General features: G+C 41.6%; 47 protein-coding genes, 2 tRNA genes and 1 pseudogene (1 of these 50 only partly in view). 46 read left to right on the top strand and 4 right to left on the bottom strand.

Features of this window, described 5'->3' with window-relative positions; translation table 11 throughout:
* Window positions 1-635: the 5' portion of an AraC family transcriptional regulator gene (locus DWY37_RS07935; RefSeq protein ID WP_117947158.1), read on the bottom strand. Its footprint begins 262 nt before the window's first position; 635 of the gene's 897 nt are visible here — the first part of the coding sequence; it begins with the start codon at window positions 633-635; its stop codon lies beyond the left edge, outside the window.
* A gap of 153 nt (window positions 636-788) precedes the next feature.
* On the opposite strand from DWY37_RS07935, the gene DWY37_RS07930 reads away from it, so the two are divergent.
* From DWY37_RS07930 to DWY37_RS07870, 13 genes are all read left to right on the top strand, one after another.
* Window positions 789-1724: a glycoside hydrolase family 113 gene (locus DWY37_RS07930; protein ID WP_117947157.1), complete on the top strand. Its 936-nt coding sequence runs from the start codon at window positions 789-791 to the stop codon at window positions 1722-1724.
* A gap of 196 nt (window positions 1725-1920) precedes the next feature.
* Window positions 1921-2205: a hypothetical protein gene (locus DWY37_RS07925; protein WP_118087846.1), complete on the top strand. Its 285-nt coding sequence runs from the start codon at window positions 1921-1923 to the stop codon at window positions 2203-2205.
* 29 nt (window positions 2206-2234) lie between these two features.
* On the top strand, window positions 2235-3830 hold the full coding sequence (locus DWY37_RS07920) for a GH1 family beta-glucosidase (protein ID WP_118540832.1): 1596 nt from the start codon (window positions 2235-2237) through the stop codon (window positions 3828-3830).
* Between the two features lie 300 nt (window positions 3831-4130).
* Window positions 4131-4790, top strand: coding sequence for a response regulator transcription factor (locus tag DWY37_RS07915; RefSeq protein ID WP_022243011.1), 660 nt, complete (start codon window positions 4131-4133; stop codon window positions 4788-4790).
* Window positions 4787-6214, top strand: coding sequence for a sensor histidine kinase (locus DWY37_RS07910; protein WP_118540834.1), 1428 nt, complete (start codon window positions 4787-4789; stop codon window positions 6212-6214). The genes DWY37_RS07915 and DWY37_RS07910 overlap by 4 nt, the downstream gene beginning before the upstream one ends.
* Entirely contained in the window at window positions 6190-7008 is an 819-nt protein-coding gene (locus DWY37_RS07905) for a hypothetical protein (protein ID WP_118540836.1), read from the top strand. The genes DWY37_RS07910 and DWY37_RS07905 overlap by 25 nt, the downstream gene beginning before the upstream one ends.
* A 71-nt stretch (window positions 7009-7079) precedes the next feature.
* Window positions 7080-7517, top strand: coding sequence for an EAL domain-containing protein (locus tag DWY37_RS07900; RefSeq protein WP_158561544.1), 438 nt, complete (start codon window positions 7080-7082; stop codon window positions 7515-7517).
* 200 nt (window positions 7518-7717) lie between these two features.
* Window positions 7718-9172: a DUF6034 family protein gene (locus DWY37_RS07895; protein WP_118177206.1), complete on the top strand. Its 1455-nt coding sequence runs from the start codon at window positions 7718-7720 to the stop codon at window positions 9170-9172.
* Between the two features lie 9 nt (window positions 9173-9181).
* Complete coding sequence (locus DWY37_RS07890; RefSeq protein ID WP_118540838.1) at window positions 9182-10168, top strand: hypothetical protein; 987 nt, start codon at window positions 9182-9184, stop codon at window positions 10166-10168.
* Window positions 10165-12441, top strand: a complete 2277-nt coding sequence (locus tag DWY37_RS07885) for a biotin/lipoyl-binding protein (RefSeq protein WP_118544471.1) — start codon at window positions 10165-10167, stop codon at window positions 12439-12441. Before DWY37_RS07890 ends, DWY37_RS07885 begins: the two co-directional genes overlap by 4 nt.
* 11 nt (window positions 12442-12452) lie before the next feature.
* Window positions 12453-15284: an ABC transporter permease gene (locus DWY37_RS07880; protein ID WP_118544472.1), complete on the top strand. Its 2832-nt coding sequence runs from the start codon at window positions 12453-12455 to the stop codon at window positions 15282-15284.
* Window positions 15284-16003 (top strand): ABC transporter ATP-binding protein, encoded by a 720-nt coding sequence (locus DWY37_RS07875; protein WP_118544473.1) that lies wholly within the window; start codon window positions 15284-15286, stop codon window positions 16001-16003. Before DWY37_RS07880 ends, DWY37_RS07875 begins: the two co-directional genes overlap by 1 nt.
* The gene (locus DWY37_RS07870; RefSeq protein ID WP_118540844.1) at window positions 16000-16869 is read left to right on the top strand and encodes an ABC transporter ATP-binding protein; all 870 of its coding nucleotides are present in this window, start codon (window positions 16000-16002) and stop codon (window positions 16867-16869) included. Before DWY37_RS07875 ends, DWY37_RS07870 begins: the two co-directional genes overlap by 4 nt.
* Before the next feature lie 25 nt (window positions 16870-16894).
* Here the strand turns inward: DWY37_RS07870 and DWY37_RS07865 are convergent, their stop codons facing one another.
* The gene (locus tag DWY37_RS07865) at window positions 16895-17473 is read right to left on the bottom strand and encodes an alpha/beta hydrolase (RefSeq protein WP_118540874.1); all 579 of its coding nucleotides are present in this window, start codon (window positions 17471-17473) and stop codon (window positions 16895-16897) included.
* 194 nt (window positions 17474-17667) lie between these two features.
* On the bottom strand, window positions 17668-18378 hold the full coding sequence (locus DWY37_RS07860; protein WP_118540846.1) for a GntR family transcriptional regulator: 711 nt from the start codon (window positions 18376-18378) through the stop codon (window positions 17668-17670).
* Between the two features lie 164 nt (window positions 18379-18542).
* Here DWY37_RS07860 and DWY37_RS07855 point away from each other — a divergent pair, with 164 nt between their 5' ends.
* The 28 genes and pseudogenes from DWY37_RS07855 (at window position 18543) to DWY37_RS07720 (ending at window position 48573) form a co-directional block, all read left to right on the top strand.
* Window positions 18543-19553, top strand: a complete 1011-nt coding sequence (locus tag DWY37_RS07855; RefSeq protein ID WP_118540848.1) for an SIS domain-containing protein — start codon at window positions 18543-18545, stop codon at window positions 19551-19553.
* Window positions 19553-20182, top strand: coding sequence for an HAD family hydrolase (locus tag DWY37_RS07850; protein WP_118057058.1), 630 nt, complete (start codon window positions 19553-19555; stop codon window positions 20180-20182). The genes DWY37_RS07855 and DWY37_RS07850 overlap by 1 nt, the downstream gene beginning before the upstream one ends.
* A 296-nt stretch (window positions 20183-20478) precedes the next feature.
* A complete protein-coding gene (locus tag DWY37_RS07845) occupies window positions 20479-21792 on the top strand; it encodes an anaerobic C4-dicarboxylate transporter family protein (protein WP_117697735.1) in 1314 nt (437 codons plus the stop codon).
* Window positions 21793-22026: 234 nt separating this feature from the next.
* A complete protein-coding gene (locus DWY37_RS07840) occupies window positions 22027-22932 on the top strand; it encodes a fructoselysine 6-kinase (protein ID WP_117697733.1) in 906 nt (301 codons plus the stop codon).
* A gap of 22 nt (window positions 22933-22954) precedes the next feature.
* Complete coding sequence (locus DWY37_RS07835) at window positions 22955-23374, top strand: hypothetical protein (RefSeq protein ID WP_022242350.1); 420 nt, start codon at window positions 22955-22957, stop codon at window positions 23372-23374.
* Between the two features lie 42 nt (window positions 23375-23416).
* Entirely contained in the window at window positions 23417-24400 is a 984-nt protein-coding gene (locus tag DWY37_RS07830; protein WP_118172886.1) for an SIS domain-containing protein, read from the top strand.
* Between the two features lie 142 nt (window positions 24401-24542).
* Window positions 24543-25244 carry an aspartate/glutamate racemase family protein gene (locus DWY37_RS07825; RefSeq protein ID WP_117947143.1) on the top strand — a complete coding sequence of 234 codons (702 nt, stop codon included), beginning with the start codon at window positions 24543-24545 and terminating at the stop codon, window positions 25242-25244.
* A 234-nt stretch (window positions 25245-25478) separates the two neighbouring features.
* Window positions 25479-28808: a tetratricopeptide repeat-containing diguanylate cyclase gene (locus DWY37_RS07820; RefSeq protein WP_118544474.1), complete on the top strand. Its 3330-nt coding sequence runs from the start codon at window positions 25479-25481 to the stop codon at window positions 28806-28808.
* A 22-nt stretch (window positions 28809-28830) separates the two neighbouring features.
* A complete protein-coding gene (locus tag DWY37_RS07815; protein WP_118544480.1) occupies window positions 28831-30165 on the top strand; it encodes a CCA tRNA nucleotidyltransferase in 1335 nt (444 codons plus the stop codon).
* A 50-nt stretch (window positions 30166-30215) separates the two neighbouring features.
* Window positions 30216-31223: a phosphotransferase gene (locus tag DWY37_RS07810; protein ID WP_158575676.1), complete on the top strand. Its 1008-nt coding sequence runs from the start codon at window positions 30216-30218 to the stop codon at window positions 31221-31223.
* Between the two features lie 66 nt (window positions 31224-31289).
* Window positions 31290-32552, top strand: a complete 1263-nt coding sequence (locus DWY37_RS07800) for a hypothetical protein (RefSeq protein ID WP_147403586.1) — start codon at window positions 31290-31292, stop codon at window positions 32550-32552.
* Between the two features lie 94 nt (window positions 32553-32646).
* On the top strand, window positions 32647-34383 hold the full coding sequence (locus tag DWY37_RS07795) for a phospho-sugar mutase (protein ID WP_117697716.1): 1737 nt from the start codon (window positions 32647-32649) through the stop codon (window positions 34381-34383).
* 134 nt (window positions 34384-34517) lie between these two features.
* Complete coding sequence (locus DWY37_RS07790) at window positions 34518-34793, top strand: HU family DNA-binding protein (RefSeq protein ID WP_022242343.1); 276 nt, start codon at window positions 34518-34520, stop codon at window positions 34791-34793.
* A 612-nt stretch (window positions 34794-35405) separates the two neighbouring features.
* The gene (locus DWY37_RS07785) at window positions 35406-35645 is read left to right on the top strand and encodes an RNA-binding S4 domain-containing protein (protein ID WP_022242342.1); all 240 of its coding nucleotides are present in this window, start codon (window positions 35406-35408) and stop codon (window positions 35643-35645) included.
* A gap of 82 nt (window positions 35646-35727) precedes the next feature.
* Window positions 35728-36015 (top strand): sporulation protein YabP, encoded by a 288-nt coding sequence (gene yabP / locus DWY37_RS07780; RefSeq protein WP_022242341.1) that lies wholly within the window; start codon window positions 35728-35730, stop codon window positions 36013-36015.
* A complete protein-coding gene (gene yabQ / locus DWY37_RS07775; RefSeq protein WP_117697715.1) occupies window positions 36012-36488 on the top strand; it encodes a spore cortex biosynthesis protein YabQ in 477 nt (158 codons plus the stop codon). The genes yabP and yabQ overlap by 4 nt, the downstream gene beginning before the upstream one ends.
* Window positions 36489-36502: 14 nt before the next feature.
* Window positions 36503-36805, top strand: coding sequence for a septum formation initiator family protein (locus tag DWY37_RS07770; RefSeq protein ID WP_022242339.1), 303 nt, complete (start codon window positions 36503-36505; stop codon window positions 36803-36805).
* 170 nt (window positions 36806-36975) lie between these two features.
* Window positions 36976-38811, top strand: a complete 1836-nt coding sequence (locus DWY37_RS07765; RefSeq protein WP_242997796.1) for a SpoIIE family protein phosphatase — start codon at window positions 36976-36978, stop codon at window positions 38809-38811.
* A gap of 1 nt (window position 38812) precedes the next feature.
* Window positions 38813-40273 carry a tRNA lysidine(34) synthetase TilS gene (tilS, locus tag DWY37_RS07760; RefSeq protein ID WP_118540858.1) on the top strand — a complete coding sequence of 487 codons (1461 nt, stop codon included), beginning with the start codon at window positions 38813-38815 and terminating at the stop codon, window positions 40271-40273.
* Window positions 40266-40790: a hypoxanthine phosphoribosyltransferase gene (hpt, locus tag DWY37_RS07755; RefSeq protein WP_118177193.1), complete on the top strand. Its 525-nt coding sequence runs from the start codon at window positions 40266-40268 to the stop codon at window positions 40788-40790. The genes tilS and hpt overlap by 8 nt, the downstream gene beginning before the upstream one ends.
* Window positions 40791-40802: 12 nt before the next feature.
* Window positions 40803-42653: an ATP-dependent zinc metalloprotease FtsH gene (gene ftsH / locus DWY37_RS07750; RefSeq protein ID WP_118540860.1), complete on the top strand. Its 1851-nt coding sequence runs from the start codon at window positions 40803-40805 to the stop codon at window positions 42651-42653.
* A gap of 916 nt (window positions 42654-43569) precedes the next feature.
* A pseudogene (locus DWY37_RS16285) lies at window positions 43570-43866 on the top strand (LytR/AlgR family response regulator transcription factor); the annotation flags it as partial.
* 42 nt (window positions 43867-43908) lie between these two features.
* Window positions 43909-44271 (top strand): LytR/AlgR family response regulator transcription factor, encoded by a 363-nt coding sequence (locus tag DWY37_RS16280; RefSeq protein WP_256385711.1) that lies wholly within the window; start codon window positions 43909-43911, stop codon window positions 44269-44271.
* Window positions 44268-45578: a sensor histidine kinase gene (locus tag DWY37_RS07740; RefSeq protein ID WP_243092098.1), complete on the top strand. Its 1311-nt coding sequence runs from the start codon at window positions 44268-44270 to the stop codon at window positions 45576-45578. The genes DWY37_RS16280 and DWY37_RS07740 overlap by 4 nt, the downstream gene beginning before the upstream one ends.
* Window positions 45579-45663: 85 nt before the next feature.
* Window positions 45664-45993 (top strand): LptM family lipoprotein, encoded by a 330-nt coding sequence (locus DWY37_RS07735; RefSeq protein ID WP_117697705.1) that lies wholly within the window; start codon window positions 45664-45666, stop codon window positions 45991-45993.
* A gap of 141 nt (window positions 45994-46134) precedes the next feature.
* A complete protein-coding gene (locus DWY37_RS07730) occupies window positions 46135-48246 on the top strand; it encodes a glycoside hydrolase family 13 protein (protein ID WP_118544481.1) in 2112 nt (703 codons plus the stop codon).
* 106 nt (window positions 48247-48352) lie between these two features.
* Window positions 48353-48434 (top strand) — tRNA-Tyr (locus tag DWY37_RS07725).
* 55 nt (window positions 48435-48489) lie between these two features.
* Window positions 48490-48573: transfer RNA gene (locus DWY37_RS07720), tRNA-Leu, on the top strand.
* 89 nt (window positions 48574-48662) lie between these two features.
* Here DWY37_RS07720 and DWY37_RS07715 read toward each other — a convergent pair.
* Entirely contained in the window at window positions 48663-49682 is a 1020-nt protein-coding gene (locus DWY37_RS07715) for a LacI family DNA-binding transcriptional regulator (protein WP_117947134.1), read from the bottom strand.
* 336 nt (window positions 49683-50018) lie between these two features.
* Between DWY37_RS07715 and malQ the strand changes: the two genes are divergently transcribed.
* From malQ to DWY37_RS07690, 5 genes are all read left to right on the top strand, one after another.
* The gene (malQ, locus tag DWY37_RS07710) at window positions 50019-51470 is read left to right on the top strand and encodes a 4-alpha-glucanotransferase (RefSeq protein WP_197420814.1); all 1452 of its coding nucleotides are present in this window, start codon (window positions 50019-50021) and stop codon (window positions 51468-51470) included.
* A 75-nt stretch (window positions 51471-51545) separates the two neighbouring features.
* Window positions 51546-52829, top strand: a complete 1284-nt coding sequence (locus DWY37_RS07705) for an extracellular solute-binding protein (RefSeq protein ID WP_118540862.1) — start codon at window positions 51546-51548, stop codon at window positions 52827-52829.
* Window positions 52830-52959: 130 nt separating this feature from the next.
* On the top strand, window positions 52960-54342 hold the full coding sequence (locus DWY37_RS07700) for a carbohydrate ABC transporter permease (protein ID WP_118540864.1): 1383 nt from the start codon (window positions 52960-52962) through the stop codon (window positions 54340-54342).
* Window positions 54342-55220: a sugar ABC transporter permease gene (locus DWY37_RS07695; protein WP_118540866.1), complete on the top strand. Its 879-nt coding sequence runs from the start codon at window positions 54342-54344 to the stop codon at window positions 55218-55220. The genes DWY37_RS07700 and DWY37_RS07695 overlap by 1 nt, the downstream gene beginning before the upstream one ends.
* Before the next feature lie 606 nt (window positions 55221-55826).
* A complete protein-coding gene (locus tag DWY37_RS07690; protein ID WP_118540868.1) occupies window positions 55827-57539 on the top strand; it encodes an alpha-amylase family glycosyl hydrolase in 1713 nt (570 codons plus the stop codon).
* Window positions 57540-57671 lie beyond the last annotated feature (132 nt).

Here is a 57671-nt window from a genome sequence, read left to right as displayed (position 1 = left end):
TTTAATGGCTCCTGGGCATGAGCGTCGATATATTCCGTAATGGAATGTATGGACGCTTCTTCTGTATTTTGCGGAATAGCCAGAGATTTATCCGTATTAAAACCCTGTGCCCGCCAGATACGCAGGATAAAGGTTAAAAGGGAATTAATCTGGGACTGTACCAGAATCCGGTAACCGTATTCCTGCTGCTGCATTTCGTGTTCACAGGAGGAAAAGATTCCGGCAATGGGATAGCCTGTTAACATCGCTTTGGAAAAATATTTCGGAGCATGGGAATCACCCTTCGCCAGATTAAAAAGTGATACAAAATTAATCCCAGAAAAAGTGGTACTTAATGCATTGCCGGATGGTGCAAGCTGGTTTAAGTCAAATTTCATGACATAATAAACCAATGGCTGCTCTGTGGCAGTATAGATAGAATGGATTGCCTGCGGAAGAAATAACGTCATATCACCTTCTTCTAGTACATAAGTATCATCATCACAGTTGATGATGGCGGTGCCCTCTAACATATACAGAATTTCAACAAAATAATGCCAGTGGGACCGGATAGGAAAAGAATGGATTCTCGTATTAAATAAGAAACATTCAAAAGGAGCATTCAGCCGGTCGCTGTATTCAAAAAGTGAATTCATAAAGTCGTCCCCCAATATATCTGAAATAAATGAATTCCTGTTATAAGAGATTTTTACTATTTTTATAATAAATCATTATAGCAAGATTCCAGGGTGAATGCTATAGTTTCCATCATAAAAAGTCATTGAAAGAGGAGAACGGAAACACTTACCATGGAATATATCTGCGGCATGACATATGCACCATTTGCAAGAAAAGGGAGCTATCAGGAGAAGAGTGCTTTTGACAGCTTAAAGAAAATGAAAGAAAATACCAACAGCAATTTTGTTATTTTAGCACCAAACGGCTTGCAGGATACGGCACAGTCGGAAGAGATTGGTTATACTTCTGAAGCAACGGTGTCAGATGATGAATTAAAGGGCATGATTGATTATGCGAAAGAGCTTGGCATGCGTGTGGCATTAAAGCCTACGGTAAACTGCAAAAATGGAACCTGGCGTGCCCATGTCAATTTCTTTGATGAAGACGTAGTCTGTGAACCAAAGTGGTGTAACTGGTTTGAATCCTATACAGAATTTCAGCTTCATTATGCAAGGCTGGCAAAAGAAATGGGTGTGGAAATGCATATTGCAGGCTGCGAAATGGTTATGGCAGAGCGCAGGGAAGCAGAGTGGCGGAAGCTGATCGCTGATATCCGGAGTGAATTTGACGGACTTGTTTCCTATAATACCGATAAATATCAGGAGCATAATGTGAAATGGTGGGATGCAGTAGATGTGATTTCTTCCAGTGGCTATTATCCGTTGGAGGACTGGGAGAACCAGCTTGACCGGATTGAAGCGGTGGTAAAGAAATTTCAAAAACCATTTTTCTTTGCAGAGGCAGGATGTATGTCTATCGTGGATTCTAATAAAGTGCCAAATGACTGGACGGTGCAGGGAGAAGCAGATGCTAAGGGACAGGCAGACTGGTATGAGGCAATGTTTGAAGCCTGCTTAAAAAGAGAATGGGTGAGGGGCATGGCATTCTGGTCCTGGAACAGTCATCTCTACACGAAGAATGCTGCCCTAAAGAGAAAAGATTATGAAATATATGCAAAACCAGCGGAGAAAATCGTGAAAAAATACTATGATTCTATTCAAAAGTAACAAAAAGTTAAAAAACCTAAAATAAACTGTTATGGCATATGGAATCCGTACATTCTGATTTTTCTTAATAAAATAGATTTCTACCATTTTTAAGGTAAAACACTCTATCCCGAAACGGGCGTTTCGTGGTAGAGTGTTTTTATAACGAAAACGATTGAGAGAATGCTTCTGCAATTGTGAAAAATGATATGTTTTTATGATAGGAATATATCTGGGTGGTTCGTCGAAGTACGGATGCATTATAAGTACTGCTAGGGGCACTTGGAATTTTGTCCGGCATCTGGCAACGCTGGCACAGGGAAGTGCCAGCGAGGCACATATGAACATGGATGTGAATTTGTGCCGGTTGCCGGAAGAAAGAACAGGTCTTGCAAAATTCTTAGTGCCCCTTGCAGTTCTTATGTGGCATTCGCACTCGAGGAACTGCACAGATATTCGAACTGAAAAAATTATAGTGTTTTTCATAATTGCAGAAGAATAACACAAGAAATAGAATCAGGAGGAAAACAAATGTTTCGAAAAGACTTTGTATGGGGCGTTGCCAGCAGTGCCTATCAGGTAGAAGGAAGAGACAAAAACGATGGCGCAGGAACCTGCATCTGGGACACCTTTACCGAAGCGGGAAGAACCTTTGAACATCAGAATGCATATGTCAGTGCAGATGACATGCACCGTTACAAAGAAGATTATGCATTGATGAAAGAACTTGGCGTGAAGGCATACCGTTTTTCCGTAAGCTGGGCGAGACTGATGCCGGAGGGAACCGGAAGAGTCAATGAAAAAGCGGTGGCACTCTATCGTGATATGATTCTTGAAATGAAGAAAAACGGCATTGAGCCATATATGACACTTTATCACTGGGAACTTCCGCAGGCATTGGAGGATAAAGGCGGCTGGCTCAATGAAGAAATCATAGATTGGTTTGCAGAATATGCAAAAGTAGTAGCAGAGAATTTTACTGATATCTGCGACAAGATTTTTACTTTGAATGAGCCACAGTGCTTTATCGGACTGGGATATTACCGTGGTATTCATGCACCGGGAAAGAAAGTCACACCAGAGGAAAGCTTCCGGATTGCGCATAATGCATTGCGGGCACATGGAAAAGCAGTTATTACTCTCCGGAAATATGCAAAGCAGCCGATACAGATTGGCTATGCACCAACCAGTGGGGTGGCATATCCGGCAAGTAATTCCCCGGAAGATATTGAAGCTGCAAAGAAGGTATATTTTGGCTTTTATAATGATGTCGACAACTGGACCTGGAATGTATCCTGGTATTCCGACCCGGTTATTTTAGGACATTATCCAAAGGAAGGCCTTGAGAAATACAAGGAGTATCTGCCGGAAATCACGAAAGAAGATATGGAACTGATTCACCAGCCCATTGATTTTTACGGACAGAATATTTATAACGGATATCCGGTTCGTGCAGGAGCAGATGGAGAACCGGAATTTGCAGACCGCCCTGCAGGATTTCCAAAGACTGCCGCAGAATGGCCGGTGACACCGGAATGTCTCTACTGGGCAGGAAAATTCCTCTACGAACGTTATCAGCTTCCGATTTATATTACGGAAAATGGAATGTCCTGTCATGACAATGTGGAAGCAGATGGCAGTGTACATGATGCCAACCGTATCCAGTTCTTAGATGAGTACCTTGGCAATCTGCAGAAGGCGGCGGATGAAGGAGCAGAGATTGCTGGTTATTTCTTATGGACTTTTTTGGACAATTTCGAATGGCATGAGGGCTATTCCGAACGGTTCGGAATTATTTATGTGGACTTTGCAACCCAGCAGCGTTATGTAAAGGATTCAGCATTCTGGTATAAGAAAGTCATGGAAAGCAATGGAGCAGCGTTATCCTGCAACCAGCCGGATAGAAAAATCCGGATAGAGCGTGGTGCTGCAGAAGTAACAGGTGCAGGATTTAAGGTAGAGAGGGAAATGGATCTGCTGCTTTCTGACAGCACAGATGTCATTTATGTGGCATCCGGCAGCGGTTTAATTGGCAGCATCTGGGTAGATGCCGGAGACAGGCTTACGATACCGGAGGGCATCCGGAAGATGCATTGCAGTGGAAAAATGACACTGGTGCAGGCGTAGCATGAAAAAATAATTGTTTCTTCTAGACCAGAGAAAATGAGAATAAAAAAAGTTTCTTTTATTCCGATGAGCAATCAGAAGGAATAGAAGAAACTTTTTTTGCTTTACGGGAAATTGCTTTCCTGTAAAGCAAAAAACGCTCCGCGAGGATGCGCACTGCGGCGTATAAGGTAGATGTCGCAAGCGACCGCCGCAGGCGCGGGAATGTGCAAGGCACATTCTTTTTTAATGTTCAGATACATTTTAGATACAAATATATGTTAAAATAAACATCAAAGAGTAGTAAAAGGAGCGGGCAGCATGATACGGATATTGGTTGTAGAGGATGAAAAGGCAATATCGGATTTAATCCGGCTGAATCTGATGAAGGCAGGCTATCAGTGTGTCTGTGTATACAATGGAATGAAAGCTGCAGACCTGTTGGAAACAGAAAATTTTGATTTGATTATATTGGATGTTATGCTGCCGGAATTAAATGGATTTGAATTGATGGAATACATCCGTCCAATGGGAATTCCGGTGATTTTTCTGACTGCAAAGGATTCCCTAAAAGACCGGATGCAGGGGCTGACCTCCGGGGCAGAGGATTATATGGTAAAGCCTTTTGAAGTGGTAGAACTTTTGGCACGGGTCAATATTGTGCTGCGCCGCTATCATAAGATGGAGCAGAAGATTACTTTTATGGATATTGAATTAGACAGTGAAAATCAGGTGGTGACAAAGGCAGGAAAAGAAGTGGAGCTTACGCCAAAGGAATTTGAACTCTTAGAAATTCTGATGCGCAACCGGAATATTACACTGTTCCGGGAAAGAATCTATGAAGAAATCTGGGGAACGGAATATTCCGTAGAGTCAAGAACCTTAGACCTTCATATCCAGAGATTACGGAAAAAACTGAATCTTGGAGCGGAGCTTAAAACAGTATTTAAGGCAGGATACCGGTTAGAGGATAAAGCATGAAATTTCGATATAAAGTATTAATTACAAATTTAATCCTGCTTTCCGTCAGTCTGGGACTGGTGGGGTATCTGATGATACATAAGAATTTTGAACTGGCGAAGGAAACACAGATTTCTAATGCAGTCATTCAGAATAATCTAGTGCAATCCTCGGTGGAATATGAAGTACTTCAGGCGTTGAACCGGGAAGAACTGGTAAAGAGCGCATTGCCGGATATCGGCGCACAGGTCAGCAGCGGTATGCGGGCAGAGGATGTGACATTTTTTATTTATTATGGCGATAAGCTGGTTTATAACGAAACAGAAGAAAATGCCAATTTAAAGAAAGTCTGGGAAGCACAGCAGGAGGATGGCAATAAGAATTATGCCATCTTTGAAGAGGACGGCCATTATTATATTTATGTAACGGCATCCAGTAAGGTAGGGGATGAGAACCTCTGCATCATCAGCAGAAGTGATGTGTCCGATGCCTACGCATTAAGAGACCGGGAAATCCGTTATTTCCGGCTGATTCTTTTCATTTGCCTTATGATAGAATCTTTGTTTATTTATGTTATCAGCCGGTATCTGACCAGGCCATTGGAGCAGTTGAACCGGGTGGCAGAGGAGATTACCGATGGCTCTTATGAGACGAGGATTACAGTAAAGAGTCAGGATGAAGTAGGACTTCTGGCAGAAAACTTTAACCGGATGGCAGAAGCAGTATCAGAAAAGATAGGAGAGCTTCAGGGAATGGTACGGAAAAGGGATCAGTTTGTAGCAGACTTTACCCATGAGATTAAGACACCGATGACTTCCATTATCGGTTATGCAGATACCATGCGTTCCATGGAGCTTCCAAGAGAAGAACAGCTTCTGGCATTAAGTTATATCTTTTCCGAAGGCAGACGGTTAGAGCGGATGTCGGGAAAGCTCTTTGATTTGATTTATTTAAGGGAACATGAAATGGAAAAGGAAGCAGTTCAGGTTGAAAATGTAAGCAGTGAAGTACTTAAGGTGGTGACACCGTCCTTTGAGGCAAAAGGGCTTGTGTTAAAGGAAAATATCGAGCCGGCAGTACTGTACGGAAATAAAGAACTTCTGGTGACTGCACTGGTGAATTTACTGGATAATGCAAGAAAAGCATCCAAAGAGCATGGTGTCATTGAATTTAGCGGAAAGAGAATACAGGAAGAGGAAAATCCATTTTATTATGAACTTTCCGTAAAAGATTATGGAATCGGCATGACCAAGGAAGAGACAGAGCGGATTTGCGATGAATTCTATATGGCAGATAAATCCCGGGCAAGACAGGAAGGCGGAGCCGGAATCGGAATGTCATTAGTGGCATTGATTTTAGAACATCATCAGGCGGAACTTATCGTAGAAAGTGAGCCAAAGAAGGGAACGAAGATGCGGATATGTTTCAGAAAAGAACAAAATTAAAGATAAAAGGAAGTGTCTGTGGAATGATAGCAGGAACACTTCTGGTGGTGCTGACAGGAATTTTTCTGCCGGGAATTCTGATTGAAGGACAGGAGCGTAAAGCAGTGGGAGAAGTGCAGGCAGTTCCGGCGCAGTACATAGCTTCCGATTCCCTGCTGACAAAGGAAGCATCGGAAAGCCTTAAGTTAAGCGAACGCATCCAGTTGATTACCGGGCAGTGGGAGAGTGAGACGCAGGAAGCTTATTCTTATGAAATGACTTTGACGGATTATGAGGCAGCGGCACTGGCAAGAGACAGCATGGAAGTCATTTATCAGAATGGACAGTATCCTTCTGATTTGGCTTCTTCTTATGCCAACTGGTATACCTGGGAAGCATTTCCGGAGAAAGCAGTGGATACCACATTTCACACCTACAGTGCTTACTACTGGAAGCTTGTTTTTACAAAATATGACGGCACAGAGAAGCATATGGTATTTCTCTTAGAGGATGGCACCGTTTTACTGGCTGAGGCAAAAGGAGAAGATATTTTATCGGAGACGGCAGCAACAGAGGAAACTTCCTCATCAGGTAAAGATGATGGCGAAGAGAAAGAAAAAACAGTGGAGAAAGAGCTGGCAGAACAGCTTTCCTACACGGGGTTGGACGTAGCCGGACTGAGGATAAAATCCGATAACATACAGGAAGAAAAGGATGTCTCATACCGGTACTTTGAACTCTATGATAAAACAAGATTTATCTATGGAATCAGCACAATATCAGATAGCCAAACGAAGCGTAACATGGTAAAATAAAAAAGAAGGCAAGGTATTTTCAGTGGCATAGATGGTCACCTGCAGTTATTGCGAAAATGATCCTTCCATGTATGATTTGGGAAATTTTGTTCTGGAACAGGCTTTGTGGGACAGTAAAAGCTTTTTACAGCAGAAGCCTTCCGGTATCGGTAATCAATGAGCGGATGGCAGTATTAAGAGGCTATGGAATCAAATTTGCCATGGATGATTTTGAAACAGGAAGTTCATCTTCTGCCATGGCGCTTGAGATGCTGATTGATGAGATTAAGATTGATATGAGCTTTATCCGGAAGATTCTTGTAAACAAAAAGAATAAGGCGATTGTCCAGAGTATGGTGGATTTTGCCAATGCAGCCAATATCAAGAGTTGTCTGGAGGGCGTGGAAAATAAGGCATTAGAAGATTATCTCCGGACTGTGGGAGCCACTTGGTTTCAGGGATACTATTATTCCAAACCGGTTGGAGCAGATGAACTGGAGATACTTCTTTCGAACAGATGGAAAAAATAAGAAAAGACAAAAAATAAAAGTAAAAATAGAATTATCGAGACCGGCAGTTTTGTGGCGATAGGAAATACAGCCATAGAATTGCCGGTTTTATTGTAATGATAAGATACAAAAAGTTTACATCTTCATGTTAAAGTAACACCAGAAACGAGGAAAATGGAAAGGTAAACAGAAAATAAAAGATGGAAAACGGAGGGGACAGCATGAAACATCCAATCTTACGAAAAATGATTCCGGCAGGTATGGTGATGGTACTTCTTGCCGGATGTGGTGAGAAAAAAGTAGATTATGAGATGGAAACAGAACAGGAAACCAAAGGGGTGGTTGGTACACTGGATGAATTCCGGGAAGCGGATAACTGGGATGACAGCTTTACGGTAACAACCTCTGACGGAGATGTGAAGGTAAGAATCAATGCATCTATTGATGTGCCGGAAGCAGATGCCATGTCTGTGGTAGCGGCAGAAGAATTAAAGATAGATGTCGATTATAAGAAAAAGTTTCTGAAAGCATATTTTAAAGATTCTGAAATTTATTACCATGATGTTGAGCATCTGACAAAAGAAGAATTACAGACTGCCGTTGACAGCATGGATGGAACGATTGTTGCTGTCCAGTCTCAAATCGATGATTTGGAGAATAATGTACATCATCAGGATGTAGAAAGACATAAGGAAATGCTGAATGACTGGAAGGAAGAAACCGAAGAACAGAAAAAACAATACGAAAAAGCATTAGAGACTGCAAAAGATACCTATACTGCAGCAGAGGATTATGACAGCTGCAATGAATATGCAGGGTATTGCGGAGACCTTTTATGTAATGTGCGATTTGAAGTAAAAGAAACAAACGAAAATGCAATTGCCTACATTGTGGCATCGCCATTAGTGAAAAACAAGACGGACATTTATGTGAATCAGTATTATGGCCCACAGTCTCTAAAGGATTATGATGCTGTATATGGGAATGATACAGTAACTGCATATATCGACAATTCGGAAAAGGAAAATGGATGCAGTATTTCCCAAGAAGATGCAAAGCAGTTAGTGGAGCAGTTCTTAAAAGAAACAGGACGTGATAATCAGGTGCTTTATGGGCAGCAGGATTATTCCTGGGATGGCGCAAATGAGATAGAAGTGGATGGAGAACAGTATACCGATTATGCGGAGGTCATCGACTGGGGCTACCTCTTTGGTTATGGAACCGGTGTCAATGGACTGGCATTTAGTGATTCTTTGGATTATAACGACTTTGATATTTCCTGGGTTACGCCGGAAAACAGTGATGTAAATTTTGAATTAGAGGATGAGATACGATTTGCGGTTACGGATAATGGAATTACAGAAGTATTTATGCAGTATCCGGTAAGCGTTACAAAGATTTCAAAAGAAGTGGAACTGCTGCCGTTATCAACGATTCAAAATATAATCAAAGATGAGATTATAAAAAATGGAGACGATTACCAACTGGATGAGTGCAAGAATTTTAATAAGTTAAAGCTTGGTTATGCGCGTATCAAAGATGACCAGAAGGAAGGCTGTTACAGTTATGTGCCGGCGTGGTGTCTTTATATGGCATCCGGAAATGATATGAACCGGCATCCGGTATTTGTCAATGCCATGGATGGTACACTGATTCATCCTTTGGATGAAAGGTAAGGTGTGCCTATGGCAGATAGAAAGAAAAGAACTGGAAAATGGAAACTGCTTTTGTGCCTGGCAGCGGGCAGTTTGCTGACGGGATGCGGAAAAGCAGAGCCAGAGCTTGTGTCAACTGCCCGGACACCATATGAGAAGCTGGCTTATGATACCACGGAAGTGAAAAAAGGAAATCTGACGCCGGAAATTACCTTAAAATTAAAAGCAGAGGGTTTGGAAAAGATTACTTATGATGCAACAAATACGGAATTGAAATTAGACAAAGTATATGTGGCAGTAGGCGATAAAGTGGAAAAGGGAGAGTTGCTGGTATCCTTCCGTTCAGACAGTCTGGAAGCAAAAATGACACAGTATCAGGATGAGATTGCGGATAAACAGCTTCTGGTGGAACATTATGTAAACCTCATGAGCTGTGATGCATCCCTGGATTATAATGAAGATATTGCAAATTTAAAGCGGGATATTGAAGTAGCAGAGCTTTATGTGGAAGAGGCAGAAGAAAAGCTGTCCCGCTATCAGATTACAGCAAAAGAATCCGGTACCATTACAGCCATGGATAATTATCTGCAAAAAGGAGGCTTTGTGCCGGGAAATAATCTGATTACTGAAGTGTGTGGAACCGGTAACTATGAAGCAGACCTGCCGGAAGGCTATGAGTTTAATGTGGGAGATACTTATACAGCTACATTGGATGCACTGTCCTATGAATTAAAGGTTGCCGGTGTGGAAGAAAATAAAATCATATTTTCACCGGTATCGGATATGACATCACTTTCAGAGGCAGACGTGCTGAGTCTTGTGATTACGAAGCCCACGCTGGAAAATGTCATTTATGTGAAAGCCTCTGCCGTAAAGGAAGGTGAAGAGGGACACTTTGTCTATCTTCTGGATGATAGTGGATATCGTGAGGCGGTGCCGGTAACGGTTGGAGAAAAAGTAGGGAATCATTGGGTTGTTACATCCGGACTTTCCGGTGGAGAGAAGGTGACTCTGTGAGAAAGAAAAAAAGTTACGCAGGAAACGCACAAAGCGTGATTCCAGTAGTCCTGACAGGCCTGTTTTTTGTAATGTTAATTGGCGGCTGTGGAAGTAAGAAAACAGAAACAATACCAGACCTGGAAGAGCCGGCGGCAAGTAATGCTTCTTATCAGCAGGTGACCTATGGAAATATTGGAACCACCAACGTGCTGCTGGGAACGGCAGTGCCAAAGGAGTACGGACAGGCATATGAAGCCAATGTCACGGTGACAAAGATTCTGGTAGAACCGGGCGATACCGTAGAAAAAGGTGATGTGCTGGCATACGCAGATGTAGACGAGGCAAGTGCGTCCCGGAAAGCAAAGCAGCAGGAGCTGTCGCATGAAAATACCGTATACGAATTAAACCAGAAAATCAACCAATTGCAGCAGAATAAATTGGCAAACCAGCAGAAGCAGCAGGATACTGCAGAGAATAACATTCAGGATGCCGCAGAGAATAACATTCAGGAAGAGGATAATATGCAGGAATCTGCAACAGAGAATAACACGCAGGAGACAGAGGCAGAGGCAGAGGACATCACCTCCCAGATAGCCGTCCTGCAGGAAAACAGCCGCTACGATACGAAGCTTCATGAGTACCGGGTGCAGAAGCTGAATGAAGAGATTGCAGCATTGGACGCTCTGATAGCAGATGGAACGTTAAAGGCAAATCACAGTGGTGAAGTGGTTTATACCAAGAGCCTGACGGTAAGCCGGAATGCCGGTACAGGAGAAAATGTCGTTGTTGTGGCAGATACAGAAGACCTTGCAATAGAGCTTAAGGATGTAACGGTACAGAATTATAAATATAAAGATGTTCTTGAAAAATATATGCTGCAATCCGGCGAAAGAGTGCCGGTTACTGAGCGGGAATACAGCACCGATGAGCTGGTACTTGCAAAGATAAATAATAATTATCCCAATGTTTTGATAGAAAAGCCGGAGGGCGTGGAGCTGAAAGCCGGAGAGCTATATCCCATTTATTTTGAAGAGAAAAAAGCGGAGCATGTCCTTCTGGTGGGAAACGATTCCCTGTATCAGGAAGATGGGGAAACTTATGTTTATGTGAAAGCCGGGGATGATACCAGAGAAAAGCGTAAAGTAACAGCAGGGGCGGCAGATGACCATAATACCCAGATTACGGATGGATTAGCGGAAGGAGAAGCAGTCTATTATGAGACTACGGAGCGGATGCCTTCGGATTATACCGAGTATACGGTGGAGCGGTCAGATTTTCAGGTGGAAAATCACGGATTAAAATATGGCAGGGCAGATAAGAATGCCAGGGTCTATCTTGCTGCAAAAGAAGGAGAGATTGTAAAAATAGCGGTAGAAAAGGATGCGGAAGTGAAAAAAGGTGACCTTCTTTATATCATCAATACCGGAGAAGGAAAGGCAGCCATTACAGAAGCCGCCAATGCCATTGAGACAGAGAATACTACTTATCAGAAACAGCAGACAGACTATGATGCACAGCTTATAGAATTGCAGAATGCCACAGATTCTGTCAGTGACTATGACCGGCAGATGATAACCCTTCAAAAAGAGGTTGCAGAAGCAGACCATAGCTATACGCTGCAACAACTGCAGGCAGCTTACGATACGTTAAGCCGCGGAAATGACGGAACCGGAAAATTATCCGTTTATGCAGATGAAGATGGACAGGTTTCGAAAATAACTGTCTGGGAAGGAGACACGGTGGAAGCCGGAGATGAAATTCTTAAGATGAAAGGAGAAGCATCAGACTTACTTCTGGTGCAGATGGTGAGCAGTAAGTCCGTAACGGTGTATACGGATGATATTGCAGAGGCGGGAGAACCGGTAAGTATTACATCCGGGGATACGACTTACACCGGAACCTGTGTGGGATTTGCAGCAGGCAGCAATAATCTGGATGAGGGCTGTCTTTATATCGATGAAAATGGTGCTCATTATACCTTTCAGACAACCTCCGGGTATGATACACCGGCATTTTATGTACGGATGAATGATGAAATCGTAGATGATATGGGAAATGGAGAAAGCGTGGACTTCCCTTATATTTCCATGGAGGATGTTATAGTGCTTCCGGCAGGAATGATTTATGAAGAGAAGGATGCAATGCATCCGGATAAAGTGTCATATTTTGTGTGGAAGATAGAAGGGGACCATCTGGTGAAACAGTATGTTTTACTGGATGATACACTTACCGGAAATGGGAAAGTGGTTCTCTTTGGAATAGAGTCTGGCGATGTACTGGCAAGAGAGTAGGAGGATTTGGAATGTTACGTTTTGTCTTTTGTAAAATAAAGAATAAAAAAGGACTGAATTTGTGCCTGCTTCTTGGAATTACATTATTTATCGCATTATTTGTCTGTCATCCGATGTTTGAACGTGGTGCCGGAAACCAGGTATTAAGAACAGGATTTGAAACATATGCAAAGGAACAGGAAACATTTCCTGCAGTGATGAATCGTAGTGGCAGCTATTCTTCGAAGGATTATAGTTCTGCAAAGGAAGTGTTAGAGAAACTTGTGGCATATGAGAAAAAATGGACCGAATATGTGGCGGTGGATACAGTGGCATCCGAGCAGTATTTAAGCCTTTCCGGTGGAAAAGCAGATACCAGCCTGGGCGGAACCAATGAATATTTTACCGTTGGATATCTGCCGGAATTATCGAAGAACACAGATATTACATACGGAGAGGGTTTAGACAGCGGAAATCAGGTGAAAATAAACGGCTGTTATCCATGCCTTGTCAGTGAAGAGACGCTGGATGCCTACGGACTGGTGACAGGAGAAGTGCTTCATATGAAAATCCAGGGTGAAGCAGAAGTTTATGAAGTGGATTTTAAGGTGACAGGCATCATAAAAGAAAAGAATATCAATGATAGTTACTGGTATCACACGCTCAGTGATTTTGGAAATACACTGTTTGTATCGGAAAATACTTTTGATACATTGATTGCTTCCTTCGGGCAGGATGAAATCAGTTACGAAGAAAATCTGATGTTAGATTACCGGCAGATAGATGCAAAGCATGCGGCAGAATATGCAGATTATATGCAGCAGTTCCGGACATCAGATACAAAGTATCGGGATAATATGGCAGATACCCTGGCGTCCTTTTTCACAAAGCAGCGAACCATACAGCAGATGTTGTGGGCATTGGAACTGCCATGCATTGTACTGCTGCTGTTATTTATCTATATGGTATCCTCCCAGATACTTTCTCTGGAAGAAGGAGAAATTGCGGTACTCCGGAGCCGGGGCGCAACCAAATTGCAGGTGGGAATGATTTATCTTCTGCAGGCATCCTTTCTGGCATTGATAGGCGCAGTGCTTGGACTTTTGCTGGGATATGGAATGTGCAAAGGAGCAGCTTCCACCGACGGGTTTTTAAAATTTACCGGAAAAGATGTAAGCATGTATACCTTAAATGGCGGAATGATTCTCTACGCTCTGGTGGCGGCGGCTATTGTAATTCTGTTTCTGACCATACCGGCGCTGCGGCGGACAAAATACACCATTGTAAATGAAAGTATGGCAAAAAACGGTGTTGTGAAAAATCCATTCTGGAAAAAATGTTATCTGGATATTCTGCTATTACTTTTATCCGGGTATCTGCTTTATAACTACAACCGGCAGAAGGAGAGTCTTGCAATGGAAATGATTGCCGGAAAGGGAATGGACCCGGTAATCCTTTTGAATACATCGGTGTTTATACTGGCAGCAGGATTATTGTTTATACGTCTCTTTTATAATCTGATTCTTGCAGTGGACAGAGTTTTTAAGAACAGATTCCACCCGGCAGGATATGCGGCATTTTTACAGTTGAAAAGAACCTGGTATCAATCGGGATTTTTAGCAGTGTTTCTGGTTATGACCATAGCCAGTGGAATTTTTGATGCGAATATGGCACGGACCATGAATCAGAATATGGAAGAGCAGATTGCATATGTCACCGGAGCAGATGCAGTGGTGGAAGAAAACTTCCGGCTGCAGGTTTCGAAAATGGAAGAAAAGGAAACCAGCTGGAAATATCTGGAGCCTGATTTTGGAAGATATGAAACATTAATCAAAGAAAATGTCTGTGAAAATGCCACAAGGGTACTGATCGATGAAAAGACGGATATTACTGCGAAAAACGGAACAGTTTTTGATGGAAAACTTATGGCAATCCACACAAAAGGATTCGGGGAGACTGCACGGCTTAAAGCTGGTGTCAACAAAGAACACTGGTTTTATGCACTGAATGCACTGGCAGAGGAGCCGGATGGGGTAATAATTTCTTCCAATCTGGCAGACAAATTAAAGTTAAAGGTGGGAGATACTTTAAGTTATACAAGGTATCTGCCGGCAGAGATTGGTGAAGATGCCATGGGCAGCAGGCAGGCAAAGGTCTGTGCAATCATAGACTGCTTCCCTGGTTATGAAAGATATGCTTATGTAAAGGATGAAGAAGGCAATTTAAATGAACAGGAACAGTATCTTCTGGTAGCAAATTATGCCACCGTTATCAGTGCTTTTGGTCAGACCCCTTACCAGGTGTGGATGAAGCTTTCAGATGGTGTGAAAGAGACTATGTTTACGAAAAGTCTTGCGGCAGCAGGTGTTCAGCCGCAACATATTACCTTATTGCAGGAACAGCTTGCCGACAACCGGAATTCAGCCATGGTACAGGTGACAAATGGAATGTTTACATTAAGCTTTATTTTATCTTTGGTGGTATGTTCGGTAGGATTTTTACTCTATTGGATTATGACACTGAAAAAACGGGAACTGCTGCTGGGAGTCTACCGGGCAATGGGAATGCGCATGGGAGAGATTCGAAAGCTGCTTTTGACGGAACAGCTATTTACTTCCGCCGGGCCACTGCTTGCCGGTGGCGGAATCGGAGCAGTGACAACGCTTTTGTTTGTACGTCTGCTTATGGTGGTCTATCTGCCGCAAAAGCATAATCTTGCCATAGAAATATACATTTATCCTACAGACCTTTTGAAGCTTTTAGCGGTACTTCTGGCAGTGATGTTATTCTGTTATCTGATTATCCGGAAAATACTGCGGAGCATGAAAATTGCAAAGGCACTTCGGTTAGGGGAGGACAGCTGATGGAACAGACGATAGCAATACGCACAGAAAATATAAAAAGATATTTTTCGTCGGGAGATGGCAGCATCGTCCGGGCTTTGGACGGCGTTTCCATGGAGATACCAAGCAACAGTCTTACTATTTTAAAGGGACGTTTCGGCTCCGGCAAGACAACCCTTCTTAATCTTTTAAGTGCTCTTGATGTACCGACGGAAGGAAAAGTGGAATTTTTCGGAAAAGATTTGGAACATTTAAAAGACAGGGAGCGGGAGGACTTGCGGCGTTACCGGATGGGATTTGTTTTTCAGTCTGTGGCATTGATTCCTGTGATGAATGCCTATGAAAATGTGGAATTTGCCCTGCGGTTATCCGGTGATAAAGAGAAACGGAAGAAGGATAAGGAAGAGCAGAAAAATAGGGGAGAACAGAAGAAGCGTGTAATAGAAATCTTAGAACGGGTCGGACTGAAAGAACGGATTTATCATATGCCTTATCAACTATCTGGCGGTGAACAGCAGCGGGTGGCTATTGCCCGGGCAGTTGCCCACAGACCACAGGTGATTTTTGCAGACGAACCAACCGGTGCACTGGATACGGCATCGGGGCTTGCAGTCATGAAACTTTTCCGTGAACTGGTAGAGCAGGAGCATATCACTGTAGTCATGACCACCCATGACCCGAATCTGATGGAACTTGGTGATTTCGTCTATGAATTAAAGGATGGGAGGCTGGTAAAATGATTCAGTGTGACAGCCTGGTAAAGATATATGAGATGGAACAGCATAAAGTCATGGCACTGGAAGGACTGGATCTTACGATAGAAGATGGGGAAATGATGGCAATTATCGGCAAATCCGGCAGTGGAAAGTCGACGCTGCTTAATATCATCGGAGGACTGGAATCACCCACAGCAGGAATCCTTATGGTGGATGGAAAGGACTTATCGTCCTATACAGAAAAAGAACTGGTTTTATACCGCCGTGACAAAGTGGGATTCGTCTGGCAGAAGAGTGCAAGAAATCTTTTCTCTTATCTTACGGCGCTGGAAAATATTGAAGCACCCATGCAGGTTCATCCGGGAACATCCGCCCGGGAGAAGCGGAAGCGTGCCAGAGATTTATTAAAGGCAGTCGGTATGGAAGCACATGCGGATAAGTTCCCTTCCCAGCTATCCGGTGGCGAGCAGCAGCGGATTGCCATTGCCGTTGCACTTTCCAATCAGCCGTCGATTCTTCTGGCAGATGAACCTACCGGCGCAGTAGATACAAAGACTGCAAATCAGATATTTGAGCTGTTCCACAAACTAAATGAAGAATTTAAAATTACAATAATCATAGTGACCCATGATATGGCATTGGCGGATAAAGTGGAGCGGACAGTGCTGATTTCCGATGGCAAAATCAGTACCGAAAAGATTCGGAAAGTATCTTTGGAAGAACTGCAGCGTCTTGCAAGCACGGCAGAATTTACCCATGAAGAATATTCTGTTTTAGACAAAGCCCACCGGCTGCAGCTGACAGAAGAAATGTTAGAAGAAGCCGGTATCGATTCCAATAAAGTGCGGATTGAGGTTCAGGATGGCAAAATCCTGATTCAAAAAGAATAAACCGGTACTTGCTGCAACAAAGTATTTATGAAGTAAGAAACCGCTTCGTTTCCTCCATGACATTGCGAAGCGTTTTGATATTATCAAGTGTATCCTTTGTTTCTAAAGAGTGATTGGCATCCGGATAGAGGAAAAGAGGAATCTTTTGCCCTCTGCTGATGCCAGTCACTTTTTCAATATCGCTCCAGGGATCGGAAGTGCCGAGAAAAGCAATGGCATTCTGCGGGTGGAAATCATAGGTTTCCCGTAAAGGGGTATAGAGAATCTGGCGGCAGGAAATATTTTCCTTCCTTGCATAGGCAGAGGCAATAACCGTTCCGATGCTCTTTGAGATAAATATAATTTCATCATAATCCTGCCAGTTTACGGAAGAAAGCTGTTTTACAGCCTGTTCATAAAGATAAGAAAAAGCCTGCTGCATTTTCTCCCTATTACCCCGGATATTTCCAGTGATATCGCTGCCGGCAAGGGAATAGCCCAGTGTAAGAGCGGTTTCATAACCTGCTTCGGCAACAAGCTTTCGGCTGTAATAGAGCAGTGGTTTGTCACAGTGATAACCGATGCCCGGAAAAAAGACCGCCAGTTTATTTTTCGATAAATGCATAAGAAATTGTCCTTTCTGTTCCGGCATTTTCAGGTGGCAGAAACCGGAGCTTTTTAACCTTAGAAAATATAGTAGCACAATGGGAAATAATGACTTCTCTAAGGATATAACAAATGCGATAAAGTTAATTGTAATAAGGGACTTTATCGCATTTGTTATTAGATGAGCCGCATTGGAAACAGCACAAATTGTAACTAAATAATAAACTGGAACTTATCACCGATACATAGCTGTTTGCAAAGATTTGTGATAGTGTTGTCAACATCGTGGATGGTACTTGATATCCGGAGCAGAGGATACCCCTTACTGATGTTTAAAGTCTTAGCCTCTTGGGCATTTGCGAAAACAATATCAAGTGTTTTACGTGAATGATCCAGAATGATATTGTGTTTTCTTAGTATTTCATACAAAGATGAGTCGTTTAAATCTTCTCCAAATAAAAAAGAAAAGGATTCAGGAAATTTATTGAACTCTAAGATGACGGGGACATTGTCCATATAACGGATTCTTTCCACTACAAGTATTTTATCCCCTTCGTGTAGTGACATTTCGGTTAAATCCCGTTCAGAAGGATCTTCCAATGCAATTTTGATGGTCTTAGCTCCAGGTGTTGCATTTTTCATCCGGCACATATCAGAAAAACTTATGACTTCTGTAATATTACGCTGCAATTTTTTTTCCGCTACAAAAGTTCCTTTTCCTGATTTCCTTTCTAAATATCCGGATTCAGATAAAACGGCTAATGCTTTTCGGACAGTAACTCTGCTCACATGGTATGATTCACTTAATTCATTTTCTGTAGGCAGACGACTGCCGGCCGCCCGTTCTCCGGCGTCAATTTCTTTTCGTATTTTTTCCTCCAATTGTTTGTACAGTGGTGTGGCAATGGTGTTGTTCAGTTCCATATAAATACCTCTCTCCTAATATAACTTTCACAAATATTATAAAACAAAGTTGCAAAAATGTATATATTTTCCTATATTGTATGATATATATTGACAGAATGTATTATATTGTATTATAGTAAACATATAGAACAAATAAATACATTATAAAAAGGAGAGAAAAAATGGGATACGTAAGTAAAGACATTAAAAACATTGTGAAAGAAATTTTAGAAGAAAAAAAAGACATCGGTGGAATTAAAAATATTTATTTTGTGGGATGCGGAGGATCACTTGGTGCACTTTATCCGGCAAAAACATTTATGGAGAGAGAATCACAGGTTTTGAGATCAGCCTGGATAAACAGTAATGAGTTTGTGCATAGCACACCAAAGGACTTTGGAGAAAATTCTATTATATGTCTTGCCTGCCACAAGGGAAATACACCGGAAACGATTAAGGCTGCCAGATTAGGAAAAGAAAAAGGAGCGGCGGTTATTATTCTGACATGGCTGGAGGAATCAGAAATTATAGAATTTGGAGATTATATTATACATTATACATTTGATGCAAGTCCTGATCATCTTGCAGGGGATATTGATTATGCAGGAGAAAAGACGCAGTGCGCATTGCTTGTGGCAGTGGAATTAGTTGCACAGACGGAGGGATATGCTAATTATGATAAATTCTATGAAGCTTTAGGCATGATTAGCAATATCATCAGAAATGCACGTACACATGTGGCTGCCAGGGCAGAGGCATTTGCAGAAGAGTATCAGAATGATTCAGTGATTTATACAATGGGAAGTGGTGCAGCATATGGAGCTGCCTATATGGAGAGTATCTGTATATTTATGGAGATGCAGTGGCTTGATTCAAGCAGTATTCATACCGGTGAATTTTTCCATGGTCCATTTGAAGTTACAGATGCAAACCGTCCGTTTATGATTCAGATATCAGAAGGCTCAACCCGCGAACTGGATGAGAGAGCACTTACATTCCTGAAAACATATGCAAAACGTATTGAGGTTCTTGATGCGAAAGAGCTTGGCTTATCCACAATTGATGCAACAGTAGTAGATTACTTTAACCATGCACTGTTTAATAATGTATATCCGATTTACAACCACGCACTGGCAGTAAAGCGTGAACATCCGTTAACAACCCGCCGCTATATGTGGAAGGTAGAATATTAATGAAAAAATTCTGTGAAAAAAAATATGTATTGTTTGACTTTGATGGAGTTATAGCAGATACAGAAGAGAGTAATGGTAATTATCTGGGTCTGGCATTAAAAGAGTTTGGAGTGGAACTGACACAAAAAGACAGGGATAGACTAATTGGCTCACATGATTCCCATATTCTGCTGGAACTGCTGGAACGCTCGCCGGAGAAAATAACAATGGAACAGCTTTTGCAAAAAAGAAAAGAAATAGGAAATACATATGAAAATGGCTGCATTAAGCCAATGGATGGGGTGCTGGAGTTTATTGCCGGTTTGAAAAAACAGGGGAAAAAGCTGGCAGTGGTTTCTTCAACCTCTACACGGCTGATTGTAGTAGCATTGAACCGGATGAAAATGCTGGGTTTGTTCGATGTGCTGGTATGCGGAGACATGTGCCGGAATAGAAAACCGGATCCGGAATGCTATAGAAAAGCAATGCAATATTTAGAAGCAAAGCCGGAAGAATGTATTGCAATAGAAGACTCGTTTATTGGTATACAGGCAGCAAAGGCTGCAAATATAGAGGTAGTTGCGTATACAGGAGCTGGTGAGAATCAGGATGTAAGTCAGGCGGATTATGTTATTTCTTCATACGTTTAACTGCCTGAGTGAAAGAAAGAGAAAACAGAAGAATAAAAAGTATTTAATTGTATGCCCGCCAGTGCTCCTGGCGGGTTTTGCTATGCACAATTAAATTGATATTGATGTACAAAAAGTGAAACAAAAAATTGTGCATAATGTCGAAAATGTATTTCTTTATTGACACAAATGTATGGAATCTATATAATACAAATAGATACAAAATAAAACAATACAAATAAAAACAAATTAATACATTTTGGTTTTAAAGTAGTGCACATGCTTTGGAATAAATAAAAAAGAGGAGGTAGATGTCCATGTTTTGGATTGAATTTATTGTTTTAATGCTGATTATTGTGTGGGGAACCAGAAAAGGTGGAAGTTTCCTGGCAATGGCTGGCGGCATCGGAATGTTGATTTTCGTATATATCTTTAGAGTGACTCCATCAGATCCACCGATTACTGTTATACTGATTATGTTGGCGGTAATTACCGCAGCCTGTACGATGCAGGCAACTGGCGGATTGGATTTTATGGTACAGCTTGCAGAAAAAATATTACGGAAAAATCCGAAAAACATTACTTTGGTAGCACCTTTTGTAGCGTATTTATTTACATTCTGTTGTGGAACCGGACATATTGTATATTCGTTACTTCCGGTTATTAATGAAATAGCATTGGAAAATGGAATTCGGCCTGAGCGCCCGATTTCTGTTAGTATTATTTCATCCCAGCAGGCAAATACCGGATCACCAATAACAGCTGCAACAGTAGCTATTGTGGGTTATATGACTATTTTTGAAAAAGTAAATCTGGCAACAATTATGCTGGTAGCAATTCCGGCAGCACTGATAGGAGTATTGGTTGCAGCATTGTCTGTATACAAGAAAGGTCTGGAATTAGAGGATGATCCTGAATATCAGCAGAGGGTTGCAGATGGACTGGTAAAGGATTTTAAAAAGAAAGTAGAAGGAGAAAAACAGGTAACCAAGAAAGCAAAGATTTCTGTTGCTATCTTCCTGGTTTCTATGGTAGTAATTGCAATATGCGGTATTTTCCCGGCACTCCGTCCAACATTTAGCGATGGTACACAGTTAGCAATGACATCTTTAATCCAGATTATTATGTATGTAGCTGCCGCAATTATTGTTATTGTAAGTAAAATTGATAGTAACGACATTTTAGAAGTACCGTTGTTAAAGACTGGATTCTTTGCTGTTATTCTTGCAGCGGGACTTTGCTGGCTGGTAAATACTTTTGTTGGTGCACAGACAAACTTCATTACAGAAAATTTGTCAGCTTTAACAAATGAACATCCATGGATTTATATTATTGCAGTATTTCTGGTAGGTGCACTGACAAGTTCACAAGCGTCTACGACAATGATTATGATTCCAATTGCAATTGCATTGAATCTGCCGGCTTATATTATTGTAGGTGGATGGATGGCATGCTCATCCAACTATTTTATCCCGGATTCCAGCCAGTGTATAGCAGGTCTTGCTTTTGACACGGCAGGTACTACGAAGATTGGAAAATTTATATTTAATCACAGCTATATGCGGCCGGGACTTGTATGTACAATTGTATCAGTATTAGTAGCAACAGGAATAGGATATTTTGTTTTCTGATAAAAACCGGTGGTGGCAAAATAAAGAAAACAGTAACAGCACACAGCCTGTGTTATTCTGACAGGCTGTGGGAACTGCCACCTCATGATGGATTGCCAGATATACATAAATATTAATAATGGCTATCTGAAAAAATGAAAGAGCGAATCTGGAAAAATAATTGCTTGTTGCAAAAAGAAGAGGTGAGGGAGTCTGGGTGAAAGAAAAATTGAAAGAAAGGAGAAAGAAATAAAAATGAGACAGCCTAGAATAATTGCAATTGGAGATGCAGTTTGTGACAAATATCTTTCCAGGGGGAAAATGTATCCAGGAGGTCAGTGTGTTAACACATGTGCATATGCACATATGAATAATGCAGAAAGTGCATTTTTAGGTAAATTTGGAAATGATGAAGTAGCAGAATGCATTCAGGCAGCACTGAAAAATATGAATGTAGACTTTTCACATAGCAGGAATTATGAAGGTGAAAATGGATTTGCATGTGTGACACTGAATCAGGGAGATCGCGTATTTGTCGGGTCCAATCATGGAGGTGTGGCAAAAGAGTATCCTTATGATTTTACGCAGGAAGATTTTTCATATATAAGAAAGTTTGATTTGATTTATACAAATCTGAATGCCTATATAGATGATGACATAGAAGAAATTGCTTCCTTGGGTCTTCCAGTTGCATTTGATTTTTCAAATCGATGGACAGACGAATATCTGAAAAAAATTTGTCCGCATATTAAAGTGGCAATGCTTTCCTGTGCACATTTAAGTGATAAAGAACGCGAAAGGGAAATGAGTAAAGTAAAAGAGCTTGGAGTTCCGCTTGTTCTGGGAACAATAGGAGAAGATGGTTCATACATTTTATACCATGGTGAAATGATGTATGAAAAAGCTGTAAAGGCAGAAAGCATTATGGATACTATGGGTGCAGGAGACTCTTATTTCGCGACATTTTTGACATATATTTTACGGTATAAAGAACCGGAATTTTTTAAAGAAGAAAGTAAAGATGATGGGAATGTTAAAGAACTTTTAAAGAAAGCCATGCAGGCTGGAGCAGAATTCGCTTCAAAGATTTGCGGTGTCGAAGGAGCGTTTGGGTATGGAACGCCAATTGCAGGAAGAATAATTGATAATAGAAATAATTAAAAGGTTTAAGGAGGAACGCTATATGGATATAAAGCCGACAAGTTACAGGTATGATGGAGAAGGAATAGAATGTGCATATCGGAATGAAAAATGGGTTGTTTGTATCAAAAATTGGAAACCGAATAATGACATTGATGGGTTAGAACATTTAGAGATACATCATACGACAGATGAACAATTCATTTTGATTTCTGGAAAATGTATTATTATTACAGCGGACAGAATAGATGGAAAGTTTAATATTGAATTAACTCCGGTGGAGAAAGGAACTTTATACAATGTACCGAAAGAGCGTTGGTTTTTTACTATTGTAGAAAAGGATACCAAAATGATGTATGTGCAGGATGCCGGATGTAGTATGGATAATAGTGAGTATTGTAAACTGAGCCAGGAAGAAATTTCATATATTCAGAAATTAGCAAGACCAATGCTTGCAGAATAATATAACAACAATTTATTAAAAATATTTATGGGAGGATTATCAATGAAGCCAACAGAAATCAAGAATGTAATTACAGAAATTTTAGAAAGCAGAAAAGAAGAAGGTGGTATTAAAGCATTATATTTTGTGGGATGCGGTGGTTCTAATGGAGCACTTTATCCAGCGAAAACATTTATGGAAAGAGAATGTGCAAATATTAAGTCAGCACTAATTAATAGTAATGAATTTGTATATAGTACTCCGAAGGATTTGGGAAAAAATGTAATCGTGTGTTTATCGTGCCATAAGGGAAATACACCGGAAACAATTAATGCAGCGAAGCTGGCAAAGGAAAAAGGTGCAGCTGTAATTATTCTGACATGGAAAGAGGAATCAGAGATTACCCCATTTGGTGATTATATTATCAATTATACTTTTGGAGATAATAAGGATATTGCTGGTGAAAAAATTATCTGTGCACTTCTGGTGGCAGTGGAACTGTTGAATCAGACAGAAGGGTATGAGCATTATGAAGAATTTATGGATGGTGTTGGACGTATTGATGGTATTGTGAAACATGCATGTAAGCATGTGGAAAAACGGGCTGAACTGTTTGCCAGGGAATATAAAGATGATAAAATTATTTATACTATGGCAAGCGGAGCGGGTTATGGTGCAGCATATATGCAAAGTATATGTATTTTTATGGAAATGCAGTGGATTCATTCTTCCAGTATTCACAGTGGGGAATTTTTCCATGGACCTTTCGAAATTACAGATAAAGAAGTACCATTTGTGCTTCAGGTTTCTGAGGGAACCAATCGACCGTTGGATGAACGTGCATTGAAGTTTTTGAAGACTTATGCAAAACGGATTGAAGTAATTGATGCAAAGGATTTAGGGCTGTCTACAATTGATGCATCAGTCGTAGACTATTTTAACCATTCCTTATTCACAAATGTATATCCGGTTTATAATAAGGCTTTGGCTGAGGAGAGACAGCATCCACTGACAACACGACGCTATATGTGGAAGGTAGAGTATTAAAAAACTTAAAAAATGATGTAAACATACAGCATGTCAGATTTTGATGGAAAATTTGAAGTACATTACAAGGAAAGCCTGGAAATGATAATGATTTCCGGGCTTTCTGAGCTTTGACACATGACCTGAGGAAGAAGGAACGGAATTGAAAAAAACAATAGGTATTATTGGTGGCATGGGACCGATGGCTACCTGCGATTTAATGAAAAAGATTTTTGAAGTGTCAGATGCAGACTGCGATCAGAACTATGTGCATGTTTGTGTTGATTGTAACACGAATATTCCGGATAGAACGAAAGCTATTCTTGAAAAGGGAGAGGATCCTATACCAGAGATGGTAAAAAGTGCAGTAAGTCTGCAAAATATGGGAGCAGATTTATTGATGATACCTTGTAACACAGCACATTTTTTTTATGATCGGTTAAAAATATTTACTGATATCCCGATATTGCATATGCCCCGCGAGACAGTAAAAGCTTTAAAAGAGCAGAATATATCATGTGCAGCCGTATTGGCTACGGATGGCGTGATAAAGAGTGGGGTTTATGAGAAAGAGCTTCGGGCACAGGGAATCAAAACGATTTATCCGGATGCAGAGCAGCAACAGAAAATTATGGCAGTAATCTATCAATGTATTAAAGCTGGAAAAAAGGATGTAGAAAAGTACGGACTTGACGATATTTTAAAATCCTTGATTAAACAGGGTGCGCAAAGTGTGATTCTGGGATGTACTGAATTACCAATTGCTTTTTCCTTGGCAGGAATCAGAGAAAATATAGTTGACCCAACGGAGATTGCAGCAAGAGCTGCATTAAAATTTCTGCAATTACCAATACATGCATTATAAAGCAGCTGTATTTTTATGAAAATAAATGGTATCGGAAAAGTGTGAAAACTCCCTTCAAAAAGCCCCCAAAAAGTCGCAACAAACATTGACAATCCGTGGGTTTGAGGACTATACTAATATATAAATTATAAATACCAGACAGGTTATTACAGAAAGAGAAAGGGAGGTATATGATAACAGGGAATTATCATATATTTTCAGAGCCTTTTTGAATATTTCTGAAGGGGGAAACAGATGATTCAAAAATATTATAACAGTATTCTGGAACAGGTTTTTGCACAGATTGGAAAGAAAGAACACAACATTGTTCTGGCAAAATACAGCAATGATTTTTCATTAAAGCAGTTGGAAATATCAGAGCAGATAACGAATAATAAAGAGGTTCGTTTTGTAGCCCACGAATTCCGGGCAGAGAAATTATCGGGAGCATATGAGCCGTTTCTGGATTTGATTTTGGAACTTTTCGACCAGCAGAAGGAGATGACATTTGATGAATTCCTGGACAAGTGTAATGTCTATTCCCTGCAGCGTCCGATTATTGCAGCATACCGGGAGAGTGGAAAATGTATCCGGAAAGAGAGTTTATTGTATACAGAAGTTGACTATGAGCGGGAGCGGATGCATGATGCTATTGTGGCAATGCTTGTTGAAGTTTCTAAGATACAGCCGTTTATGCTTTGGATTAACCGCATGCAGTTTGCCGGAAAGGGAACCATAGAAATAGTCTATGAACTGTTAAAAGCAGAGCATACAGAGAATATCGGAATCGTTCTCGGCATGAATGAGCAGCAGCGTCTGCCGGAATATATGCTGCCGGGCTGGGAAAACGTAACGGAGGAATTGGATAATAATGTTGCAATATTCCGCATTGGAAATGCCGGAGAATCCCGGGAACAAAGAGATGAGGTTATTACAGCAGAAAGTATTGAAGATGATATCAGAACATTGCAGAATCTTGTTTTTTTCATGGATTTTGAACAGGCGTTGTTTTATCTGGAAAAAGTAGACCGCAGAATCAGATTTGATAATTTTACAGTATCGGATGAAGTGAAATACGAACTCTGGCAGTTCTATGCATATGTATCGGTATATATGAGGGATTTGCCAAAAGCACTGGAAATAAGTGAGGGTATCTTACAGCTTGCAGAGAAGAAAAAGAACCGCAGGATGCGTTTTTATGCATATTATCTCCGCTCTGTAATTTATATGTATCAGTCAAAACTGCAGGAAGCCACTGAATGTGCAGGTGTTGCAAAAAGTATTGCAATAGAAGGCGGCATGGAGCGCGGTCAGTTTGAAGCAGAGCTGGTAGAAATACAAGCGAAAATGGCAGGCTGGAATAATATTTTCTTCTGTGCACAGAATGTGGAAGTCAGCGATGCCATGATTGAAAAATTAATGAAATATGACTACCGGAATCATCTGGCGTACATTTATGTATATGCCTATGACAATAAGCCGGAGATTGTGGCAAAGGCATATTATTCCGAATCCCAGCTTATTTATTTCAGTAAGGGAATCAGACTGGCAACAGAAATTGGCAATACACAGCTTATTTACAATGCATATCAGAAGAACATTATGCTGGCGTCTACCAACGGTATGTATCCGATTGCGTTGCTGTATTCGGTAAGAACTTTTGAAGCACTGGATAATAAACGCTCCTTGGAAAGTGGACGTATTTTCTCGGGAATCGGTTATACCTTAACGGCATTAAGACAGAATGACCTTGCAAAGCGTTATTTTCAGAAAGCAGTAGAAATTTTATATAATCTGGAATTGCCGGAGGATATTGCGGAAGTATATTACAATATGGCAATTAACTGTATTGCAGCAGAAGAATTCAAGGAAGCCAATGAATATCTGATGCGCTGTATGAAGACCATTGAACGTCTGCATTTAAATAGTCTGAGGGTCTGTAATTTAAGTAAATTGTATGGACTTCTGGCACTGTGCAGCCAGAAACTTGGCAACCGCTTCAACTGTGAACAGTACCTCAATAACTGCAAACAGTTCTTGAATTACATAATTGAAAAAGAAAAGCTTCAGAATGATGTGGGAATCATCCACGATTATGCACGTTGTGATGACGATATGTTCCTTTATCATTTCACACGGGCATTACTTGGAATGGATTCCGGTAATGATTCGTCAGCATTTGAAGATTTTAATTGTGCAGAGACACATCTGGTGCGGACTGAGGGAAACCAGTTCTTCTGTTATCAGCTGTTCCGTAAGGACAGGATTCGCTTTTATGGGCAGACAGGAAGAATGGAACTTAAGAGCAATGAAGAGGCAATCTTAAAACAATATCTTGAGGATAATACCCATTCTCTCACGGATGAAGAAATTAAGGTATTAGAGCCATTAGAACAGTATTTATCAGAAGAACCTCTTCATGTGATATCTTCTCAGGAGATGGAAATGCAGCTGAAGCAGGAAAGCATAAACCGTGCTTACAAGCAGGAACGCCGTCAGATGGATTTTCTGTCGACATGGCAGAAGACCATTGATGTGACGGATGTTTCGGCAGAAGTAATGGTAGAGAATGTGATGCGGACATTCCTGTATCACTTTAATTTGGACCGGGCATTATATATACAGTATCATGGAAGAAAACCAAAGGTACTTTATGATAATACAGAAGCCAGTTTTTCTATGAAGGAGCAGAAGTATTTAAAGGAAGTGTTCGAAAAGACACAGAGAGGGTTTGTTGTATCGAAAATCAGCAGTAACTATTCGGAACATCTGAATGTGGTCAAACTGTTTGGTGAAGATAATGTATGCTCCCTTGTTGCTATTCCATTCTTTGACAATGGAAAAGTAACAAGCATTATGATAGCATATATTCTGATGAAGGATAACTGGCATTCTTCCGTCAGCCGCTATATGTTAGATGAGAGTGATATGCGGATTTATGAGCTTTTGTTCCGGGAAGTGCAGTATGCACTGAATCGTCTCTATGCATATGAGAAGCTCTACGAAATGAATACTGCATTGTATAAATCTGCAGTAACCGACCAGCTGACAGGAATTTTCAACAGGAAGGGATTCTATCAGAACATCGAGGAAATTATCCGGAAGATTAAAAAGGGCCGCATGAAGCATGATTTTGGTATTATGTTTATCGATCTGGATAATTTCAAAGGATATAATGATACCTTTGGACATGATGTAGGAGATTTGCTGCTTAAGTCCATGGCAAATATCTTCAGCAGGGTCTGCAGGGACAAGGGCTTTGTGACACGTTTCGGTGGTGATGAATTTATTATTTTCCTCTACACCGGAGAGCACAAGGTTTTAGAGGATACCGCAAAGGCTATCTATAAAGAGATTAAGAAACAGGATGGGTTCAGGGAACTGATTGCAAAAGAAATCGGACAGCCGGTTGAGATTGATGATAAGAAATTACTTTCCTGCTCTATTGGTATTATTTCTTCCAATCAGGTAAAGAAGGCAGAAGACATTGACGAAATGATTAAAGAGGCGGATGATCTTCTGTATGCAGTAAAAGCAGAATCCAAAGGAACGTATAAGTTCTTTGAAGAGCAGGAACAGAAGTAAAGCAAAGGAAACGGGAAAACGTATGGTAATGAAGCTTCCAGAGCATGTAAAGTTTATAATTGATAAGCTGCAGGAAGCAGGCTTTGAAGGATATGCAGTAGGAGGGTGTGTCAGAGACACCCTCCTTCAGCGTGTGCCTCAGGACTGGGATATTACCACTTCTGCCTATCCGGAAGAAGTAAAAGAAATTTTTGGGCGCACCATCGATACCGGAATTGAGCATGGAACGGTAACTGTAATGCTGGATAAAGAGGGGTATGAGGTGACAACTTACCGGATTGATGGCGAATATGAGGATGCCAGACATCCGAAGGAAGTAACCTATACAGATAATCTTTTAGAGGATTTAAAACGCCGGGATTTTACCATTAATGCCATGGCATATAATGAACAGCGGGGACTGGTGGATGCCTTTGACGGAGCAGGAGATTTAAAACGTGGCATCATCCGCTGTGTAGGAGAACCAAAGGAGAGGTTTGGGGAAGATGCTTTAAGGATGCTTCGGGCAGTGCGTTTTGCGGCACAGCTGGGCTTTGATATAGAAGAAGAGACAGCAGAAGCGATTCAGGAGCTTGCACCGATGTTAAAAAAGGTCAGTGCAGAGCGTATTCAGGTAGAACTGGTTAAGCTTCTTACCTCAGTCCATCCGGAGGAGATGCGTACCGTATATGCCACAGGAATTGCGGATGTGGTACTGCCGGAATTTTCGGTGATGATGCGTACACCACAGAATAATCCCCATCACTGTTATACAGTAGGAGAGCATACCATTGAAGTGTTAAAAGGTGTGGAAGCAGACAAGGTGCTGCGGCTTGCAGCATTATTTCATGATGTGGCAAAGCCCGACTGCCGCAGTACAGATGAAGATGGAATTGACCATTTCTACGGGCATCCGCAGGTGGGGGCAAAGAAGACGAAGACAATTTTACGCAGATTAAAATTCGACAATGCAACCATTGATATGGTCTGCCGGCTGGTGGCAATTCACGATATTAACCCGGCACTGACACCGGAGTCCGTACGAAAGGCAATACAGAAGGCGGGATTAGAGTGCTATCCGGTTATATTTGAATTGAAGAAAGCAGATATTTTAGCCCAGAGTGATTATCAGAGGAAAGAAAAGCTGGAAGCATTGGACGGATATCATAAGATTTATGATAAAATAATCAAAGATGCAGACTGTCTGACACTAAAAGACCTTGCACTTAATGGACGGGACTTAATAGAACTTGGCGTGAAGCCCGGTCCACAGATAGGAAACATTTTAGCAAAGCTTTTGGATGTGGTAATCGAAGAACCGGAAAAGAATACAAAAGAATATCTGACAGGTTATACTTTAAAGAACCTCTTCATATGATAGAAAGACGCATAAAGATTTGTGCGAATTCGTCGTATGGAGGGGTTTTTGTGTATAATTTATCGAGCCAGTTGTTAGAACAGTATCCGTTTGAGGTAACCGCCATCCAGAAAGGAAGGGGAACCTATATCTGCACGACATCAGAGGGCGGAAAAATAATAATAGGATCTTTTCGCGGGTCAAAAGGCAGAGCGGAAGCTATAGAACATGTTTTGCTCCGTCTGAAAGAAAATGGAATAGAAGCAGATGAAATCATACATACCAGGGAAGGCGAAATTTTAGCCCAGGAGGTGGATGAAACATGGTACTATGCCAGAAAATATATGGAGGGCAGGGAGTGTGAGACCAGGAGCCGTGATGATGTACTTGCTGCGGTAGAAGAACTGGCAAAGCTGCATCTTGTCCTGCAGAAGGTGGAGGATGAAAATTTAAAAATTGGCGGACAGGATTATGCCATGGAGGTATTCCGGCACAACCGGGAGCTTAAAAAGGTGCGCAATTATATTCATGGAAAGCATAAAAAGAATGAGTTTGAAATGATATTTATGCGCAATTATGAGATTTTCTTAAAACAGGCACTGGACGTGGAACATCGGCTGATGAAACCAAATCCGGGTGAAACGCAGGGGCAGAGCAGACAGCAGGGCCGGGAAGCAGCATTGTATGGAATCTGCCATGGAGACTTTAACCAGCATAATGTATTATTTACCCATGGTAAAATTATAATTACAAATTTTGAACAGGCACATTATGATGTGCTGGTAGGGGATCTGGCGCATTTCTTACGGAAACTGATGGAAAAACATAATTTTAATATCGGGCTGGCAACGGATATGCTGGCAGCTTACGAAAAAAGACGAAAATTATTACCAGAGGAATGGGAGCAGCTTTATGTAAGGATGGCATACCCACAGAAGTTCTGGAAAGTGGCAAATCACTACTTTAATGCCAATAAGGCGTGGGTGTCCGGCAGAGACATTGAGAAGTTGAACCGGGTTATCGAACAGGAAGAAATCCGCCAGCAGTTTTTAAGAATGTTATTTTATTTTGTGGAATAATCATGTATAATCATGTACAGGCAATTGCCGGAGGAAAAGAGCATACAGGAGAAAAAGAGGTGCGAAATGAAGCAATCAGGGAAGCACTGGCTGTTGGCCTTGGTTATTTTCACAGTATTTGTGGCCTTGAGCGGCTGTGGAAGGAAAGACGATGGGCCTGTCAGCATGAAAGGCTATGCATCGGGCGTTGAGGCAGCAACGGAGGAAGAGATACAGGCAGAGGAAAGCAGCCTGTATACGGTAAGTAGTGTTGATACAGCACTTTCAACAATGACATTTCTGAATATTGACACGGGACGTTATGAACAGTATTCTTATACAGACGGGACAATTTTTAAAGACAGACATGGCAGTCTGATTTCGACAGCATCCATGGTACCGGGAAAAGTGGTTACTTTAACACTCCGGGACAAAGACCTGATATTAGAAAAGGTGGAGCAGTCGGCAGATGCATGGGAGATGGACGATATCGGAAAATTTTCCTATAATGAAGAAGACAAGATATTTACCATAGGAGACACAAAGTATTCTTATGATGAAGAATTACAAGTGTTTTCCGGAGATGCAGCCATAGAATTGTCCGTAGTTACCGGACAGGACACCTTAAGAATACAGGGAATTGACCGGAAAGTGCTGTCAGTGTCCGTTACAACAGGACATGGAGTCATCCAGCTTGTAAATACACAGGCATTAGAGGGCGGCTGGTTAAGCCTGAATCATAAGAATTATTATAAGATCACGGAGAATATGCAGTTAGAGGTGCCGGAAGGAACCTATGAATTAACCGTTGCCGGCAATGGCTACGGCGGTTCCACAGAGGTAGCTGTAACAAGAAATGAGCAGATTTCCGTGGATGTAGATTCCATAAAGGGTGAGGATCCGAAATATTGTACTTTAACCTTTGCGGTTGATGTTGCAGGCGCTTTGATGTATATTGATGGTAGTCAGGTTGATTATACACAGCCATTACAGCTGCAGTATGGCATCCATTCCATACAGATTACTGCAGATGGATATGACACCTGGTCGAAGCGGCTATATGTAAATTCACCGGAAGCGCAGATAGAGATTGCGTTGTCAGGTGATGATACGGGCAGTACAGAGACAGAATCGACGGAAACTGCCGGAAATGAAGAGAACACAACCGTGGAGCATAAGCATTCCGACAGTACATCGAATTCCAGTGGAACGAACAGCTCCAGTGGAAGTTCATCCAGTGACTCTGATGCATATAGGAAGGCATTGAGTGAAATTATTGATACATTAACCAGTAACAATAATTCTTCGACAAGTACATTAAATCAGGTAGTTAACAGTCTTACGAATTAGTGAGAGAAATGAAAGGGCGAGACATCCGAAGGAGGCTGCCACTGGCAGGCTCTTTTGGTAAACAACATAAATGAAAAGTAGGAGGAAATCAGGAATGGGTTACAAGGAAACTTACGAAGCATGGCTTGAGGGAGCGTATTTTGATGAGGCAACCAAGGCTGAACTTCAGGCAATCAAAGACAATGACAAGGAAATTGAGGATCGTTTCTATAAAGATCTTGAGTTTGGTACAGCAGGATTACGTGGGGTAATCGGTGCCGGTACCAACCGTATGAACATCTATACTGTCCGCAAAGCAACACAGGGTCTTGCAAATTATATTTTAAAAGTAAATGCACAGGATAAGGGTGTGGCAATTGCCTTCGATTCCAGACATATGTCACCGGAATTTGCAGATGAATCCGCACTTTGCCTTGCAGCAAACGGAATCAAAGCATATGTATTTGAGTCATTAAGACCAACACCGGAATTATCTTATGCAGTCCGTAAATTAGGATGCACTGCCGGAATTAATATTACAGCAAGCCACAACCCGCCAGAATACAATGGATACAAGGTATACTGGGAGGACGGTGCACAGATTACACCACCTCATGATACCGGAATTATGGATGAAGTAAAGAAAGTAACTGATTACAGCACCGTTAAGACCATGTCCTTAGAGGATGCCAGGGCAGCAGGTCTTTATGAGACTATCGGCGCGGCAATCGATGATGCTTATATTGCAGAACTTAAGAAGCTTGTGGTACATCAGGATGCCATTGATGCAGTAGGCAAAGACCTTAAGATTGTATACACACCATTACATGGAACAGGAAATATCCCGGTCCGCCGTGTGTTAAAAGAGCTTGGCTTTGAAAATGTATATGTTGTTCCGGAACAGGAGCTTCCGGATGGAGATTTCCCAACCGTAAGTTATCCGAACCCGGAGGCAGAGGAAGCATTTGCATTGGGACTTGCACTGGGCAGGAAAGTAGATGCAGACTTAATCCTTGCAACTGACCCGGATGCAGACCGTCTCGGTGTATATGTAAAGGATTCTAAGACGGGAGAATATCATTCCTTAACCGGAAATATGTCCGGCTGCCTGATTGGTGATTATATCATCGGACAGAAGAAAGCAATCAACGGCTCCCTGCCGGCAGATGGTGCGTTTATCAAATCCATCGTGTCTACCAATATGGCAGATGCCATTGCAGAATACTATGGCATTCAGTTAATCGAAGTATTAACCGGATTCAAGTTTATCGGTGGCAAAATCTTAGAGTTCGAAAAGACCGGAAAAGGAACCTACCTCTTTGGTATGGAAGAAAGCTACGGCTGCCTGACCGGAACCTATGCAAGAGATAAGGATGCAGTGGTAGCATCTATGGCGTTATGTGAGGCTGCTGCATATTACAAGACCAAGAATATGACTCTTTGGGATGCAATGCTTGCCATGTATGAAAAATATGGATACTATAAAGACCATGTTGAGTCTATTACATTAAAGGGAATCGAGGGTCTGGCTAAGATTCAGGAAATCATGGATACACTGCGCAGCGAAACTTTAACTGAAATCGGTGGCTATAAAGTTGAAAAAGTACGTGATTACAAGAAGGATACCATTACAGACCTTGCAACCGGAGCAGTAACAGCAACAGGACTTCCAAGCTCTAATGTACTTTACTATGAATTAAACGATGCTGCGTGGTTCTGTGTAAGACCATCCGGTACCGAGCCGAAAGTAAAATTCTACATTGGTGTGAAGGGTTCATCCATGGAAGAAGCAGAGCAGAAATATGAAGTCCTTGGAAAAGCAGTTTTGGACAAAATCAACAAAATGTTATAGACCAAATTGTATGCCTTAATTTACCGTATTTTCCTTGACAAATAAAGGAAAAACAAGTATAAATATATTCGTAGGTAATCTTGGAGAGTGTAGACCTCAAGAAGAATTATAAAATCCAGAGGAGGAATTTTAACATGAACAAAGCAGAATTAGTATCAGCTATGGCTGAAAAAACAGCTTTATCTAAAAAAGATGCAGAGGCAGCTTTAAAAGCTTTCACTGATATCGTAGCTGAAGAATTAAAAAAAGGTGAGAAAATCCAGTTAGTTGGATTCGGTACTTTCGAAGTATCTGAAAGAGCTGAAAGAACAGGAAGAAACCCACAGAGCGGTAAAGAGATGGTTATTCCAGCTTCTAAAGCACCTAAGTTCAAAGCAGGAAAAGCTTTAAAAGATTTAATCAATAAATAAGTTGATAAAATGATTCTGATTAGAGGTGTAACGAAAGTAGAAAACTGCTTTTGCTACACCTTTTTTTAATGAAATTCGAAGGAGAAAAGAATTTTCTATCATTCTATATGCATGAAGACACAGAAACGGAAACTGTTTTTGTGAAACCAGAATGCTGTAATTGCAGCCCTGATTTTTCCTTTTGTTAATTGAGCCTGTCTTTCCAATGTTTGACAAAATGCGGTGGGTGTTCGTCTGTATGCGGATACATGAACGAGACGGTTAGGGTGGCTTGCATTCTGCATAGCAACCGGCAACGCTGACACAGGGAGGTGTCAGCGAGGTGCAATTGGAGCATGGATGCGACTTTGCGCCGGTTGCCAGAATAACCATTTTCTTTAAGCAGAATGCTTAGCCACCCTTGCTGGCGAGTGGTCGTATCCGCAGCAGACGGACAACCGCCGCATTCCGTCAAAGCAAGCGGAAAGACAGCCTTACATCAAGGAAAAATCAGGACAGAAATTACAACGCATTTTGATTAGATACAAAAGCCAGTTTCCGTTTCTTTACTTCATGGAACATAGAAGGATGGACAATGCTCCTTCGAATTTCAAAAAGAAAGAAGGTAAGCAAATGAGATTAGACAAATATTTAAAGGTAACCCGCCTGATTAAACGCAGAACCGTTGCCAACGAAGCCTGTGATGCCGGACGTGTCACCGTAAATGGCAAACCGGCGAAAGCATCCGTCAATGTAAAAGCAGGTGACATCATCGAAATCATGTTTGGCCAGAAGACGGTGAAAGTAGAAGTGGTTGCAATCGCAGATACCACCAAGAAAGAAGAGGCAGGAGAATTATTCCGCTATCTGTAAAAGAGTAAAAACGCATAAAAAGAGAAACAGTCTCATATATTTTGGAAAGGACTAACTTTCGGGTAAAGGAGTATGAGACTGAATGGAAGAATTGAAAACAGCAAAAGCACATAAAGTATTGCTGGCAAACCGGAAAAGTGCAAACTTCAGCGGAGTGCTGGATGTGCTTTCTTTTGATGTAAATGAAATTTTACTGGAAACAGAACAGGGAATGCTTCTGATAAAGGGAAATGACCTTCATGTAAACCGCCTGTCCTTAGAACAGGGGGAAGTGGATGTCACAGGGAAAATTGATGGCTTAACCTATTCGGATGTGGAAACCTATCACAAAGGTGGCGGAGAATCCTTCTTAGGCAGGTTGTTTAAATGATAGAAATCAGCCCGGAAATTTCCGGTGAAGCCTTAAGGTTCCTCCGGTTCATGCTGGTGGGATTTCTGTTAATCTTAGCCTTTGACCTGCTTCGGATTCTGCGCAGGCTGATACCCCATAGAACCGGGATGGTTGCAGTGGAGGATATGCTGTACTGCATCGGCAGTGCCATATTTATATTTATTATGCTCTGCCGGGAAAATGATGGAGCAATCCGGGGCTTTTGCATGCTGGGCATGAGCGTTGGGATGCTGTTATGCAATTATGCCATCAGTCCATGGCTGGTGAAGGGAATCGTAAAAGTATTTAAGAAACTGTTTCAAGTAGTGGGGAAACCATTGCGGGCAGTATTTCGCATGGTGGCAGTACCCTTACGTTTCCTGAAAGGGAAAATCAGAAGATTATTACGAAAATTACAAAAAACGTTGAAAAAAATCCGTAAAACTATTAGAATGGTGTTATGTAAACTATAGATGAGGAAATGAGTATGACAAATAGTCGAAGAAAAAGAAAACAGAAACGAAACGGAAGAATCTGTATCTCTTTGATTGCGATAATGTTCTTAGTGATTATGTCAGTTCAGATTGTTAAGCTCTACCAGAAGGAGCAGGAGTATACTGCCAGAGAGAAGGCACTGACGGAATCTTTAGAAGATGAAACAGAACGTCAGAATCAGCTGGATAATTACGAAGAATATACCAAGAGTCAGGAATATATTGAAGACCAGGCAAAGAGCAAGCTGGGACTGACCCATGAAAATGAGATTATCTTCAAGGAAGACAAGAAGTAGAACAGCTTCGAAAACATAAAGACCATAGAAAAACTTAAAATAGACAAACCATTCCGCTTTTTGCCGAAAACTTTTTTGAAATGAGACAACGGTTTGACAAAGATTTCGGACAAACATTTCTATAATAGCTTCTGCTGTCACAAATGACAGGAGAAGGAGGAACAATGGAAATGAAGAAATTGAGAACGAAACAGGCGGTAATATGCTTTATAGGGGTAGCAGTGTGTAAATTAGGATTTGCAGGCTGCTACCCTTTTATCCCGGCATATTTTGCGGCAGCTTATCTGGAACGGGGCGGACGGCTGCTGCTGGGAATTGGAATGTTTCTTGGAATGGCATTTATGCTGCCGCTGACACTGATGACAAAATATGTAATGACACTGCTGGTAACCATAGTAATCATCAAGCTGGCAGAATGGGTAAATAAAGGCTGCTATACCTGGATAGCTGCCTTTGGCGCAGGCTGTTCGGCAACCTTATTATCCGTATTTGGAGAAATGTTAAACGTAAGAGACGGAATGCGGACGGAAATGGCGGTCTTAGAAGGAGTCTTTATATTTGCAGCCACCATGGTGTTAAGCCGTATCATACATAGCTTTCTGGAATTCACATTTGTGAATCAGCCAATACCGGAGATAAAGAGTAATGAAGAAGAAAAACTACTGACCTATGCAAAGTCCTTTCAAAGCCTTTCAGATATATTCGGGCGGATGAATGTGGAACATACCAGTTTCTCGGCAGAGGAAATGGGCAGGATGCAAAATGAGATAACCGGGAAAATGTGTGTTTCCTGCGACCAGTGCGCTCTTTGCTGGGAAAAGGATGACAGCCCCATGTACGGCTATTTGTCGTCACTGCTGCAATCTATCCGGGAGGCGGGAAAGACAAACCGCGATATTGAAAAGAAAATGGAAGAATATTGCCCCTATATGCAGGAAATGACGGCGGAGGCTCTTCGGATATTTGAAAAAGCTTCTTTAAATATGGCGTGGTACAACCGGCTGGTAGAAAACCGTGAGGTCATAGCCGAGCAGCTGGATGCCATGGCATATATCATGGAGGATTGTGCAAAGAAGCAGAAAAATATTACAGAAGAGTGCCGGTCAAATCTGCAGGACATAGCTTACCGGGCAAGAGAGCGGGGCATAAAAGTGATTGATGAACAGCTCTGGGAAAAGGAAAACGGCCGCTGGCAGCTTGTGATGAAAGTCATGGTAAAAGATGGCTGTGTCACTACGAGAGAACTGACAAAGGCAGTAGCCGGAGCACTGAACCGGCGCATGATTCCGGAGAAGGATACCAAGACGCTGATTGGAAAAGGCGTCAACCTCTATACCTATGAAGAAGAGCCGCGGTTTCAGGCAATTTATGGCGTAGCCCGGATGGTAAAGGATGGAGCAGCAGTTTCCGGGGATAACTTTTCCTTTTTGGAGCCGGAAAGTGGAAAAATGGTCATGTGCTTATCGGATGGCATGGGTTCTGGAAGTCTTGCCTGCAAGGAAAGTGAAATGGTTATTGAACTGGTGGAAAAATTCCTGGAGGCGGGATTTGATGTGGAAACGGCAGTCCGCATGATGAATTCTGCCATGGTGATGAAAGGGCAGGAGGATTTATTTTCCACGGTGGATATCAGTGAACTGGATTTATATGACGGAACCTGCCACTTTTATAAAATCGGAGCGGCGGCAACCTTTATCCGGCGAAATGGCATAGTGGAATGTCTTATTTCCACCAGTCTTCCGGTGGGCGTATCTTATAAACTGGATATGGAAAAAAGCGAAAAGGACTTATATAACGGAGATTTCCTTGTCATGGTATCAGATGGTGTGCTAGAATATTTACATGTGCCGAATCCGGAAGAAACCATGCAGGAAATTATAGAAAGCATTGAGACCAATAATGCAACAATTCTTGCAAAACGCATTTTGGAGCGGGTGTTACTTTTTACCGGAGGAAAGGCAGCAGACGATATGACGGTGCTTGCTACCGCAATTTGGGAGAAATAATATGATTCCTGGTGTAGAATCTTTTCTGGAACAATATCATATGATTGAGCAGTCGGATGTAGTGGTTGCCGGAGTATCCGGTGGTGCAGATTCCGTATGCCTGCTGCTGCATCTGCTTGAATTGAAAGAAAAACTTTCCTTTACGCTGGCAGCAGTCCATGTGCAGCATGGCATCCGGGGCGAAGAAAGCCTTCAGGATGCAGCGTTTGTAGAGGAACTTTGCAGGCGGTATCAGGTGCAGCTATTCCGCTATGATTATGATGTGCCGGAATATGCAAAGCAGCATGGATATTCGGAAGAAGAGGCGGGAAGAAATTTACGATACGAAAGTTTTCATAAAGCGTTAGAAGAATTGGGTGCGCCGGAAGGGAAAATTGCAGTTGCCCATAACCGTAATGATCTGGCAGAGACCATGCTCTGGAATATGATCCGGGGCAGCGGCATGCGTGGCATGGCTGGAATTCCGCCGGTGAGAGATGGCATCATCCGTCCGCTTCTTCATACGGCAAGGGTGGAAATCGAAAATTATTTAAAAGAAAAAGGTGAAAGCTACTGTACGGATGCTACCAATGCATCTTTGGATTATACCAGAAACCGGATCCGTAATCAGGTGCTTCCGGTGTTGGAGAAACTGAATGCCGGAGTTTATGCCCATATGGAACAGCTTGGGGATGACATCCGGAAGACGCAGGAATATCTGTCTGCTGTAATAGAAGAAAAAAAGGCACAATATGTAGAAAGAGATTTCCGAAAGACGCAGGCTTTCCTGATATCGGAGGAGCTTTTAAAAGAACCGGAAATCCTGTATACAAGCATTATAAAGGAGTGTATCTGTGAGACGGCTGCAAGCAGTAAAGATATTACAAGAACCCATGTAGAACTGGTACAGAAACTTTTTGCCATGCAGACGGGAAGAAACGTGAACCTGCCTTATCAGGTGGTGGCAGAGCGGACTTATGGCGGTGTGCGTCTGCAAAAGTGTGAAAAACAACCGGAGCATAAAATTACAGAACCGGTAGGAATGCTATCCAGTCAGTCTTCCAGTCAGCCGGTCGGACGACAAAGCGGTCAACCAGCCGGTTGTTGTGGGATTTCAATAGAAGAACATCCGGATTTTACCTGTCGGATTTATAAACGGGAAGAGTTACCGGAAGGAATTTCTAAAAAAAAGTATACGAAATGGCTGGATTATGATAGAATAAAAAATAGTCTTTTGATTCGGAACAGACAGCCGGGCGATTATTTTGTGCTGGATGAGACGGGCAGAACACAGAAGCTGAAGCAGTATTTTGTAAATGAGAAAATTTTAAAAGAGCAGCGGGACACGATTCCGTTGGTGGCAGACGGTGCTCATATCCTGTGGATTGTGGGATACCGGATCAGTGCATATTACAAAGTAAGCAGTACAACGAAGACAATTTTGGAAATACAATATCATGGAGGAAGAGAAGACAATGAGTGAGCAGATTCGTGTATTACTCTCAGAGGAAGAACTTGATCGTAAAATTGCTGAATTAGGAGAAAGAATTAGCAAGGATTATGAAGGTGAAAGCGTTCATTTAATCTGCATACTGAAGGGAAGTATATTCTTTACCTGTGAACTGGCAAAGCGTATTACCGTGCCGGTAACAATTGATTTTATGTGCGTTTCCAGTTATGGCGCGTCAACCGTGTCCAGTGGAAAAATCACCATAAAGAAAGATTTGGAAGAATCTATTGAAGGTAGAAATGTAATTGTCATTGAAGACATTATTGATACAGGAAGAACACTGCGTTATCTGCTGGATGATTTATCCACCAGAGGACCGAAGAGCTTAAAATTGTGTGCAATGTTAGATAAACCGGATCGCAGGATAACAGACGTTGCGGTAGATTATACCGGTTTTGAAATTCCGGATGAATTTGTAGTAGGATATGGTCTTGATTATGACCAGCGCTATCGCAATCTGCCATACATTGGCATTCTTGATTTGGGATAGGAAGGAGTTTGCGTGAAGAAATCATATAGAGGATGGGGCTTTTATATCAGTCTGATTGTAGTTGTGGTTTTGGTCTGGTTCTTACTGGACGGACAGCATCTGAATCAGGATGACTATAATTATGCCCAGTTTAAACAGGAACTGGCTGATGATGAGATTAAATCTGTAGAAGTGCAGCCAAACAGAGTTTATCCAACCGGAAGACTGGATATTGTCAAAACGGATAAGTCAGAAGAGACCTTATATGTGCTGGATGTCAGTGAGGCTCAATCGCTGATGGATAAGGAAAAATTTACTTCTTATGTGGTGAATGATATTCCGGCAGAAAACTGGCTGATGAATTTATTGCCGCTCTTACTTGTGTTTGGAGCAATGTTTATTCTGTTTATGATTGTTATGAACAATCAGGCAGCAGGCGGTGGTGGTGGCAGCAAGATGATGAATTTTGGAAAAAGCCGGGCAAAGATGACCACCGATGAGAACCGCAATGTAACCTTTGAAAATGTGGCAGGACTGCGGGAAGAAAAAGAAGAATTAGAAGAAATCGTAGATTTCTTAAAAGAGCCGAGAAAGTATACCAGACTGGGAGCGAGAATCCCGAAGGGAGTTCTTCTGGTGGGACCTCCCGGAACCGGTAAGACTCTGCTTGCCAAGGCAGTTGCCGGAGAAGCAGGCGTACCGTTCTTCAGTATTTCCGGTTCTGATTTCATAGAAATGTTTGTTGGTGTCGGCGCATCCCGTGTACGTGATCTTTTTGAAGATGCCAAGAAAAATGCACCATGTATCGTATTTATCGACGAGATTGATGCAGTGGCAAGAAGAAGAGGAACCGGTATGGGCGGCGGGCATGATGAACGGGAGCAGACCTTGAACCAGCTTCTGGTAGAGATGGACGGATTTGGTGTCAACGAAGGAATTATCGTAATGGCAGCAACCAACCGTGTTGATATCTTAGACCCTGCAATTATGCGTCCGGGCAGATTTGACCGTAAGGTACATGTGGGGCGTCCGGATATTGGTGGAAGAGAAGAAATCTTAAAGGTACATGCAAAGAATAAACCCCTGGCAGAGGATGTGGATTTGAAACAGATTGCACAGACTACAGCAGGTTTTACCGGAGCAGACCTGGAGAATCTTTTAAATGAGGCGGCAATTGTTGCAGCCAAAGAAAACAGAAGTTATATTATCCAGAAAGATATTAAGGAATCCTTCTTGAAAGTAGGTGTTGGTCCGGAGAAGAAGAGCCGGATTATTACCGAGAAAGAAAAGAAGATTACCGCATATCACGAATCGGGTCATGCGATTTTATTCCATGTACTTCCAGATGTGGGACCGGTATATACCGTGTCCATTATCCCAACCGGTGGTGGAGCAGCAGGCTATACGATGCCATTGCCGGAGCGTGATGAAATGTTTGATACCAAGGGAAGAATGCTGCAGCAGATAATTGTTTCCTTAGGTGGACGTGTGGCAGAAGAGTTGATTTTTGATGATATCACAACCGGAGCTTCACAGGATATCAAGCAGGCAACCGAGCTTGCCAAAGCAATGGTAACGAAGTACGGATTTTCCGAAAATGTCGGACTGATTAATTATAACAATGATGATGACGAAGTGTTTATCGGAAGAGACCTTGCACATACCAGAGGCTATGGCGAGGGTGTGGCATCCAAAATTGATGAAGAAGTAAAACGTATCATTGACGAATGCTATGCCAAAGCAAGGGCAATCATTCAGGAAAATAGTGATGTACTCCATAAATCAGCAGACCTTCTTTTGGAAAAAGAAAAGATTGGAAGAGATGAATTTGAAGCATTATTCCAGAGCGGAGCTGATGTTGTAACTGAGACAACGGAGGAATAGAACACAAATAGAAATTTTTTTCGAAAATGGGAAAAAGGTACTATATAAAGTATACAAAAAGTAGGCACAACTTTTGTGAAGTTTGTGCACACTTTAAACGGGAGAGGTGATACTATAATTAACGTAAAAACCCCCCAATACATTATATATATAGTTTTTACTACACCCCATAGTAAAAATACCTTCTCCTTAAAAGGGCAGCCGATCGGTGGCTGTCTTTTTTTTACGCGAGTAATGAGGAAAAGTGCCGGGTGAGGAAAAGAAACCAAGCTTGCTTGAGATTTTTTTTCTCGTCTATCCTGACTAAGCAGGGGCAAAATGGTCAGACCAAAATAGAAGCCTAAAAAAGCCATTCTTTTGTGCAAAAAATAAGTGGTATTTTCGATATGAAATTTATGGGCTATACAGATTGAATAAAAGGAATGTGAATTTTTTTGGAAGTTTGTGCACACTTTTGAATGGGAAAATGGTACTATAATTAACGTAAAAACCCCCCAATACATTATATAATTTTTGCTACACCCCATAGTAAAAATACCTTCTCCTAAAAGGACGACCGTGCGAAAGGTCGTCTTTTTTTTACGCGAGTAATGAGGAAAAGTGACAGGCGAGGAAAAGAAACCAAGCTTGCTTGAGTTTCTTTTTTACAGCTTGGAACTTTGACGAATACCGCGATAGCGAGGGAACTTGTTCCCGAGCCTATCGCGGAAGTGAGGGAGCTTGTTCCCGAGCCTATCGCGGAAGTGAGGGAGTTTTTCCCTCACTTATCTCGCATAGAAATCTCCAATCCCTCAAACAGTGGACATCGGCTCCCAAACTGCCTATAATGAATCTTAAGAAAAGAATATTTCGATAAAGCTGATACATAGATGGGAGATACAACATGATAAGGGCAGCATTTTGAGATGATGACGATACGGTTTTAAAAGAACTGCAGAGCTTACTGGAGGAGTATCGCAGGGAGCGTGATTACAGAATAGATGCAAAAGTCTATCACAGTCCGCTGGATTTACTGAATGAAATGGAAAAAGGAACCCGCTTTGACATTTTGTTTTTGGATATTTTAATGCCGGGGGTAGATGGAATCCAAACGGCATCCGAGATTCGGAAGTTTGATAATAATATCAAAATTATTTTTCTTACTTCTTCTGTGGAGTTTGCGGTGCAGTCTTATGAGGTGAAAGCATATTATTACCAGTTGAAGCCGATTGAAAAGGGCAGCTTCTATCATCTGCTGGATTCTGTGTTAGAACAGATGGAAAAAGAGCATGGCAGTAGTATCGTACTGCGCTGTAAGACGGGAATTGCCCGGATTGCGTTAAAACAGCTGGAATACTGCGAAGTAATCCACAGGACATTATTGATACATCTGACCGATGGGACGGTATATGAATGCAGCGGCAGCATGGATGAACTGGGCCGGCAGCTTATGCCTTATGGAACTTTTATACGTCCACATCGTTCATATCTTGTGAATCTGGAATATATAAAGAATCTTTCTTATCGTACCATTACGATGTCAAGTCTTGTGGAAATTCCTATTCCAAGAGGGAAATACAATGAAATAAAGAGTGCATTTCTGAAAAATGCATTTGAAGATGGGCAGGTGACGTTATGAGCCTTTGGATGTCCCTTCTTAACAATGTGGCAGTCAGTGTTTTTGGAAGTGTGCTGGCGGCGTCCTTCTGTGATGCACTGGACCGGCGGAAAAACCGGATCATATTCTGGATATGCATCGCACTGATTCCAATTGCACAGGGGATTATTTACTATGTAGGGGATGATGGCTTTTTGAGGCAGATTTATCCGCTGCTGGTACATGTTCCGTTGATTTTACTGTTATGTGGACTGACCGGTAAATTGTTATGGCCGTTTTTCTCTGTGATGGCAGCCTACCTGTGCTGCCAGTTACGACGCTGGCTGGCACTTCTTACAGTGGAAATTTTGGGCGGGGGAGCATTGATGCTGGATGCGGTGGAATTATTGATTACCCTGCCACTACTGTTTGGACTGCTGCACTTTATGACGCCGGCAGTCCGTTATATTTCCTGCTATTCCAGAAAAATGCAGTGTCAGTTTGGTGTGATACCGGTGCTGTATTATGTATTTGATTATCTGACAAGAGTGTATACAGATCTTTTGTCCAGTGGGGCTCCGGTTGTCGTGGAATTTATGCCATTTATCTGTTGTGGAGCGTATCTTGTGTTTCTGTTGTATAACTTTACAAAAGGACAGGAAGAAAACCGGATGAGGGAGATTCAAAAAAGCCTTGATATGCAGGTGGCACAGTCCATGCGTGAAATAACGGCGTTACGGGAGTCACAGAATCTGGCCAGCCGTTACCGCCATGACCTGCGTCATCATTTACAATATCTATATGCCTGTTTGGAGAACCATCAGATACAGAAGGCAGAGGATTATATATCTGATATCTGTAATGAGCTGGAACAGCAGAAGGTGATACAGTATTGTGAAAACGAAGCTGCGAATCTGATTTTGTCATCCTTTGCAGGAAGGGCAGAAGCGGAAGGAATTGTGATGAAAGTGGAAGGCGGCATGAAAGCGAAGACGGTGATAAGTGATACTGACTTGTGTGTGCTATTGTCTAATGCCCTGGAAAATGCCATCCATGCCTGCAGGGAAGTACAAAAAGAGGGAAAAGAAGCCAGAATAGAAGTACAGATTTATGAAAAACAGCAGCAGGTATTTTTACAGATAAAAAATTCCTGTGCCGGAGCACCAATCTTTGAAAACGGAGTCCCGGTTTCGAAGGAAAAAGGACATGGCATTGGGACGCGGAGCATCTGTGCCATTGTGGAACGCTATGGAGGAGTATATACATTTTCGGTGGAAAAAGAGTATTTTATACTCCGCCTGAATCTGTCGGAAAAGAATGTCGATTCAGTACATTTTACTGCCGTTTGAGACGTGAATCTCCTGTTGGATAAGAAAGAATGGTAAAATATGTCTAAGTCAAGGATGACAAACAAAAGACAGGAGGAAGATGAAAATGAAGAAAATAATTTCATGTTTAGTGGTATTGACTATGTGCATTTCACTGGCTGCCTGCGGGGGAACGGATAAACAGGCTGCAATTGATGCATTCAATAAAGCAAGCACATCATTCAATGAAGTAGCGAATGCCATCAATGCGGATCCGGATGCATACGACCAGGATGTGATTGATACCATGGTTGAAATGGCAGATGTCTTACAGCAGCACAAAGAGCTGTTAGAGGGAGACACTGAAATTGAAGAAGACAAATTAAATGAAATGATTGAATGGTATGGTACCGTAGAAGAATGGGTATCAGACGTAAAGGCGGAGTTAGGTATATAATAGATTTCATAGAGTTACTTCTTTAAAGAGGGGACGGATACGGAAAATGTATCCGTCCTTTTCTGGTTGTAATCTTTGGAACTTTCGTATATTATAGTAATAAAAATAATTATTTAGAAACGAGAGGCTTGTTGTAAGATGATGAAGAAACAGCAATCGATTTATGAATTGAACAGAATTCAGCAGTATATTATGCAGATGCGCCCGATTCTTAGAAAACGCGCACTCTTTTCTGATGGAACAGAAGATTATCGTAGTCCGGCAGAGCCCAAGGCCGGAGAGCTGGTGACCATTCGTTTTCGTACAGCAAGAGATAATGTAGATGCAGTCTGGCTTTGCACAGAACAGAAAAAATATTTTATGGAAAAGACCGAGTCAGAGGGGCTCTTTGATTATTATTCCGTAGAAATCCGTATGACAGAGGAGCATTTCTCCTATTACTTTGAAATTGAGACGGGAATGCTTCACTGTATCTTTGACCGCTATGGCGTGAATCAGACACCAAGACCGCAGTATAATTTTGAAATTGTACCGGGTTTTTCCACGCCGGACTGGGCAAAAGGGGCGGTTATGTATCAGATTTTAACAGACCGTTTTTACAATGGAGACACTTCCAACGACCCGTTGACGGATGAATATTTCTATATCCGTGCTACCAGTCAGAAGGTAGATAACTGGGAGAAATGCCCGGAGAATTTTTCGGTAGCAGAATTTTATGGCGGAGATTTAGAGGGCGTGAGAAAGAAAATGGATTATCTCACAGAACTTGGAATAGAGGTGATATACTTCAATCCACTGTTCGTTTCTCCGTCCAATCATAAGTATGATATTCAGGATTACGATTATATTGACCCGCATTACGGCAAAATAGTGGTGGATGAGGGAGAACTTTTACAACCGGGTGACCGCAATAACCAGCATGCCAGCCGCTATATCACCCGCGTGACGGATAAACGGAATTTGGAGGCAAGCAATGAACTTTTTGCAACGCTGGTAAAGGAAGCGCACCAGAGGGGCATCCGCGTCATCCTGGATGGAGTGTTTAATCATTGCGGTTCCTTTAATAAATGGCTGGATCGTGAAAAAATCTACCGTAGTGAAGCAGGCTATGAACCGGGAGCCTATATCAGCAAGGACAGTCCGTACAATGACTTTTTCCAGTTCCATGATCAAAATGCGTGGCCGGATAACGGAAGTTACGATGGCTGGTGGGGACATGATACATTGCCGAAGCTTAATTACGAAGATTCAGATACATTGCATGATTATATTCTGCATGTGGCTGCAAAATGGGTTTCTCCACCTTATAATGCCGATGGCTGGAGACTGGATGTTGCGGCAGATCTGGGACACAGTCCGGAATATAACCATCAGTTCTGGAGAGAATTCCGTGATGCCGTAAAGAAAGCCAACCCACAGGCAGTGATTTTGGCAGAACATTACGGCGACCCGAGAGACTGGCTGGGTGGAGACCAGTGGGATACAGTTATGAACTATGATGCTTTTATGGAGCCGGTGACATGGTTCCTTACCGGAATGGAGAAACACAGTGATGATTTTAAACCGGAAAATATAGGAAAGTTTGAGAACTTTAAAGGCGCTATGAAGCATTATATGGCAAGCTTTTTGACACCATCGCTGCAGTGCTCCATGAATGAACTTTCCAACCATGACCATTCCAGATTTTTAACCAGAACCAATCATAAAGTAGGTAGAGTGGAACACCTTGGAACAAAAGCGGCAGAAGAGGGCGTAAATACAGCGGTTCTACGGGAGGCGGTTGTTATTCAGATGACCTGGCCGGGAGCACCTACCGTTTATTACGGTGATGAAGCCGGACTATGTGGATTTACAGATCCGGATAACCGAAGAACTTATCCGTGGGGCCGGGAAGATAAAGAACTGATTCGTTTCCATCGTGATATCATCAGAATTCATAAAGAAAACCCGGCACTTCGTACCGGAAGTGTGAAATTTTTAAATGGTGAGGATAATCTTCTCTGCTATGGAAGATTTAACCGGGAACAGCAGTTTGTCATTATTGTAAATAATGATGAAAATATCCGGCACATTGATTTGTCAGTATGGGCAGTGGGGCTTCCGAAGTACGGAACTTTAGAACAGATACTTTTTACTAGTGAAAATGGATACTCCATTTCTTCTGTCAGCTATGACATCGTCAATGGAAGACTGGATATTACATTGCCAAAGCATGCAGCTGTCATTCTGAAAGGAAAGAATCCGGAAGAATAAAAAAATGGCAAAATAAAAAATGCAAAAAATGCATAAAAACGCCTTGCGCACAGCAGGGCGTTATGCTATAATCTATATTCGTCAGGACAATTAAGGACTGATAAATGGGCAGATTCCCGAGTGGCCAAAGGGGACAGACTGTAAATCTGCTGCAAATTGCTTCGGTGGTTCGAATCCACCTCTGCCCATTCTCGTTGTGGTTATGCAATGAGAATTTTTTTATGTAACCATAAAAAGATACTTGCCCGCGTGGCGGAACTGGCAGACGCGCAGGACTTAAAATCCTGTTGTGGTGACACAGTACCGGTTCGATTCCGGTCGCGGGCATTAAAAAAGGAAACGGTCGTTTCCTTTTTTTATGCCGGAAATCCGCAAAGCACATTTCCGTTGTTGTGATGTTCCCTTTGTGAATAGCCCTATTCTTTTTCTGCCTCTTCTTCACGCTCTGCACATGGAGCAGTAGATGCTCTTGTAATAAGCTGCGGACGCAGTAAAGTCATGCTGACGGAGACATGATTAATAAGGTTGCTCAGAGCAGCATATCCACATTTGCCGAGCTCGGTTCTTTCCTGACGGACTGTAGTCAGTGGCGGCTCTAAGAAAGAAGAAATCGGCAGGTCGTCAAAACCAACCACACTGATATCATCCGGAACAGAAAAACCTCGAAGCCGGCATTCTGTAATGACTCCGGAAGCAATCAGGTCATTACCACAGAGAATTGCTGTTGCTCCGGCAGCAAGAAAATTCGGTACATGATATTTTGCACTGTCTGCAACATAGTAGCCATGTGCAACCATATCTTCTTCTACTGGAAGATTGTGGGATTTCATGGCATCTAAATATGCCTGATAGCGTTTCTCACTGACCATGGAATAGAGAGAACCGTTGAGAAAAGCAATCTTTTTGTGACCAAGCTGATAGAGATGGTCGACTGCAGATTCAATTCCTTCAGAGTTATCTGTTCCCACATAGCACACATGTGGATTCTTCTTAATATAATTATCGAAAAGGACAGTTGGAATGGAAGTGAAGGCAAGCTGCCGCATCCAGTCATCATGAAGAGCAAAGCCTACCAGGAACCCGCCGGAATAACCGTTCTTTAACATATAAGTATCATATTTTTCGGTCATCTGGAAAGCCGGAGTAACCGGAATTACACTGACGGACCAGCCATCCCGGAAAGCAGCCTGGCGGAAACCCAGGATGATTTCGTATCCGAACTGGTTGGCTGTTTCATAGTCCATATTTTCTATAAAAAGGCAAAGCTTCTTGTTTTCGTCCTTTTTCATCTTCTTGGACTGATATCCCATTTCTACAGCGGTATCAAGAACCATCTGCCGTAAATCTTCGCTGATATCACTGGCGCCGTTTAATCCTTTGGAAACAGTGCTGACGGAAATACCGAGCCGGTTGGCAATATCTTTAATTGTGACCATAACAAGCCTCCATAAATCTGGTATATTTTAAGTAAAATTATATCAAAAACCTCTTATATTCTGTATTATATAGAATTTGCATGACAGGTGCAAGTACTGCAAAATATTATTTTTCGAAAAAAACAGGGTTTTAAATAGCAATATAACCAAAAAAACAATGCGAATTCCGTTAAAAACGGCAAAAATGATGTTAAAAGGACTGTTTTGTTTGACAAAATTGTTAAAAAGACGTAAAATAACCTCAGATACGAAAATTAACGAAAAGCAAAAAACAAAAACCGATGTGGGGGAAAAACATTGGAGGCAAAGAGACTAACCAGAGGAGCAGGAATCCTGATGGCAATAACAAGTCTTCCATCTGATTATGGAATCGGAACTCTGGGTGATGCAGCTTTCAATTTCGTAGACTTACTTGTAGACCTGAAACAAAGATACTGGCAGATACTTCCGATTGGACCAACCAGTTTTGGAGACAGCCCGTATCAGTCAATATCAGCATTTGCAGGAAATCCGTATTTGATAGATTTAGATGACCTGGTTCGCGACGGTCTGCTTATGGAAAGCGAGATTCGAAGCTATAACTGGGGTGCAGATGAGAAAGATGTTGATTATGCCAATCTTTTTGAAAACCGTTTTCAGATATTAAAGAAAGCATTTGAACGGTTTGATACCGCAAAGCCTTCTTTTCGGAAGTTTGAAGAAGACAATGATTGCTGGCTGGCTGATTATGCATTGTTCATGGCAGTCAAAGGAAAAGAAAATAACCGGGAATGGATGGCATGGGAACCGGGAATCAGAAATCGTACACCGGAGGCATTACAGGAATACACAGAATTACTAAAAGAAGAGATCCTGTTTTGGAAATTCTGCCAGTATAAATTTTATGAACAGTGGAAATTCTTAAAACAGTACGCAAATACAAGAGGAATACAGATTATTGGGGACATACCGCTGTATATGGCAATGGACAGTGCCGATGTGTGGGCAGACCGGAAACTCTTCTTATTAGAAGAAGACGGAAGCCAGCAGTATGTAGCAGGCAGCCCGCCGGATAATTTTTCAGAAGAAGGTCAGAAATGGGGCAATCCCGTATATGACTACTCTTATATGGAAGAGTACCGGTTTGACTGGTGGAGACACCGGATTGAGAAAAACGCAGCGTTATATGATGTAATCCGGATTGACCACTTCCTTGGAGTTGTAAGGTACTATACGATTCCGTTTCGGGAAAAGGATTGCTGCAATGGGAAATGGAACAAGGGTCCTGGAAAGAAATTGACAGATGTGATGGAAGAAAGTGCCGGTGACTGCAGAATCATAGCAGACAATGCCGGAAGTGCCATCGCCGGAAGCAGAAAGCTTCTTGCAAGAATTGGATGGCCTGGAAGTAAAATCCTGATGTTTGCATTTGATGGAAATACAGGAAATGAAAATCTTCCACATAACTTTGAAGAAAATAACATAGTGGTATATACCGGAACACATGATAATGATACTGTTGTTGGTTATTTCCGGGATAAGACAGAATATGAACTGGCTTACCTCTATGAATATTTGAATATCGGCTCGAAGGAAGAAATTCCGGACGCCTTAATCCGTCTGGCTTATTCAAGCATAGCGGATGTGGTAATTATTCCAATGCAGGATATTTTACAGCTTGGCAATGAAGCCAGAATGAATCAGCCATCCACAGTCGGACAGAACTGGAAATGGCGGGTGGGAAAAGATACTCTGAGTGAAGAACGAAGAGCGTGGATCCGCACCATTGCGGCAGTATACCGCAGATAATTTCTATATGATATAGAACGGATTACCGTTTTATATAAATGCTTAATCGAAATCACATTTTTAAGGAGGAAGAAAATGAAAAAGAAAGCATTATCATTATTTCTTGTAACAGCTATGGCAGTATCCATGGTAGGATGCGGTAGCAAAGACGCAGACAAGAACACAGAAAAGAAAGATACTGAAGCAGCAGTAACAACAGAAAAACCAGCTGCAGCAGAAGATGAAGCTTGGGAGGGTGACTTAACAGTATGGAGCCCACAGGAAGATCAGGATACAAACTGGCTTCAGGATCAGTGTGAAGCATTTGCAGCTGAGCATCCAAACTGGAAAATCAACTTCAATTATGGTGTATGTGCAGAGGGTGAAGCAAAAGACAACGTAACAAAAGACGTTGAAGCAGCAGCAGACGTTTACATGCTTGCTAACGATAACATCCCGGATCTGGTATCTGCAGGCGCATTATCAGAGCTTGGTGGAGATTATCTTGGATATGTAACATCTACAAACTCTGATTCTATTCTTGCATCTGTTACATACAACGATTCAGTAGTAGCATTCCCATTTACCTCTAATACATGGTTCATGTACTATGATAAGAGCGTATTCTCAGAGGATGACGTAAAGAACTTTGATACAATGTTAGAGAAAGCTGGAGAAGCTGGAAAGAAAGTTTCTTTCAAATTAACTGATTCCTGGTATATTCAGGCATTCTATGTAGCTAACGGATGTACATTATTCGGTGATGGAACTGATACAGATGCTGGTATCGACTTCGGTGGAGACAAAGCAGCAGCAGTTACAGAGTACTTAGTAGACTTAGCAGCAAATCCTAACTTCTTAGTAGATGCTGACGGATCTGGTCTTGCTGGATTAGGCGACAGTGTAGCAGCAGTATTCTCCGGAACATGGGATGCTGATGCAGTTAAAGAAAAACTTGGTGACAACATGGGTGTTGCAGCTCTTCCTACCGTTACAATCGACGGAAAAGAAGGCCAGATGAAATCCTTCATCGGATCTAAAGCAATCGGTGTTAACCCTAATGCTGAGAACCAGCAGGTAGCTATGTCTCTTGCAGCTTACTTAGCAGGTGAGAAGGCTCAGACAGCTCATTATGAAATGAGAAACATCCTTCCTTCAAACATCAACATCTCTTTAGCTGACGATCCAATCGCAACAGCAGTTACAAATGTTATGACAGATACATCTATCATGCAGCCATTATGTAAAGAAATGGGTAACTACTGGTCACCAGCAGAGAATATGGGTAAAAATATCCAGTCTGGCGAAGTAACAAAAGACAACGCTGCTGAGAAGACAGAAGAAATGAACACAACTATGAATACAGACGTTGCTGAATAAGCAGAAGATGTAATTGGAAGTTCATTATAAGAATTCCTAAAAAAGCGGTTTGAAAAAGAACCGGGGACTCCAGGATACCGGAAACGGTACCCTGGATGTCTTACTATAGAGAGTATAGGAGGCCCATAGCGTGAAGAAGGCTGCTACGAAAAAGAAAAAAGTAAAAGAGTTTCAGACACCATATACCGTTACTGGTGCGTTAGTTAAGGGAAATGTAATTACTAAGCTCTCCATGTTAATCATGGGCTTGGGCAATATTGCACATAAACAGATTGTAAAAGGTCTTATGTTTTTGGCAATTGAGGTTGTGTATCTTTATTACATGATTTCTTATGGATTCTATGCAGTTTCCATGCTGCCATCACTTGGATGGAGAGAGCAGGAAAAGGTATGGAATGATGCAAAGAGTATTTATGAATATCAGGCTGGTGATAATTCACAGCTTATCTTACTTTATGGAGTTGCAACATTATATCTTACCTTCATGTTTATCATTGTATGGAGGGAAGCAGTAAAAAGTTCATATAAATCAGAACTGCTGGCAAAAGCAGGTAAGCATTTAAACACATTTAAAGAAGACTTCAAGAGTTTGTTTGATCAAAATTTACATAAATTGCTGTTGGCACTCCCACTGACGGGAATTTTGCTCTTTACTGTTCTTCCATTGATTTACAATATTACAATGGCATTTACCAATTACAGTACGTCCGGAGAACACTTAATGTTATTCGACTGGGTTGGATTTGCTACCTTTAAGAAAATATTGAATATTGGAGACAGTATTGGAAAACAGTTCTATTCCGTATTAGGATGGACCCTGATCTGGGCTGTGTTTGCAACAGTATTAAACTATATTTCTGGTATGATTCTTGCAATCATTATCAACCGGAAAGAAACAAGAGCAAAGGGATTCTGGAGATTCTGCTTTGTATTATCCATTGCAGTACCACAGTTTGTATCCCTTCTGATTATGAGAAGTATGTTACAGCCAACCGGTATTGTTAACACACTGCTTATGAAATATGGTATTATTGACACAGCATTGCCGTTCTTTACCAAGGCAATGTGGGCAAGGGTTACCGTTATTGTAATCAACCTGTGGGTAGGTATTCCATATACGATTCTTCAGGTAACCGGTATCTTACAGAATATCCCGGCTGAGTTATACGAAGCAGCAAAGATTGACGGTGCTAACGCTGTTCAGACTTTCTTCAAAATTACTCTGCCATATATGTTATTCGTAATGACACCGTACTTAATTACACAGTTTACAGGAAACATCAACAACTTCAATGTTATTTTCCTTCTGTCCGGAGGAAATCCTACGCCAGTGGATGCAACCGCAGGAAAGACAGACCTTCTGGTTACCTGGTTGTATAAGCTGACTGTTGATAAGAAATATTATAACCTGGGTGCCGTTATTGGTATTATGACATTCGTGGTATTGGCTATTGTTGCCCTGGTTACTTATCGAAATACCACATCCTACAAAGATGAGGAGGGATTCATGTAATGAGTAAGCAGAAAACAGCCACAACAGGCGCAAAAGTACGTAAAACATTTGTAAATGTTTTGATTCATATATTTCTTGCAGTATTAGCATTTATCTGGGTACTTCCGGTATTCTGGGTAGTACTTACAAGCTTCCGTGCGGAGAAAGGTTCTTATGTTGAGACCTTCTTCCCGAAGACTTATACTTTAAACAATTATGTTAAGCTATTTACAGATACCAGTATTCTGAACTTCCCGAAAATGTTCATGAATACATTGATTATTGCAATCTTTACCTGTATCATTTCAACCATCTTTGTACTTTCAGTTTCATACTGTATGTCAAGAATGCGTTTTAAAATGAGAAAACCGTTTATGAATATTGCAATGATTTTAGGTCTGTTCCCATCCTTCATGTCCATGATTGCGGTATACTTTATCTTAAAGGCACTGGGATTATCCGAAGGCTCCATGATTCGTATTGCGTTGATTATTGTATTCTCCGCAGGTAGTGGAGTTGGATTCTATGTGGCGAAGGGATTCTTTGATACCATTCCAAAGTCCTTAGATGAGGCAGCAATCATCGATGGAGCAAGCAGATGGCAGGTATTTACTAAGATTACCATTCCGCTTAGTAAACCAATTATTGTATATACCATCCTGACATCCTTCATGGGACCATGGATTGACTTCATATTTGCAAAGGTTATCTGTGGTGCAAATGCAGACCAGTTTACCGTATCTATCGGTTTATGGAAGATGTTAGAGAAAGAGTATATCAACAGCTGGTATACATGTTTTGCAGCAGGTGCTGTAGTAGTATCAATTCCGATTGCTATCCTCTTTATGTTTACACAGAAATTCTATGTAGAAGGAATGAGTGGAGCAGTAAAAGGCTAAATTTCACAGCCATTTAAAATGTTTAAAAGAGAGGCAGGCTTTTGCCTCTCTTTGTTATATCAGTTGATAATGAAGGGTGTGGAAGATTGCGAAGGATATTTGTTCTGTGTTTGAAATAACAGGTATTTTCATTCAGACAGAATGTGTCTCAATTCTTGGCAGTACATTTTTCTGATTTTCAGATGTCTTGCCACTGCTTTGACTGGATGCAGTGGGTGTCCGGCTGATACGGATACCTCATGCAACCGGTAAGGGGCGCTAAGAATTTCAATCTACATTACATCTATTCCGGCAACCGGCGCAAAGTCACATCCGTGTTCCAGTTGCGCCTCGTTGGCACGTCCTGTGCCAACGTTGCCGGTTGCCAGATGAAATTCCAAGCGCCCCTAACCAGTCACAAAATGGTATCCGCATTCAGCCGGACAACCACTTGCATTCTGTCAAACATTGGAAAGACAGATGATAATAAGAAAAGAAAAATGTGCTGGTTAGAATTGGAGCATTCTGTCTGGAAAATAACGTTATTTCAAATGCAGAACAAAAGCATCGCATTTACATCACCCCTTCATTTCAACGAAATAAGAAAGAGAAGAAAAGGAGAATCATATGAAAAAAAGACTACAGGCGTTACTTCTTGCATTGTGCCTTACCCTTGGAACTATAAGTGCCGGCTGTGGCGGCAGACAGGATAACAATGCTGCGGGAACAGAGACTGCTGCGGCGACAGAAACTGAAAAGACCGCAAGTGTGGAAGACTCCGCTATGGCAAAGGCAAATGCAGGAGAACTGAATATCATTGATGATAAATACCGCACCTATTATGAAGTGTTTTTATATAGCTTTTATGACAGTGATGGAGATGGAATCGGAGATATCCAGGGATTAATTGATAAACTGGATTATATCAATGATGGAGATGACAGTACAGATACAGACCTTGGCTGTAATGGAATCTGGCTGATGCCGATCATGCCATCACCGACCTACCATAAATATGACATTTCTGATTATGAAAATATTGATGAGCAGTATGGAACTATAGATGATTTTAAACAGTTAATCGAAGCATGTCACAAGCGCGGAATCCGTGTGATTATTGATTTCCCGATTAACCATACATCATCGAAACACCCATGGTTTACACAGGCAGTGGAATATCTGGAGGGATTAAGTGACGGACAGCAGCCGGATAGCAGCGTTTGTCCGTATGTAGATTATTATAACTTTACAACAGATCAGTTAAGCAGTGTGTATTATAAAGCTGGCAGCAGCAATTGGTATTATGAAGGAAAATTCTGGAGTGAAATGCCGGATTTGAACCTTGACTGTGAAGCGGTGAGAGCTGAATTTGATGAGATTACATCCTTCTGGATGGATCTTGGGGTAGATGGTTTCCGTATGGATGGTGCCAAAGAATATTTTTCAGATAATACCACAGAAAATGTGGAAGTCTTAAAATGGTTTAATGATATGGTAAAGGCAAAAGATGAGAATTCCTATATCGTGGCAGAGGTCTGGACGGATCGTGAGACATATGCAAAATATCTGGAAAGTGGAATTGATAGTGTATTCAATTTTGATTTTGGAGATGGCGATGGGATTATTGCCAATGCAGTAAAAGGAAGCTCAGAGTCCGGAGCAAAAGGATATGCCAATGTCTGCGGCAAAATGGATGAGCTTTTAAGCCAGTATAATGAAAATTATATTGATGCACCGTTTTATACAAATCATGATATGGCAAGAGGTGCCGGATACTATAGCGGCGAGTATAAGGCTGCACAGATTAAGACTGCCGGAGCCATGAATCTTATGATGAGCGGCAATGTATTTCTCTATTATGGGGAAGAAATTGGTATGAAAGGCTCTGGAAAAGATGAAAATAAGCGTGCACCAATGCAGTGGTCCTCAGATACATCTGCAGAGGGTATGTGTAAAGGACCGGATGGAATGGAAAGCATTAAGATGACAAATGGAAGCTTGGAAGACCAGCAGGATGACCCATATTCCATTTATAATTATTTCAAGCAGGCAATCCGCCTGAGAAACCGTTATCCGGAAATCGCCCGTGGTATCGCTGCAAATGTAGAGAATCTTTCTGATAAGAATATAGCAGCAATTACCAAGACATATGATGGTAAAACCACATTACTGGTATTTAACCTTTCCCAGGAAACTCAGAAGGTTGACATTTCAGGTGTAGATTTAGGCGGAGAAGGTACTATCGGTGGAATGCTTCTGACCGGAGAAGATACAATTACGCTGGATAATAATGAACTAACACTGCCATCTTATTCCATGGCACTTATTACCGTAGAATAAAGCCGAAATGCATAAAAACGGAACAGAGTTATCGTGCCACCGGAATAAAAATGAAAAAAGCAGGAAAATTGTCTTGACAACCCCTGCTTTTTCCGATAAAATAATCAGTGCTGTGAGTGCTTTACAGCACAA

Source organism: Roseburia sp. AF25-13LB (assembly GCF_003478915.1).
GTDB lineage: Bacteria > Bacillota > Clostridia > Lachnospirales > Lachnospiraceae > Roseburia_C > Roseburia_C amylophila.
Note: the sequence above shows the minus strand (reverse complement) of the source record. Positions and strands in the feature narration are given on the sequence as shown.

What these genes read in the sequence shown, in the direction of transcription:
- DWY37_RS07790 (WP_022242343.1), top strand. Translation starts at nt 34,518, where the DNA reads ATGAACAAAGCAGAATTAGTATCAGCTATGGCTGAAAAAACAGCTTTA.
- DWY37_RS07705 (WP_118540862.1), top strand. Translation starts at nt 51,546, where the DNA reads ATGAAAAAGAAAGCATTATCATTATTTCTTGTAACAGCTATGGCAGTA.
- DWY37_RS07890 (WP_118540838.1), top strand. Translation starts at nt 9,182, where the DNA reads ATGGCAGATAGAAAGAAAAGAACTGGAAAATGGAAACTGCTTTTGTGC.
- DWY37_RS16280 (WP_256385711.1), top strand. Translation starts at nt 43,909, where the DNA reads ATGGAAAAAGAGCATGGCAGTAGTATCGTACTGCGCTGTAAGACGGGA.
- DWY37_RS07740 (WP_243092098.1), top strand. Translation starts at nt 44,268, where the DNA reads ATGAGCCTTTGGATGTCCCTTCTTAACAATGTGGCAGTCAGTGTTTTT.
- DWY37_RS07880 (WP_118544472.1), top strand. Translation starts at nt 12,453, where the DNA reads ATGTTACGTTTTGTCTTTTGTAAAATAAAGAATAAAAAAGGACTGAAT.
- DWY37_RS07865 (WP_118540874.1), bottom strand. Translation starts at nt 17,473, where the DNA reads ATGCATTTATCGAAAAATAAACTGGCGGTCTTTTTTCCGGGCATCGGT.
- hpt (WP_118177193.1), top strand. Translation starts at nt 40,266, where the DNA reads ATGAGTGAGCAGATTCGTGTATTACTCTCAGAGGAAGAACTTGATCGT.
- DWY37_RS07695 (WP_118540866.1), top strand. Translation starts at nt 54,342, where the DNA reads ATGAGTAAGCAGAAAACAGCCACAACAGGCGCAAAAGTACGTAAAACA.
- DWY37_RS07820 (WP_118544474.1), top strand. Translation starts at nt 25,479, where the DNA reads ATGATTCAAAAATATTATAACAGTATTCTGGAACAGGTTTTTGCACAG.
- DWY37_RS07850 (WP_118057058.1), top strand. Translation starts at nt 19,553, where the DNA reads ATGAAAAAATTCTGTGAAAAAAAATATGTATTGTTTGACTTTGATGGA.
- DWY37_RS07870 (WP_118540844.1), top strand. Translation starts at nt 16,000, where the DNA reads ATGATTCAGTGTGACAGCCTGGTAAAGATATATGAGATGGAACAGCAT.
- DWY37_RS07900 (WP_158561544.1), top strand. Translation starts at nt 7,080, where the DNA reads ATGATTTGGGAAATTTTGTTCTGGAACAGGCTTTGTGGGACAGTAAAA.
- DWY37_RS07855 (WP_118540848.1), top strand. Translation starts at nt 18,543, where the DNA reads ATGGGATACGTAAGTAAAGACATTAAAAACATTGTGAAAGAAATTTTA.
- DWY37_RS07835 (WP_022242350.1), top strand. Translation starts at nt 22,955, where the DNA reads ATGGATATAAAGCCGACAAGTTACAGGTATGATGGAGAAGGAATAGAA.
- DWY37_RS07845 (WP_117697735.1), top strand. Translation starts at nt 20,479, where the DNA reads ATGTTTTGGATTGAATTTATTGTTTTAATGCTGATTATTGTGTGGGGA.
- DWY37_RS07735 (WP_117697705.1), top strand. Translation starts at nt 45,664, where the DNA reads ATGAAGAAAATAATTTCATGTTTAGTGGTATTGACTATGTGCATTTCA.
- DWY37_RS07730 (WP_118544481.1), top strand. Translation starts at nt 46,135, where the DNA reads ATGAAGAAACAGCAATCGATTTATGAATTGAACAGAATTCAGCAGTAT.
- DWY37_RS07895 (WP_118177206.1), top strand. Translation starts at nt 7,718, where the DNA reads ATGAAACATCCAATCTTACGAAAAATGATTCCGGCAGGTATGGTGATG.
- DWY37_RS07800 (WP_147403586.1), top strand. Translation starts at nt 31,290, where the DNA reads ATGAAGCAATCAGGGAAGCACTGGCTGTTGGCCTTGGTTATTTTCACA.
- yabQ (WP_117697715.1), top strand. Translation starts at nt 36,012, where the DNA reads ATGATAGAAATCAGCCCGGAAATTTCCGGTGAAGCCTTAAGGTTCCTC.
- DWY37_RS07920 (WP_118540832.1), top strand. Translation starts at nt 2,235, where the DNA reads ATGTTTCGAAAAGACTTTGTATGGGGCGTTGCCAGCAGTGCCTATCAG.
- DWY37_RS07795 (WP_117697716.1), top strand. Translation starts at nt 32,647, where the DNA reads ATGGGTTACAAGGAAACTTACGAAGCATGGCTTGAGGGAGCGTATTTT.
- DWY37_RS07910 (WP_118540834.1), top strand. Translation starts at nt 4,787, where the DNA reads ATGAAATTTCGATATAAAGTATTAATTACAAATTTAATCCTGCTTTCC.
- DWY37_RS07840 (WP_117697733.1), top strand. Translation starts at nt 22,027, where the DNA reads ATGAGACAGCCTAGAATAATTGCAATTGGAGATGCAGTTTGTGACAAA.
- tilS (WP_118540858.1), top strand. Translation starts at nt 38,813, where the DNA reads ATGATTCCTGGTGTAGAATCTTTTCTGGAACAATATCATATGATTGAG.
- DWY37_RS07770 (WP_022242339.1), top strand. Translation starts at nt 36,503, where the DNA reads ATGACAAATAGTCGAAGAAAAAGAAAACAGAAACGAAACGGAAGAATC.
- DWY37_RS07860 (WP_118540846.1), bottom strand. Translation starts at nt 18,378, where the DNA reads ATGGAACTGAACAACACCATTGCCACACCACTGTACAAACAATTGGAG.
- DWY37_RS07930 (WP_117947157.1), top strand. Translation starts at nt 789, where the DNA reads ATGGAATATATCTGCGGCATGACATATGCACCATTTGCAAGAAAAGGG.
- DWY37_RS07875 (WP_118544473.1), top strand. Translation starts at nt 15,284, where the DNA reads ATGGAACAGACGATAGCAATACGCACAGAAAATATAAAAAGATATTTT.
- DWY37_RS07765 (WP_242997796.1), top strand. Translation starts at nt 36,976, where the DNA reads ATGAAGAAATTGAGAACGAAACAGGCGGTAATATGCTTTATAGGGGTA.
- DWY37_RS07925 (WP_118087846.1), top strand. Translation starts at nt 1,921, where the DNA reads ATGATAGGAATATATCTGGGTGGTTCGTCGAAGTACGGATGCATTATA.
- DWY37_RS07690 (WP_118540868.1), top strand. Translation starts at nt 55,827, where the DNA reads ATGAAAAAAAGACTACAGGCGTTACTTCTTGCATTGTGCCTTACCCTT.
- DWY37_RS07915 (WP_022243011.1), top strand. Translation starts at nt 4,131, where the DNA reads ATGATACGGATATTGGTTGTAGAGGATGAAAAGGCAATATCGGATTTA.
- yabP (WP_022242341.1), top strand. Translation starts at nt 35,728, where the DNA reads ATGGAAGAATTGAAAACAGCAAAAGCACATAAAGTATTGCTGGCAAAC.
- DWY37_RS07830 (WP_118172886.1), top strand. Translation starts at nt 23,417, where the DNA reads ATGAAGCCAACAGAAATCAAGAATGTAATTACAGAAATTTTAGAAAGC.
- DWY37_RS07715 (WP_117947134.1), bottom strand. Translation starts at nt 49,682, where the DNA reads ATGGTCACAATTAAAGATATTGCCAACCGGCTCGGTATTTCCGTCAGC.
- DWY37_RS07815 (WP_118544480.1), top strand. Translation starts at nt 28,831, where the DNA reads ATGGTAATGAAGCTTCCAGAGCATGTAAAGTTTATAATTGATAAGCTG.
- DWY37_RS07785 (WP_022242342.1), top strand. Translation starts at nt 35,406, where the DNA reads ATGAGATTAGACAAATATTTAAAGGTAACCCGCCTGATTAAACGCAGA.
- malQ (WP_197420814.1), top strand. Translation starts at nt 50,019, where the DNA reads ATGGCAATAACAAGTCTTCCATCTGATTATGGAATCGGAACTCTGGGT.
- DWY37_RS07905 (WP_118540836.1), top strand. Translation starts at nt 6,190, where the DNA reads ATGTTTCAGAAAAGAACAAAATTAAAGATAAAAGGAAGTGTCTGTGGA.